Genomic DNA, 57,671 nt, shown 5'->3' with positions numbered 1-57,671 from the left:
ACGCCCTGCGCGCGATCCAGAAGGACGCGGGCGAGGCGGCCCGGGTGCGCTGGCAGATGAACGGCTTCAACCGTTCGCCCGGCGCGACCGCGCAGCCGATGACCGCGCGCAATCTCATGGGCCAGATCGACGGCACCCGCAACCCGAAACCGTCCGAGCCCGACTTCGACCGTCGGATCTTCGTCCCGGCCACGGGACAGCCGGCGTGGATGGCCGGCGGGTCGTACGCCGTCGTCCGCAGGATCCGCATGCTCCTCGACGACTGGGAGCAGCTGTCCCTCACACAGCAGGAACGCGTGATCGGCCGGCGCAAGTCCGACGGCGCCCCACTGACGGGCGGCAGCGAGACGACCGAGCTCGACCTCGACAGGACCGGCCCCGACGGCAAGCTGATCATTCCTGACAACGCCCACGCCAGGATCTCGGCGCCGGAACAGAACGGGGGCGCGGCAATGCTGCGACGCCCCTACTCCTTCCACGACGGAATCGCCGGGGACGGCACCCCGGACGCGGGCCTCCTCTTCATCTGCTGGCAGGCGGACCCGCTCAAGGGCTTCGTACCGGTGCAGCGCAAGCTCGACCGGGGCGATGCGCTGTCCACGTTCATCCGCCACGAGGCGAGCGGCCTCTTCGCCGTGCCCGGCGGCCCGCGGAAGGGCGAGTACGTGGGGCAGCGTCTGCTGGAGTCGTAGGCGGCGCGACCGCACTAGGGTGGCTGGTATCCATCCGCCAGTCGTTGCCCGAGCGCCAGCAGGGATGCCGTATGTCCGCCACGCGATACACGTACCTCGGTCCCGAAGGGACCTTCACCGAGGCCGCCCTGCGCACGCTCCCGGAAGCCGCGACACGGGAGCTGGTCCCGATGGTGTCCGTACCGGCCGCGCTCGACGCCGTACGGAACGGGGACGCTGCTGCCGCGCTCGTACCGATCGAGAACTCCGTGGAGGGCGGCGTCACCGCCACCCTCGACGAGCTGGCCTCCGGCGAACCGCTGATGATCTACCGCGAGGTGCTGCTGCCGATCGCCTTCGCGCTGCTGGTGCGGCCGGGCACGAAGCTGTCCGACGTGAAGACGGTGACCGGCCATCCGGTCGCCCAGCCACAGGTGCGCAACTGGCTGCGCGCCCATCTGCCCGACGCCGTATGGGAATCCGCGGCGTCGAACGCGGACGGCGCACGGCTGGTACAGGAGGGCCGCTTCGACGCGGCCTTCGCGGGTGAGTTCGCGGCGTCGACGTACGGCCTCGAACCTCTGGTCACCGAGATCCACGACGCGGAGAACGCGGAGACGCGCTTCGTCCTCGTGGGCCGTCCGGCCCGGCCCGCCGCCCCGACCGGCGCGGACAAGACGTCGGTGGTGATCTGGCAGCGCGAGGACCACCCGGGCGCGCTGCTCGAGCTGCTCCAGGAGTTCGCGGTGCGCGGCGTGAACCTGATGCTGCTGCAGTCGCGGCCGACGGGTGCGGGCATCGGGAACTACTGCTTCGCGATCGACGCCGAGGGCCATATCGCGGACCGGCGGGTCGGCGAGGCGCTGATGGGGCTGAAGCGGATCTGTCCGAAGGTGCGGTTCCTGGGGTCCTATCCGCAGGCGTTCTCGGCGGAGAATATGCGCGCGCTGCGGGCCGGGACGTCGGACGCGGAATTCGTCGACGCGGCGGAGTGGCTGGCCCGCTGTCAGGACGGCCGGGCGTAACCCTGCGTTTCCTTCGACCGGTTCTGTCCGCGCGATCTTCCCGCTTTTCGTTACCCACAGAAGTTATCCACAGGGCTGCAACTCGACCTGGGGACAAGTCGACAACGTCGATCCACATCGTCGACAAATCGCCCCAGTCGCCTCACATGCGTCCACAGCCCACCCGGTCGCCCGTGTCAGCTCAATTCCTTTGATCAACTCTACGGAGCGACGAATTCCCACTCGAACGAGTGCATGGGCGAGGTTTGAAAGAGGAACCCCCCGCTCCTCATGCGGCTTCCGGAATGATCTCTTCCGTAATCCACAGATGACCGACACACCCTGTGGATAACTCCAGCGGATCATGCGCCCCTGTGGACAACACGCCCCGAGTTCCGCACCCCACAACGGAAATGGGTCAAGCAAGAAGTGAGCCTTGCCCTATTTCGGGGATCGGCATCCCGTTCATTGACCGATGTCGCTCTCGATTTACCGCCGCTTTCCCCAATTCCGACAATTCGGGCAAAGTGACACGCAAGCAATATCAACTGGGGAGGCGGGAGCCCGCACCGGTAGCCTGGTGGGGTGATTGACCTTCGCCTGCTCCGTGAGGACCCCGACCGTGTTCGCGCCTCCCAGCGCGCCCGTGGAGAGGACGTCGCGCTCGTCGACGCCCTGCTCTCCGCCGATGAACGGCGCAGGTCGTCCGGCGTCCGCTTCGACGAACTCCGCTCCGAGCAGAAGTCGCTCGGCAAGCTCATCCCCAAGGCGTCCCCGGACGAGCGGGCCGAGCTGCTGAAGCGGGCCGAGCAGCTGAAGACCGACGTCAAGGCCGCCGAGGCCGAGCAGAACGAGGCCGACGAGGAGACCCGGCGGCTGCTGCTCCAGCTGGGCAACCTGGTCCACCCCGACGTCCCGGTCGGCGGCGAGGAGGACTTCGTCGTCCTGGAGACGCACGGCACGATCCGTGACTTCGGTGCCGAGGGCTTCGAGCCCAAGGACCACCTGGCGCTCGGCGAGGCACTGGGTGCGATCGACGTCGAGCGCGGCGCCAAGGTGTCCGGCTCGCGGTTCTACTACCTGACGGGCGTCGGCGCCCTGCTGGAGCTCGCGCTCGTCAACGCGGCGATCGCGCAGGCGACGGAGGCCGGCCTCATCCCGATGCTGACCCCGGCGCTGGTCCGCCCGCGCGCCATGGAGGGCACGGGCTTCCTCGGCCAGGCCGCGGAGAACGTGTACCACCTGGAGAAGGACGACTTCTATCTCGTCGGCACGTCCGAGGTCCCGCTCGCGGCGTACCACATGGACGAGATCATCGACGCCGACAAGCTGCCGCTGCGGTACGCGGGCTTCTCGCCGTGCTTCCGCCGCGAGGCCGGTACGTACGGCAAGGACACGCGGGGCATCTTCCGCGTCCACCAGTTCGACAAGGTCGAGATGTTCTCGTTCGTCGACCCGGACGACGCCGAGGACGAGCACAAGCGGCTCCTGGACTGGGAGAAGCAGTGGCTGACCAGCCTGGAGCTGCCGTTCCAGGTGATCGATGTGGCGTCCGGCGACCTGGGTGCGTCGGCGTCGCGGAAGTTCGACTGCGAGGCGTGGATCCCGACCCAGGGCAAGTACCGCGAGCTGACGTCGGCGTCGAACTGCGACAGCTTCCAGGCGCGCCGGCTCGCCGTTCGGCAGCGTGACGGAAAGCAGGTCAAGCCGCTCGCGACGCTCAACGGCACGCTGTGCGCCGTACCGCGCACGATCGTGGCCCTCCTGGAGAACCACCAGCTGGCGGACGGTTCCGTGCGGGTTCCCGAGGTGCTGCGTCCGTACCTGGGCGGCCGTGAGGTGCTGGAGCCGGTCACCAAGTGAGTTCGGCCCGGTTTCCGTACCGCCTGATCGCCACGGACCTCGACGGAACGCTGCTGCGCTCCGACGAGACCGTCTCGCAGCGCACGCGCGACGCGCTCGCCGCCGCCACGGCGGCGGGCGCCGCACACATCGTCGTCACGGGGCGTAGCGTCGCATGGACCCGGCACATCCTGGACGACCTGGGCTACGAGGGGCTGGCGGTCTGCGGGCAGGGTGCGCAGGTCTACCACGCGGGCGAGCACAAGCTGCTGACCTCGGTGACCCTGGACCGGCAGCTGGCCGGGCTGGCGCTCGCCAAGCTGGAGGCGGAGGTCGGCCCGCTGGCGCTTGCGGCGAGCCGCGACGGCCTGCACGGCGAGGTCGTCGTCGGCCCCGGCTACCGGGTGCAGGAGAGCCCGCTCCCGGTGGTGCCGTTCGACGACCCGGCGGAACTCCTGTCCGCCCCGCTCAACAAGGTCTACGTCCAGCACCCGTCCCTCGACGACGACGCCCTCACGGCCGTCGCCCGCGAGACGGTCGGCGGCCTGGTGGACGTGGTGATGGCCGGTCCCGGCATCGTCGAGATCCTTCCGCTGGGCCTCAGCAAGGCCACCGGCCTCTCCCTGGCGGCCCGTCGGCTCGGCGTGAAGTCCACCCAGACGATCGCGTTCGGGGACATGCCGAACGACATCCCCATGTTCGCCTGGTCCGCTCACGGCGTGGCCATGGCCAACGCCCACGACGACCTCAAGGCCGTGGCCCAGGAGATCACTGCCTCGAACGAACACGACGGCATCGCGGTGGTGCTGGAGGAGTTGCTGAGCCGCTGAGGCGATCGTGGCCGGTGGTTCCGCCGACGCTCCCTGGTGTCGGAGTCGTGGGAGTCGTGGATGCAGGCAGTCGTTGTCGTGGGCAGTCGTTGATACCGGCAGTCGTTCCGCCGGCCTGGGGCCTCGGACGATGCTCCGGGACGGGGTGGGCGCGATACCCGGTGCCGGGTTCGGTTACGCGGGGCGCTCACCCCGTACACAGGTTCTGCGGCCCGCTCAGGGCCAGGCGGAGGATGCGCGGATCGAACGCGCGCGGGGTTGACCCCGACCACGGCTTAGCAAGCCGGTGCCTTACCTCTCGGCCAATCCTCCGGGAGGGCGGCCCGCGCACATGTGCGCGCTCGAAGCGGCCGCCCGGGCAGCTGTCCGCCGACGGCTCGACGGAGTCCGATGATTACTCCGAAGCCTGCCGCGCGCTGCCCTGCTGGGAGCTCGACGGACTCGTACTCCCGGTCATCGCCGTGCCCCTCCCCGGTCTCGAAACGTCGTCGCACATATGCGCGACACTGTCTCGATTACTGTGCCCGTCCCGGCAGTTCCGCGCCACTGAATATCGGGCGCGGCGCCTTCGGTCGTCAGCTCCGGCGCCGCCAACGCCACCGCCTGCGCGCCCTGCTCCAGAACCACCCCGCCGGCGGCTCGTCGAAGCGCCACGGCTGCGGCTCGGGCGCGGACTTCCGCCAGCGGGCGGCGAGCATCCGGGCCCGCGCGGACGGCTCGGCGGTCTCGGCGGACCGTATGAAGTCCTCGTCGAGGACGAGTTCGTCCCAGGACTCCGCCCCGGGCTCCGGATCCCGTTCCGGCTCGGCGGCCATGGCGTCTCCTCCTCCACCTTCGACCTCCTGCTTCCAGTGTCCCGGCCGGCCCGTCAAGCGGGCGTGAGAACGACGACGGGCCGGGCCGGGAGTGCCCCGGGGCCCGGCCCGCCGGCCGACCGGGGCGAGAGCCCCCGGGGGCCCGCTACTCCTCCCCGGCCAGCTTGAGCGTCCGCAGCTTCTGTCCCGCGTAGCCGGTGGCCAGCACCGTCACGCCGGCCAGCAGCGCCACCGCGAGCGGCAGCCCGACGTCCGAGGCGATCATTCCCTCGCCGCCGATCTTCTCGGCGAGCGCCAGCGACCACTGCTGCACGCTGAGCGTGCGCGCTCCCGGCACCAGGCTGCCGAAGAGGGTCTCCCAGACGAGCGCGTAGACCAGCCCGATCACGACCGCGTGCCGGCTGACGGTGCCGAGCAGCAGGAACAGCGCGCTGTACGCGATCGACGCGACCAGTGCCGCGACCGTGTAGGCCGTGGCGATCTGCTGACCGTTCCCGTTCAGGATCAGTCCGGCCACCAGCGTGGGGATCGCGGAGAAGGCCATCGTCACGGCGATCGCCACGATGAGCTTGGTGATGATGATCGTCGGCCGCTTCACCGGCTTGGCGAGCAGGTAGACGATCGAGCCGTCGTCGATCTCCGGCCCGATCGCGCCCGTACCGGCGATGACACCGATCAGGGGCACCATGGTCGCGATGGCGAAACCGCCGAGCACGTCGGCGGCGATCTGGTCGTCCACCCCGTTGAACGCGCGCACCGAGGCCGCGATGAGCAGGAGCAGCCCCGGGAGGATGAAGAGGACCGCGGCCCGGCGCCGGCCGAGGAGGGCCCGGTAGGTGAGCCGGGCGACTGTTGGGTTGTACACGTCGATGGCTCCTTTCAGGCCGCTACGAGGTACGAGAAGACCGACTCGAGGGATTCGTCCGATGGCGAGACAGTCAGGAGGCGGATGGAGTGCTCGCGGGCGACCTTCGGCAGCAGTTCGGTGAACCGCCCGAAGTCGACCGCCTGGATCCGCAACGCGCCTTCCTGCAGATCCACTTCGATGCCGGCCGTCGACGGGTCGGCGATCAGTGCGGCGGCCAGCGCCCGGTCGTCGCTGGACCGGATGAGATACCGGTGCGGCCGGTCCGTCATCAGCCTGCGGATCCTGCGGAAGTCGCCGCTCGCCGCGTGCCGTCCCGCCACGATCACCTCGATGTGCGAGGCGAGTTGCTCGACCTCCTCCAGGATGTGGGAGGAGAACAGGACCGTGCGGCCCTCGGCGCCCATCCGCCGCAGGAGCTCCATCAGCTGCATCCGCTGGCGCGGGTCCATGCCGTTGAAGGGCTCGTCGAGAAGCAGCACGCTCGGCTCGTGGACGAGCGCGGACGCCATCTTGACGCGCTGGCGCATTCCCTTGCTGTACGTCGCGATCTTGCGGTCCTGCGCGTACTCCATCTCCACGGTGGCCAGCGCGCGCTGGGCGGCCTTGGCGCCGAGTCCGTGGAGTTCGGCGTTGGCGACGACGAATTCCTGTCCCGTCAGGAAGTCGTACATCGCCTCGCGCTCGGGCACGACGCCGATCTGCCGGTACACCGCTTCGTTGCGCCAGATCGGCTGCCCGTCGAGGGTGACGCTGCCCGTGGAGGGGGCGAGAAAACCACCCATCATGTTGATGAGCGTGGACTTGCCGGCCCCGTTGGGGCCGAGGAGTCCGGTGACACCCGGGCCGATGGTCATGGTCACGTCGTTGACGGCGACCACGTTCCCGAACCAGCGCGAGGTGTGGTCGATGTTGATGGTGGTCACAGCCCGACCTTTCGGTAGCGGCGCATCAGCACGGCGTAGGAGCCGAGGACGAGTGCGAGGACGACCAGCAGATAGACCGTGCCGGCACCGGTGTCCGGTCCCTGTCCGCCGGGGAAGGAGGAGGTCGCGCCGAGGAAGGCCGTCTGCACACCGTCGATGAGCGTGATGGGCGAGAAGAGTCCGAGCCACTGCACCGCGCTGCCGGATCCGGTCTCGAGTGCGATCGCCTGGACCGTGGAGACCGCCCCGTAGGTGATGGTCAGGGTGGCGATGACGGCGGCGACGCCGAAGCCGCGGCGCGGGGTGAGCGCGGCCATGACGAGGCCGAGGCCGCCGAAGAGCAGCGAGAGGAGTGCCACCGAGACGAGTCCCTGTGCGAATCCCTTGGTCTGGTCGGAGAAGTCCATCTTCGCCAGCAGCGAGCCGATGTAGAGGATCAGCACCGGTGCGGCGGTGAGGACGAACAGCGCCGAGGCCATGGCCCCGTACTTGGCGAGGACGTAGTCGATGCGCTCGATGGGCCGCGAGAAGTACAGGGGCACGGTCTTGAAGCGCAGGTCCCGGGAGACCGACTGCGGGGCCTGGGCGGCCAGGAAGAGGCCGATCACGGCCTGCGTGACGATCGCGTAGCGCGTGTAGTCGAGCGGCAGGTCCTTCATCTTGGTGGCGACCGCGACGGCGACGATGATCGCCGCGGGCACGCACATCACCGCGAACAGGATCATCGGCAGTACCTTGGACTTGGCGCTGCGGCCCAGTCCGTACGCGCCGCGCAGCGACTGCGAGTAGAGCGAGCGGCGGGCGTAGGACCGGCCGAGGCGGGATCCCTCGTAGTTGCGGTATCCGATGTTGTGGATACGAGTGGTCTCGACAGGCTGCGTGCTCATCGGGCCGGCACCTCCAGGGGCTGTGCGCCTTCCGCCTGCTGGGGCCGGAAGACCTCCGCGATGTGGTGGCGGCGCTGTTCCATCCGTACGAGACCGAGGCCGAGGGCGGCGACGGTGTCACGGACGGTGTCGTAGGTCTCCTCGCCGGTCGCCTCCAGCAGGAGGATGTGGCCGGCTCCCGGCAGCCCTTCCTCGACGCCCGCGTGCAGCGTGATGCCGGCGGCCGTGAGGGCCTCACGGAGTGCCGCCGTCCCGTCGGGGTGGGTGTCGGAGTCGGTGACCTCGACCGCGAGGGTGGTCGTGATCTGGGTGAAGTCGCTGGTGGAGCTGGAGCGCAGCAGCGTGCCGCCGTCCACGACCACCACGTGGTCGCAGGTGCGCTCGAGCTCGCCGAGCAGATGGGAGGTGACCAGGACCGAGATGCCGAAGTCGGTGTACACGCGGCGGATCAGCCCGAGCATCTCGTCGCGGCCGACCGGGTCGAGGCCGTTGGTCGGCTCGTCGAGGAGCACCAGCTGCGGGTCGTGGACGAGTGCCTGCGCGAGCTTGACGCGCTGTTTCATGCCGGTGGAGTAGCCGCCGATGGGGCGGTACCGCTCCTCGTAGAGGCCGACGTGGCGCAGCGTGTCGGCGGTGCGTTCGCGCGCCGCGGTCGGGGGGAGTCCGGACATGCGCGCCATGTGGACGACGAACTCGGTGGCCGAGACATCGGGCGGCAGGCAGTCGTGCTCGGGCATGTAGCCGACGCGCTCGCGGATGGCGGCGCCGGCGGTGGCGACGTCCAGGCCGAGGACCTCGGCCCGGCCTTCCGTGGCGGGGGACAGACCCAGCAGGATCTTGATCAGTGTGGACTTGCCGGCTCCGTTGGCGCCCACGAGTCCGGTCACGCCGGGCCCGATGTCCAAGGAGAGCCGGTCAAGCGCGGTCACCCGGGGGAACCGCTTGCTCAGGCTTTCGGTCACGATCACAGTCACGGTTCGAAGGTAGTGGCGCACACCACAGGCGGCGTCAACCCTGACGGCTGGTTCCGCATCCGACTCCAGTCGTACGGACCCGTAGGGGGGCAAGGCCGGAGGAGGACTCGGCCCGGGGGTTGTCCACAGGCTCGTGCACGACTCTTGACGCAGCCGCCGGGCATTGTCACATTCATCAATGTCAAGTTACGACCACGTACCGCACAGGACGAGGGACGGACGGTGGCATGGCCGGCATGACGTCAGCAGTGAAGACGGAGCGCGAGGCGGAGCTGCGGGGGTTCCGGGATGTGCAACGCCTGGCGTACGAGTGCGCGGAAGCGGTCGCCGCGCAGCTCAAGCCCGGTGTGACCGAGCGCGGTGCGGCGCGGATGCAGCGGGAGTGGCTGCGTGAGCGGGGCGTGCGCGACTGGTTCCATCTGCCCTTCGCCTGGTTCGGGGACCGCACGGCGTTCGTCGGCTTCCGGACACCGCTGCAGTTCTTCCCCACCGACCGCAAGCTGGAGGCGGGGATGCCCTTCATCCTCGACATGGCTCCGGTCCACAGGGGCTTCACGGCCGATGTCGGATATTCGGGCTGCCTGGGCCCCCATCCCGTGCACGACAAGCTGCTCGCCGACCTCCGGGCACACCGCGAGCTGATCCTGCGCGAGGTGCGCGAGCGCCGCTCGCTGCGCGAGATCTACGAGGACGTGGACCGCCTGATGGTCCGGCAGGGGTATGCCAACCGGCATCGCGCGTATCCGTTCGGCGTCATCGCCCACAAGGTCGACCGGGTCAAGCAGCGCTCCTGGTCCCCGACGCTCTTCGGGTTCGGCACACAGTCGCTGAAGGGGCTCGTGAGCGATGCCCTGCACGGCCACCGGGACGGCTGGTCCCCTCTGTGGTCGCCGTACAAGTTCTCCGCCCACCCGCCCCGGCCGGGGCTCTGGGCGGTCGAGCCGCACCTCGGTTTCAGGGGTACGGGCGCCAAGTTCGAGGAGATCCTGGTCGTCACCGACTCCAGGGACCCGGAGCAGAGCGCATTCTGGCTGGACGACGATCTGCCGCACGTGCGGCGCTGGGCGGATTCATGAGCGACGAAGCGCGAGGTCGCCGGGCCGCGGACAGCAGCGATGGCTGCGCCGCTCGGGCGGAGATGGGAGCGCCCCCGGGCCGAAGGCTCCCGGGGAGATCAAGGGTGGAGGGTCAGTGATGGCGTTGCAGGGCGCGCGCGAGCGATGGGTGCGTACGGGCGGAATCAAACTCTGCGTCGCGGAGCTCGGTGACGAGACACAGCCGACGGTGATCCTGGTGCACGGATATCCGGACAGCAAGGAGGTGTGGTCCGAGGTCGCGGCCCGGCTGGCCGAGCGTTTCCACGTCGTGCTGTACGACGTCCGGGGGCACGGCCGCTCCACCGCGCCGGTGCCGCTGCGCGGCGGGTTCACCCTGGAGAAGTTGACGGACGACTTCCTGGCGGTCGCGGACGCGGTCAGCCCGGACCGGCCGGTGCATCTGGTCGGTCACGACTGGGGGTCCGTGCAGTCCTGGGAGTTCGTCACGGTGAAGCGGACCGAGGGCCGCATCGCCTCGTTCACCTCGATGTCCGGGCCGTCGCTCGACCACTTCGGACACTGGATCAAGCAGCGCATGACCCGGCCCACCCCGCGCCGCGTCGGTCAGCTCCTCGGCCAGGGCGCCAAGTCCTGGTACGTGTACATGCTGCACACGCCGGTGCTGCCCGAGCTGGCCTGGCGCGGACCGCTCGGCAAGCAGTGGCCGAGGATCCTCCAGCGACTCGAGAAGGTGCCCGGAAGTGACTACCCGACCGCGTCGCTGCCGTCCGACGCGGCACACGGCGCCTGGCTCTACCGCGACAATGTGCGCGCCCGGCTGCGCCGCCCCCGCTCCGACGCCTACGCCCATGCGCCGGTCCAGCTGATCACCCCGACCGGCGACGCCTTCCTGTCGGAGCGGCTCTATGACGACCTGGGCCGGTGGGCGCCCCAGCTGGTGCGTCGGACGCTGCCGGCCAAGCACTGGGTCCCGCGCACCCGCCCGGACCAGCTGGCCGCATGGATCACGGAGTTCGTGACGGCGTCCGAGGACGGCAGACCGGCCCCCGCGAGTGCGGCGACCGGTCGGTACGCGGAGCGCTTCGGCGGTCAGCTGGTGCTGGTGACGGGTGCGGCCAGCGGCATCGGGCGGGCCACGGCCTTCGCCTTCGCCGAGGCGGGGGCGCGGATCGTCGCCGTGGACCTTGACGCGGAGGGGGCGGCCAGGACCGCGGAGCTGGCGCGGCTGATCGGCGCTCCCGCGGCCTGGGGCGAGTCGGTGGACGTCGGCGACGAGGGGGCGATGGAGAAGCTCGCAGGGAAGGTCGCCGCCGAGTACGGGATCGTGGACGTGCTGGTCAACAATGCGGGGATCGGCCTCTCGGGCTCGTTCCTCGACACCACGAGCGAGGACTGGCGCAGGGTCCTCGACGTCAATCTGTGGGGTGTCATCCACGGCTGCCGGATCTTCGGCAGGCAGATGGCCGAGCGCGGCCAGGGCGGTCACATCGTCAACACCGCATCGGCCGCCGCGTATCAGCCCTCCAGGGCTCTCCCCGCGTACTCGACGTCGAAGGCCGCGGTGCTGATGCTCAGCGAATGCCTGCGGGCGGAGCTGGCCGAGCAGGGGATCGGGGTCTCCGCGATCTGCCCGGGGATCGTGAACACGAGCATCACGGCGACCGCGCGCTTCGCCGGAGTCTCCGACGAGGAGCAGGAGCGCCGGCAGAAGAAGTCGTCCCGGCTGTACGGGCTGCGCAACTATCCGCCGGAGAAGGTCGCCGACGCGATCCTGCGCGCGGTGGTGAAGAACCAGGCGGTGGTGCCCGTGACCCCGGAGGCCCGCGGTGCGCACCTCTTGTCCCGCTTCACCCCCAGGGCCCTGCGGGCGATAGCGCGGATGGAGCCACCGCTGTGAGCGGCCACCATGCGATCACGCCGCGAAGGGTGTCGTTCGACTGGCGCGCAACTCCGCTGCAGGATCCCGGACGAGCCGACCACCAGTCCCCTCCCAGGCAATCACCCGGTATCGGCCGCCGCGACACCTCGATACGTCCGGCGGTCGTACCATCCCTCGCAGGAAGGGTCGCTGCGCCAGGCGGTCGAGTTTCTCGACGTGCCGCCGGCGGGCCGGGCGGCAGCGGAAGCCGTGGGACGCGCCGCCATGGGGCAGTAGGGAGTGATCGTGTCCGGGGAGTCGGCAGCCGAGTACCGGATCGAGGACCTGGCCCATCACAGCGGGGCCACGGTCCGCACGATCCGCGCCTACCAGGACCGCGGACTGCTGCCCAGGCCGGAGCGGCGTGGCCGTGCCAATGTGTACGGGGACGCCCATCTGGCCCGGCTGCGGCAGATCGCCGACCTCCTCGACCGGGGGTACACGCTGGCGTCCATCAAGGAGCTGCTGGAGGCCTGGGACGCGGGGCGCGGGCTCGGCGGGGTGCTCGGGCTGGTCGCCGAGGTCCAGGGGCCCTGGACGGACGAGGAGGCGGACCGGATCACCCGCGCGGAGCTGGACGAGACCTTCGGCGGGAAGCCGGACGAGGAGGCCATCGCCGAGGCGGTGGAGCTCGGCGTGCTGGAGCGCATCCCGGGCCGTGACGACGAGTTCCTGGTTCCGAGTCCCCAGGAGCTCGCGGTGGCGGCCGAGTTGTACGCAGCGGGCGTTCCCCTGCTGGCAATCTCCGTTCATCTGAGGGAACTTCGTGGGCAGGTCGAGCACATAGCTTCCCGTTTCCTGGAGTTCACCACCGAGCATGTCTTCGCCCGCTACCTCGGCCATCGGCCGCCGACGGATGCGGACGCGGCTGAGGCAGCGGCCATGGTGCGGCGGCTGAGACCGCTCGCGCAACAGACGGTCGATGCCGAACTCGCCCGGGCGATGCAGCTGTTCGCGACCAGACACCTGCAGCATCACCTGGGCACGGAGGGGCCGCTCGAGCGCGGCGACGAGCCACGTCCGGTGGCACTGCCGGCGGCCACGATCCGTGCCGTGCACCGGCTGGTTGGCCAGGAGAACGCCGAGACGTTCATCACGGCGGCGACCGAAAGGGAGCTCCAGGCACGGATATTGGACGCACTCGCACCAAGTGCGAAGCAAAGGAGCGATGTTGAACAAATACAGTGAGGGACAGGGAGGTTGTCCACAGGTTCGCCAATTCTATTTGTGGATAACGGACTTGGCTGTGGATCAAACATGTGGATCACTTTCGTCCGGATGAAAACCGCGTGGCGCCGAGCCGACGCCACGGGCACTCTGGGGCATGGACAAAAACGACATGGACGAACACGGCGAAGATCACATGGACGGAATGGACGACAAGCGCACCGTCAAGGTGTCGAAGTACCTCTCGAAGCATCTGAGACATCAGCCCGAGCGGATCGGCATCACCCTGGACGCGAACGGCTGGGTCGCGATCGACGCGCTCATGCGGGCTGCGGCCGCACACGGCTTCCGCTTCACCCGTGCCGAGCTGGACCACGTCGTCGCCGTCAACGACAAGCGTCGCTTCACGATCGACGGCGCCCGGATCCGGGCCAATCAGGGCCACACCGTCACGGTCGACCTCGACCTGCCGGTCGCCGAGCCGCCCGCGTACCTGTACCACGGCACGGTCGCCCGCAGCCTGGACGCCATCCGCACGGAGGGCCTGCGCCCCATGGCCCGCCACCATGTCCATCTCTCACCGGACCGCGAGACCGCGACCCGCGTCGGCGCCCGCCGCGGCCGCCCGGTCGTCCTCTCGGTGGACGCGGGCGCGATGCACCGCGCCGGCCATGTGTTCCATGTCAGCGCCAACGGTGTCTGGCTCACGGACGGGGTCCCCGCGCAGTTCCTGCGCTTCCCCGGCTGACCTGCGGTTCCCCCAGGACTTCCCGGAGTCGTCCCAGCCGGTTCACGCCCTTTCTGCGGCTGGACAGGGCACCGACAGGCCCCCCGTACGCTGGAGGACATGACGTCTCCTCTGCGCCTCAGCACCGTGATCCTTCCCGTGCATCGCTGGAACGAGCGAGGCCGGGCGCTCTGGCAGCGGGCCGAGGAGCTCGGTTTTCACGCCGCGTACACGTACGACCACCTCGCCTGGCGGACCTTCCGCGACGGGCCGTGGTTCGGTGCCGTCCCCACGCTGACCGCCGCCGCCGCGGCCACGGACCGGCTGCGCCTCGGCACGCTCGTGACCTCGCCGAACTTCCGGCACCCGGTCACCCTCGCCAAGGAACTGATCACCCTCGACGACATCTCCGGCGGCCGCATCACCCTCGGCATCGGCGCCGGCGGCAACGGCTTCGACGCGACGACGCTGCTGAGGAGCGACGAGGAGCCCTGGACCCCGCGCGAGCGCGCGGACCGGTTCGGTGAGTTCGTACCGCTGCTGGACAGGCTGCTCCGCGAGCCGGCCGGGACCACGTACGAGGGCCGCTTCTACTCCGCGTCCGAGGCACGGAACGTCCCCGGCTGCGTCCAGCGCCCGCGGCTGCCCTTCGCCGTCGCCGCCACCGGCCCGCGCGGGCTGAAGCTCGCCGCGCAGTACGGGCAGGCGTGGGTGACGACGGGCGACCCGAAGCTGTACGAGACCGGCACCCCGGAGCAGTCGGTCGAGGCCGTCGCCGGGCAGCTCACCAAGCTGGGCAAGGCCTGCGCCGAGGCCGGCCGGGACACGGCCGAGCTCGACAAGATCCTCCTCACCGGCTTCACGCCGGAGTTCAATCCGGCCGTCTCCGCTCCCCGGCAGGGCCGTCCGCTGGACTCCCTCGACGCCTTCGTCGACTTCGCCGGCCGGCACGCGGAGCTCGGCTTCACCGAGATCGTCGTCCACTGGCCCGTCGCGGACTCGGTCTTCGCGGCGGACCAGGAAGTCTTCGAGCGGATCGCGACCGAGAGCCTGGCGCAGCTGGGCTGAGCACGGGCAGCCGGAGGCGCATGCGGATGTGCGCCCGCTCGCACGCCCGTGCGGCAGGTACGGGAGAATGCCTCTGTGACCTCAGCTAACGATCCTCTCCCGCTCCCCGCCACCGTCCGGCTGATCGCCACCGATCTCGACGGCACCCTGCTCCGCGACGACAAGTCCGTCTCGGACCGCACCGTCGCGGCGCTCGCGGCCGCCGAGGAGGCCGGCATCGAGGTCTTCTTCGTCACCGGGCGCCCGGCCCGGTGGATGGACGTCGTCAGCGATCATGTCCACGGTCACGGCCTGGCGATCTGCGCCAACGGCGCCGCAGTCGTCGATCTCCACGACGGCGGCAAGCTGCTCCAGGCACGTCCGCTGGAGCGGAAGACCGCGCTCGATGTGGTCAGGACGCTGCGCGACGCCGCGCCCGGCACGTCGTTCGCGGTCGAGCTGAGCACGGGCATCCACTACGAGCCCGACTACCCGCCGTTCCATCTCGACCCTGGCGCCACCGTCGCCACCGCCGAGAAGCTGCTCCACGAGGAGGGCCCGGACTCCGACGCGCCCGTGCTCAAGCTCCTCGCCCACCACGCGGAGCTGACCCCCGACGGGTTCCTCGCCCTGGCCCGTACGGCCGCGGGCCATCTGGCCTCGTTCACCCGCTCCAGCCCGACCGCGCTGCTGGAGATCAGCGGCCTGGGCGTGTCCAAGGCCTCCACGCTCGCGCTGTGCTGTGCGCAGCGCGGGATCTCGTCGGACGAGGTCGTCGCGTTCGGGGACATGCCCAACGACGTGGAGATGCTGACCTGGGCCGGCACCTCCTACGCGATGGGCAACGCCCACCCCGATGTGATCACCGCCGCCTCCGGGCGGACCGTCGCGAACAACGAGGACGGCGTCGCGGTCGTCATCGAGCAGATCCTGGCGGCGCGCCTCGCGTAGGCCACGCCGGGCCCGGGCCGGGCCGGACCGGGGCCACGCCGGGCCCGGGCCGGGCCGGACCGCGCCAGGGCCCGGGCCGGCCCGCTACAGCCAGACCCCGCGTTCGCGCAGCCAGGGCACCGGATCCACCCCGGACCCGAGATACGGCGTCAGCCGCACCTCGAAGTGCAGATGGGGCCCGGTCGAGTTCCCGGTGGTGCCCGCCTGCCCGACCCACTGGCCGGTTCGCACCCAGTCCCCCTGGTCGACGGTGACCGCGGCGAGGTGCGCGTACTGCGAGTACCAGCCGTTGTCGTGCTCGACGACGACCTGGATGCCGAAACCGCCGCCGCAGGACACGGAGACCACCCGGCCCGCGCCGACCGACCGCACCGGCGTACCGATGGGGACGGCGAAGTCCTGCCCGGTGTGCCGGCGTGCCCAGCGTTCACCCGCGCTGTCGAATCCGGCCGACAGCGCGTAGTCCTCCACGGGTGCCACCCAGTTCGGCCCGTCCGGCAACGGCGGCTCGTCGAGCCGTACCGCTCCGGCGCACTGACCGGCCGCCGCGCTGCGGTTGGCCTCACCCTGGAGCGTCCACTGCGCCGACTCCAGCTTGGTCTCGATGGACTGCTTGAGCCATGCCAGCCGCTCGGTGCGTGCTTCGAGGTCGAGCAAGGCGGCGCGGGCCCGCTCTTCGGCCTGACTCGCCCGGCGCTCCGCCTCCTTGGCCTGGCCGAGCAGCCGGTTCACCGCCAGCTCCGCCTTCCAGGCCAGCTCCCATCCGCGCATCATGACTTCTGGCTCGTCGGCGAGCAGCAGCCTCGCGGTGAGCGCGAGGTTGCCGCCGGTGCGGTACTGGGCGCGGGCGACCTCGCCGATCTTGTCGTGTATGTCGGAGAGTTCACGGCGGTGCTCGGCCAGCCGCCACTGGAGCCGCTCGGTGCGGGCCCGTTCGATCTCCGCGGCGTGCAGGCCGCGCTGATACGACTGGGTGGCCTTCGCCGCCTCCTCGAACAGCCGCGCCACTTCGGCACTCGCCGTGGGCCCGTCGTTGGCGGCGGCCGGTGGCGCGGCAAGGGCCGGCAGCAGGCACAGCAACGACACGATCAGATTCCGTTGCCAGTCGCGGTGTTGGTGACCCATGCTCGGATCGTCACATCCGATTTGCCCCATGTGCCACATATAGATGGTGACGTACGGCCAACCGGACCAGTTCCCCCAGGGCCTGGGAGTCCGTCAGGCTTCCAGCTGATCGCGGCCCCCGGCCGCCACCCCGCGCGGCTCGAGCGGCGCCTCCCAGATCACTGTCGTACCACCGCCGTCCTCCGCGATTCCCGCCTCGCACCAGCTCGATCCGCCGAGCGACTCGGCACGCCGTCGGAGGTTGCGCAGCCCGCTGCGCCGCCCGCCCTGGGGAATACCGACACCGTCGTCGGCGACCGAAAGGCGCACGCCCCGTGCGCCTGAGCCGCCGTCACTGTCCCTGTCACTCAGGCCAGTACCCTCGCCGGATCCGTCACTCTCGCGGGTGGCCCCGCCGGAAGCGTCCCCCAGTCGTACGGTCGCGTCGACGACGACCTCGATACGGGTCGCCTCGGCGTGGCGGAACACGTTGGACAGCGCCTCCCGCAACGCCGCGATCAGGTTCTTGCCCGTCAGCTCCCCGACCATCGAGTCGACCGGCCCGACGAAGCGGTGCGAGGGCTTGAACCCCAGCGGCACGGCCGCCATGTTGATCTCCCTCAACACGCGTGTACGCAGCCCGGACGGCGCTTCCGCCGGACCCTGCTGCAGCGCGAAGATGGCCGTGCGGATCTCCTGGATGGTCACGTCCAGTTCGTCGACCGCCTTGCCGACGCCTTCCTGCACGGCGGGCGCGAGCGACTGCCGCTGCGCGCTCTCCAGCATCATCCCGGTGGCGAACAGCCGCTGGATCACGAGGTCGTGGAGGTCTCGGGCGATACGGTCGCGGTCCTCGTACACGGCGAGCCGCTCCCGGTCCCGCTGCGCCTCGGCCATCATCAGCGCCACCGCGGCCTGCGAGGCGAACTGGGTGGCCAGCGTGCGCTCGGTCTCGGTGAACTGGCGTGCACCACGCGCCCTCGGGGTGGCCAGCGCGCCGAGCACCCTGCCGCCGCTGTGCAGGGGCAGGAGCATGACCGGCCCGTAGTCGCTCACCAGCCGGGTGACGATGCGCGGATCGGTGGCGGCGTCCGCGACGAACACCGCCTCACCGGCGAGGAGCGACGCAACGGCCGGACTCTCGGCGGGCGCGACCGCGCCGAGACGAACGGAGGGCTGCGACGACGAGACGGCGACGATCTCCAGGCCGCCTTCGCCGGCCGGAAGCAGCACGATCCCGGCCGCCGCGTCGGCGAGTTTGCGCGCCTGCTCCGCGACGACGGCGAGCGCGTCGTCCGCGTCACCGCCGGCGAGCAGAGCGGTGGTGACGGCGACCGAGCCGTCGATCCACCGCTCGCGCTGCCGCGCCGCCTCGTACAGCCGGGCGTTGCCGATCGCTATGCCCGCCTCGGTCGCGAGGACCCGAAGCATATGGACGTCGTCGTCGGTGAACTCGCCCCCGCCACGCTTCTCCGCCAGATAGAGATTGCCGAAGATCTCGCCCTGGACCCGGATCGGTACCCCGAGGAACGTCCGCATCGGCGGATGGTCCGGCGGGAATCCCGAGCAGCGCGGGTCCTTCGTCAGATCGGTGAGCCGTATGGACTCGGGCTGGTGCGTCAGCGCGCCGAGGAGCCCCTTCTGCCCGTCGGGCGGGTGCCCGATCCGCCGTGCCACGTCCTCGGGAACGCCGTACGTGACGAAGTCGGACAGGCCCCTGCCCTCCTCGTCGACGACGCCGATGGCGGCGTAGCGGGCGTCCCCGAGCTCCGCTGCGGTGGCGCAGATCCGGTCGAGAGTGGAGCGCAGCTCCAGGCCCGTGCCGATGGAGCGCATCGCTTCGAGCAGCTGGGGGACACGGACGGTGAGCTCGGTGGACAGGCCCTGGAGGCTGCGGGTTGCCTGCGTGGCGGCTTCGATCGGGCCCGAGGGTTCCTCGGGACCCTTCGGCTCCTTCTTCTCCGGGGCTGTCATGCTCTTGAGACTAGTAAGCCCTATTTGGCATGAAAAGTCGGTTCCCGGAGCCGGCTCTCCAGCAGGTCACCGGCGCGTTCGCGCTCCAGCGTCTGGCGCAGCGGCCCCTCCGTCTCGGCCAGACGCGCGTACGGGCCGCGCTGTACGGGCCGGCCGTCGTCCAGGACGATCACCTCGTCCACCGCGTCGAGACCTCGCAGCCGGTGGGTGATCAGCAGCGTCGTACGTCCCTGTGTCGCCGCAAGCAGATCCGCGGTGAGCGCGTCCGCCGTGGCGAGGTCGAGGTGCTCGGCCGGTTCGTCGAGGAGGAGCACGGGGAAGTCGGCGAGGAGCGCGCGGGCGAGGGCGAGGCGCTGGCGCTGACCGCCGGAGAGCTGGGCGCCGTGCTCGCCGACGAGAGTGTCCAGGCCGTCGGGAAGGCTGTCGGCCCACTCCAGCAGCCGGGCACCGGCGAGAGCCGCGCGCAGTTCCTCCTCGGAGGCTTCGGTACGGGCGAGTCGGAGGTTCTCACGGATGGTGCTGTCGAAGATGTGGGCGTCCTGGGCGCAGAGCCCGACGAACCGCCGGACCGTGTCCCCGTCCAGCGTGGCCGCGTCCGTTCCGCCGAGGGTGTACGTGCCTTCCCGTGCGTCCAGGAAGCGCAGCAGCACGTGGGCGAGGGTGGTCTTCCCGGAGCCGGAGGCGCCGACGACCGCGATCCGCCTGCCTGCGGTCAGACTCAGGTCGAAGCCGGTGAGGGCGTCGCGCTCCTGGCCCGCGTGCCGGGCCGCGAGTCCGCGGACCTCCAGCGGGAACGGCGACTCGGGTGCGGCTGCCGGCTCGAGGGGCTCGTGCACCGGCGCCGGGGCGTCGAGCACCTCGAAGACCCGCTCGGCACTCCGCTTGACCCGCTGGCGGTACTGCACGGCGAGCGGAAGCCCGGTGACCGCCTCGAACGCGGCGAGCGGGGTCAGTACGACCACGGCGAGCTCGACGCCCTCGATCCGGCCCGCGTGCACGGCCATGACGCCCGCGTACGCGGCGAACGCGACAGTGAGCCCGCAGGCCACTGCGGAGAGTCCGCCGCCCAGCGCGGTGGCGGAGGCGGCACGCGAGGCGATCCGGGTGAGGGTGCGGTCGGCCTCCCGTACCGCGGCGATCCGGCCCTTCAGCGCCCCGGCGACGGTCAGCTCGGCCGTACCGCGGAGCAGATCGACGACCCGTGTCGCCAGCACGCCGCGCGCGGGCGCGAGCCTGCGCTCGGCCCGCCGTGCACAGGCCCCGCTGACCATCGGCACGGCCACCCCGGCGACGAGCAGCCCCACGGCCAGCACGGCACCGGCCTCCGGGAGCAGCCACGCCGTGAACCCGACGGCCCCGGCCCCGACCACGACCGCGACGCCCGCGGGCAGCAGCCACCGCAGCCAGTAGTCCTGCAGAGCGTCGACGTCGGCGACGAGCCGCGACAGCAGATCGCCGCGCCGAGCCCGGCGCAGCCCGGCAGGCGCGATCCGCTCCAGCCGCCGGTAGACCCCGACCCGCAGATCGGCCAGCATCGACAGCACGGCGTCGTGCGACACCAGCCGCTCCGCGTAGCGGAACACGGCCCGCCCGATCCCGAACGCCCGCGTCGCCGTCACCGCCACCATCAGGTACAGCACGGGCGGCTGCTCCGACGCCCGAGAGATGAGCCATCCGGACACGGCCATGAGGCCCACGGCCGACCCGAGCGCCAGACTCCCGAGCACCAGGGCCAGAACGAGCTGCCCCCGCAGCCCTCCGGCCATCCCCCGCGCCCGGGCCAGCACCCCGCCCCGCTGCGCCTGTGGCGGCGTCTCGGCCCCTGCGGCCTCGCGGCCGTCGGGGCGTACAGCCTCAGCCGCGGTCGGCCCATCGGCGAGACCCTCCCCCGCAGGCGCAGGAGAAGGATGCGGGAGCGCGGAGGTGGCGAGGGCGCCTACCGCCCCGGCACCCGTCGCGCTCGCGGGGCGGAGCTCCACCACCCGGTCCGCGAGATCCAGCAGTGCGGGCCTGTGGACGACCAACAGCACCGTCCGCCCGTCCGCCAGCCGCCGGACCGCCTCCACGATCCCTGCCTCGGTCTCGCCGTCCAGCGCGGCCGTCGGCTCGTCGAGGAGCAGCAGCGGCCGGTCGGCGAGGAAGGCGCGGGCCAGCGCGAGCCGTTGCCGCTGCCCCGCCGACAGCCCTGCGCCGTCCTCGCCGAGGACGGTCTCCACCCCCTGCGGCAGCGCGGCCACGAAGCCGTACGCACCCGCGTCCCGCAGCGCCGCGTTGACCTCGGCGTCGTCTGCGCCCGGCCGCGCGAGCCGCACATTCTCGGCAATCGTTCCCGCGAAGAGGTACGGCCGCTGCGGCACCCACGCGATCGATTCCCGCCAGCGCTCCAGGTCCAGAGTCGCAAGGTCCGCGCCGCCCACCCGCACCCGGCCCTCGTCGGGCGGAACGAACCCGAGCACCACGTCCAGCAGCGTCGACTTCCCGACCCCGCTCGGCCCCACCAGGGCCACCAACTCGCCGGGCTCCACGACCAGCGACGCCGAATCCAGTGACGGCTCGCTCCGCCCCGCACGGCGGACCGTCACCCCAGAGAGCTCCAGTCCCACGGAGTCCGGCGCTCCCGTACCCCCACCAGGGACAGGGCTCTCCAGCACCGCGAAGATCTCCTCCGCCGCCGAGAGCCCCTCCGCCGCCGCGTGGTACTGCGCCCCGACCTGACGGAGCGGCAGATAGGCCTCCGGCGCGAGGATCAGCACCACCAGCCCGGTGTAGAGGTCGAGCTCGCCGTGGACGAGCCGCATACCGATACCCACGGCCACCAGCGCCACCGACAGCGTCGACAGCAACTCCAGCGCGAACGACGACAGAAACGCGATCCGAAGCGTCTTCAGCGTCGCCCGCCGGTAGTCGGTGGTGATCCTCCGGATCGACTCGGCCTGCGCCTTCGCCCGCCCGAACACCTTCAGCGTCGGCAGCCCTGCGACCACGTCCAGGAAGTGCCCGGACAGCCGCGACAGCAGCTTCCACTGACGATTCATCCGGGCTTCCGTGGCCCAGCCGATCAGCACCATGAAGATCGGAATGAGCGGCAGGGTCACGACGATGACCGCCGCCGACACCCAGTCCTCGGTGACGATCCGTGCCAGCACCGCCACCGGAACCACCACGGCGAGCCCCAGTTGCGGCAGATACCGCGCGAAGTAGTCGTCGAGAGCGTCCACTCCACGCGTGGCCAGCGCGACGAGCGACCCGGTGCGCTGACCGCTCAGCCATCCCGGCCCGAGGGCCGCCGCCCGCTCCAGCAGCCGCATCCGCAGCTCGCTCTTCACCGCCGCACTCGCCCGGTGCGCCGCCAACTCGGTCAGCCATGAGACGAGCCCTCGCCCCATCGCAACCACGGCCAGCAGCGCGAGCGGAGTCCACAGCCCGGAGGCGTCCTGCCCGCGTTGGAACGCCCCCACCACCGCTTCGGCGATCAGCATCGCCTGGGCGACGACCAGCGCCGCCCCGGCAAGGCCGAGGACCACCACGGCCGCCATGAAGAAGCGGGTGGCCCTGGCGTACCGGAGCAGACGCGGGTCGACGGGTTTCACGTGAAACATCCCCTACTTCATGACGGCAGGTCGGCGGACACGGAGAGCGGGCGTGGAGAAAGGGCTCGGAGCGCGAGCACAGCGAACCCGGAGAACTCAGTGCGGATCAGCGATGTGCTGCGTCCCGATCCGCTTCCGGAACACCCAGTACGTCCATCCCTGGTACAGCAGCACCAGGGGCGTCGCGACCCCCGCACACCACGTCATGATCTTCAATGTGTACGGACTCGACGAGGCGTTGGTCACCGTCAGGCTCCACTCCTCATTGAGCGACGACGGCATGACGTTCGGGAAGAGCGTCAGGAAGAGCATCGCGACAGCGGCCGCGATCGTCACCCCTGACAGCGCGAACGACCACCCCTCACGCCCCATCTGATTCGCACCGATGGCGCCGACCAGTGCCACCACCGCGATGATCATGGCGACCAGGCTGGTCCCGTCGCCCTTGTCCACCTGGGTCCAGCTCAGGAAGCCGAGCGCCAGCACGGCCGTGATCAGCCCCAGGGTCAGCGCCAGTTTCCGCGCCCGCTCGCGGATGTCCCCGACCGTCTTCAGCGCGGCAAACACCGTCCCGTGGAAGGTGAACAGGAACAGTGTCACCAGTCCGCCGAGAATCGCGTACGGATTCAGCAGATCGCCGAAGGTGCCGACATACTCCTTCTCCGCGTCGATCTTCACGCCGTGCACGATGTTCCCGAAGGCCACACCCCACAGCACGGCCGGCACCAGCGAGGTCCAGAAGATCGCCGCCTCCCAGTTGCGCTGCCAGCTCTCCTCCGGCCGCTTCGCGCGGTACTCGAAAGCCACGCCACGCACGATCAGACACACCAGGATGAGCAGCAGCGGCAGATAGAAGCCCGAGAAGAGCGTGGCGTACCACTCGGGGAAGGCGGCGAACGTCGCCCCGCCCGCCGAGAGAAGCCACACCTCGTTCCCGTCCCAGACGGGACCGATCGTGTTGATGAGGACGCGCTTCTCGACCCGGTTGCGGGCGAGCAGCTTCGTCAGAATGCCGACCCCGAAGTCGAAGCCCTCGAGGAAGAAGTAGCCGGTCCACAGGACGGCGATGATCACGAACCAGACGTCGTGGAGTTCCATGCCTCAGCTCCCAGTCCTCGGTCTCAGTAGGAGAAGGCCATAGGCCGGTCGGCGTCACGGTCGTCGCCGCCGATCCTGGTGGGCGGATTGAGGTCGGACTCGGTGAGCTCGGGAGGCCCGGCCTTGACGTACTTCACGAGCAGCTTGACCTCGATCACGGCGAGCACCGCGTAGAGCGCCGTGAAGACGATCATCGAGGTGAGCACCTCGGCCTGGGAGACACCGGGGGAGACCGCGTCACGGGTGCGGAGCACGCCGTACACGACCCAGGGCTGCCGCCCCATCTCGGTGAAGATCCAGCCCCAGGAGCTCGCGATCAGCGGGAAGCCGAGCGTCCAGATCGCGGTCAGCCAGTACAGCTTGGTGAGCTTCGGGCCGAGCGGCTTCCTGAAGAGCACCACATGCGGCACCTCGTCCTCACCGACCCGCAGCGCCGACGGCAGCAGGAACTTCTTGCGCGTCAGCCAGAGTCCGGCCAGACCGATGGCGAAGGACGTCATGCCGAAGCCGATCATCCAGCGGAAGCCCCAGTACGCCACAGCGATGTTGGGCCGGTAGTCGCCGGGCCCGTACTTCTCCTGCAAGGCGTCGTTGGTGTCGTTGATCCCGGGCACGTGCGACGTGAAGTCGCTGTGAGCCAGGAAGGACAGCAGGCCGGGTATCTCGATCGCGACCTTGTTGTGCCCCTTGTCCACGTCCCCGTAGGCGAAGACGGAGAACGGCGCCGGCTGCTCGCCCTCCCAGAGCGCCTCGGCGGCGGCCATCTTCATCGGCTGCTGCTCGTACATGACCTTGCCGAGGGAGTCACCGCTGACGGCGGTCAGCAGACCCGCGACGGCCACGGTGACCAGCCCCAGCCGCAGCGAGCTCTTCATCACCGGGACGTGCTTCTTGCGCACGAGGTGGAAGGCCGCGATGCCGGCCATGAAGGCGCCGCCCACGAGGAAGGCCGCGGACAGGGTGTGGAAGACCTGGGTGAGCGTGGTGTTCTGGGTCAGCACGATCCAGAAGTCGGTGAGCTCGGCCCGGCCGTTCTCCTTGTTGATCCGGTAGCCGACCGGGTGCTGCATCCAGGAGTTGGCCGCCAGGATGAAGTACGCGGAGAGGATGGTGCCGATGGAGACCATCCAGATGCAGGCGAGATGGATCCTCTTCGGGAGCTTGTCCCAGCCGAAGATCCAGAGGCCGATGAAGGTGGACTCGAAGAAGAAGGCGATCAGCGCCTCGAAGGCGAGCGGGGCCCCGAACACGTCGCCGACGAAACGCGAGTAGTCCGACCAGTTCATACCGAACTGGAACTCCTGCACGATGCCGGTGACCACGCCCATCGCGATGTTGATCAGGAAGAGCTTGCCCCAGAACTTGGTGGCCTTGAGGTACTTCTCGTTCTCCGTACGGACCCACGCCGTCTGCAGTCCCGCCGTGAGCGCGGCCAGCGAGATGGTCAGGGGGACGAAGAGGAAGTGGTAGACGGTGGTGATGCCGAACTGCCAGCGCGCCAGGGTCTCTGGCGCCAGAGCTAGGTCCACGTCGTCTCTCCTTTACGTCGGCGTGGTCACATCGGCCTGGTACATCGTGTGCGTCCCGGCAGTTTGCCCCGTACGCCCATCACATTCCTGGAGATTCGGGACCCGCTTGTGAACGCGTTCACATTCACAAGCATTATGACTCATACGAAACCCACACCGGCGCGCGGGGGGCCTCTCCCGGCCGTCGACCCGTCACCCCTCCTGACTTCTTCAACACATTGTTGAACTTGGGGAGTGAGAATCCGCATCTCCCGGCCCCGCCGGACAGCTCACAGCGCCCCTCGGGGAAACGGCCGAGGCGCTCGCGAGGGCTCTCCCGATCTCGTCCACCCCGCACACCTGAGGCGAAGAGCCCCGCCACGAGCCCGTACAACATCCTGGGCCAGATCGACAGCGACCCGGGCGTGCCGGCGACGGTGCGGCCCGGGCCGCCCGATCCGCATCGACCTGATCCCCGTCGACCACGCGAACGACCACAAATGAGAGTCCCCGCGGGCAAGGCCGCGGGGACACAGCACACCTGGCAGGAGGGCTCCCGGAATGCGCACACACCCCGGGAGAGCGCCGACTACAGCTCCTTGCGGAACGCCTCCGCCGTGTTCAGGAACACGTCGTTCGCCTCGCACTCGCCGATCGTGACCCGCACGCCCTCGCCCGCGAACGGCCGCACGACGACCCCGGCCCGCTCGCACGCCGCCGCGAAGTCGGCCGTACGCTCGCCCAGCCGCAGCCAGACGAAGTTCGCCTGGGTCGGCGGCACGGTCCAGCCCTGCTTCACCAGCCCGTCGTACACCCGCGTCCGCTCGGCCACCAGCGAACCGACCCGCCCGAGCAGCTCGTCCTCGGCCTGCAGCGACGCGACCGCCGCGTCCTGGGCGAGCTGGCTCACGCCGAAGGGCACGGCCGTCTTGCGCAGCGCCGCCGCCACCGGCTCATGGGCGATGGCGAAGCCGACCCGCAGGCCGGCCAGGCCGTAGGCCTTGGAGAAGGTCCGGAGCACGGCGACGTTCGGCCGCTCCCGGTAGATCTCGATGCCGTCGGGGACGTCGGTGTCCCGGATGAACTCGCGGTACGCCTCGTCCAGCACCACCAGCACATCGGAGGGCACGCGGTCGAGGAACCGTTCCAGCTCGGCGCGGTGCACCACCGTGCCGGTGGGATTGTTCGGGTTGCAGACGAAGATCAGCCGGGTCCGGTCCGTGACGGCCTCCGCCATCGCGTCCAGATCGTGCACATCGCCCGAGGTCAGCGGCACCGGAACCGGCGTGGCTCCGCTGATCTGCGTGATGATCGGGTACGCCTCGAAGGACCGCCAGGCGTAGATGACCTCGTCGCCCGGGCCCGACGTGGCCTGGAGCAACTGCTGGGCGACGCCCACCGAGCCGGTACCGGTCGCCAGATGCGAGACGGGCACCCCGAACCGGTCGGAGAGCTCGTTCATCAGTCCGGTGCAGGCCATGTCCGGGTAGCGGTTGAAGCCAGCCGCCGCGGCGATCACGGTCTCCATCACCCCGGGCAGGGGCGGATACGGGTTCTCGTTGGAGGACAGCTTGAAGGCGGTCGGCCCCTCGTCACCGGCCGCGGCAGGCTTGCCCGGCTTGTAGGTGGGAATGCCGTCCAGCTCGGCGCGCAGCTTCGGGCTCGTCTCGCTCACCGCAGGTCCTCCTAGACCGTCGTACAGGCTCACCAATACTGCTCACCTTATGAGGATTCCCGCCCGCTGCGAATGGGCGGCGGCAGATACGGAGAACCGATCCCGGAACAGGGGGAGCGCTCCCCCGCCACGCGTGCGCCGGTGGCTCACTCCGTGGCGCGCATCGCCCGTACTAGTGAGTTGAGACCTCTTCGAGACCTCGGACCCTCGGCAGGTCTATGCCGGTCGACAACCGTGAGAAGAGTGCCGGACGGCCCAACTCCCTTTATTTCTAAGGCAATTAGCCAGTACAGGCCATGCAGAAACGTGCCTGTCAACGCCTGCATATGCGACCGGCCCAACCGCCCGACATCGCCCTACTATCGGCTCGCCATGACAGCAGCAGGGAAGCACCAGGTAAGCCGGACGGAAACAACCCGCCGGGGCAACCGGCAAGGTCGGGCGGGCATCCGGGACGTGGCCGCCGCTGCCGGTGTCTCCATCACGACCGTCTCCGACGCCCTCAACGGCAAGGGCAGACTGCCCGACGCCACGCGCCGCCACGTCCGCGAGGTGGCGGACCGGCTGGGCTACCGACCGTCGGCCGCGGCCCGGACACTCCGTACGGGCAAGTCGGGACTCATCGGCCTGACCGTGACCACGTACGGGGATGAACCTTTCACCTTCACCGAATTCGCGTACTTCGCGGAGATGGCGAGAGCCGCGACCTCCGCCGCGCTCGCCCGCGGCTACGCCCTCGTCATCCTCCCCGCCACCTCACGCCACGACGTCTGGTCGAACGTCGCCCTCGACGGCACCGTCGTCATCGACCCCTCCGACCACGACCCGGTCGTCACCGAGCTGGTCCGTCAGGGCCTGCCCGTCGTCTCCGACGGACGCCCCGCCGGCAGCCTCCCGGTGACCGCCTGGGTCGACAACGACCACGAAGCCGCCGTACTCGAGCTGCTCGACCATCTCGCCGACGCCGGCGCCCGCCGGATCGGCCTGCTCACCGGCACCTCCACCGACACCTACACCCGGCTCTCGACCACCGCGTACCTGAGCTGGTGCGAGCGGGTCGGCCAGGACCCGGTCTACGAGGCCTACCCCGCGCACGACCCGCGCGCGGGAGCCGTCGCCGCCGACCGGCTGCTCGCCCGCCCCGACCGCCCCGACGCCGTCTACGGACTCTTCGACCCCAACGGCACGGACCTGCTCGCCGCGGCCCGGCGGTACGGACTGCGCATCCCCGACGATCTCCTGCTGGTCTGCTGCAGCGAGTCCACGCTGTACGCCAACACCGATCCGCCCGTCACCACCCTCTCGCTCAAGCCCCGGAGGATCGGCACCGCCGTCGTGCAGCTGCTGATCGACGCGATCGAGGGCGTCGACGGAGGCCGGCCGATCGAGCAGGTGATACCGACGGAACTCATCGTCCGTGCGTCCTCACAGCGCCGCCCCCCGCGGACAACGGTGAGCCACCCCCGGTCCCCCTCCCAGGACTAGACCAACCCAATTGGGGTGAAACGGTCGGCGAACCGGGGGTGTACCCGGATTCAGCACCCCTGGTGCATCACAGAGCACGATCCGCATTCCTATGATGGGCGCACGACACCGCGGGCCTCCCGGACCAGGCCGGTCCGACGGTGTGCGGCGGCGCGACGGTGGTGGAGGGGTCGATGACACAGGGGGCCGGTCAGGGACCCGTGGTGCGGACGGCGACGTTGCGTGACTTCCGCGTGCCCCCGTACGCACAGGTCCCTGTGCAGTCGCAGGCGCCGTCGCACGAGCACGTGCTCGACCACCCCGGCAACGCCTTCCCGGAGGACGAGCCGCCGGAGGGCTACACCCCCACCGAGCGCGACCTGCCGGTGATCAACCGCCGAGGGGACACCGTCCAGGTGACCGTCGCGCCGGACGAGACACAGGCCGCCGTCCCGGACGGCCTCGGGCCGCTCTATGTCGTCGGCGACGTCCACGGATATCTCGACGAGCTCGTCGCCGCGCTCTCCGAGAAGGGCCTGATCGACGCCGAGGGCCACTGGTCGGCGGGCAACACCCGGCTCTGGTTCCTCGGCGACTTCACCGACCGCGGCCCCGACGGCATCGGAGTCATCGACCTCGTCATGCGGCTCTCCGCGGAGGCCGCGGCCGCGGGTGGCTACTGCAAGGCCCTGATGGGCAATCACGAACTCCTGCTCATCGGTGCGAAGCGCTTCGGCGACACGCCCGTCAACTCCGGCGCCGGGACCGCCACCTTCCAGGCCGCCTGGCTTCTCAACGGCGGCCAGAAGAACGACATGGACCGCCTCCAGGACGTCCACCTCCAGTGGATGGCCCGGCTGGACGCGGTGGTCGAGGAGGACGGGCATCTGCTGATGCACTCCGACACGACCGCCTACCTCGAGTACGGCACCACGATCGAGGACGTCAACGACAACGTCCACGAGATCCTGAACCGCAACGACGCCGACGAGTGCTGGGACCTCTTCCGCAAATTCACCAAACGCTTCGCCTTCCGCGACGACGAAGGACCGCAGGCCGTGCGCGAGCTGCTCGCCGCGTACGGCGGACAGCGCGTCGTCCACGGCCACAGCCCGATTCCCTATCTGCTCGGCGAGGTCGGCACCGAGGACGCGGCGGACGGCGAAGGGGGCTCGCGCCCGGTGGTCGAAGGCCCGCATGTGTACGCGGACGGACTCGCCATCGCGATGGACGGCGGAGTGACCATGGCCGGAAAGCTGCTGGTGGTGCAGCTCCCTCTGCATGGCTGAGCCAATCCGGGGAAGGCGATTTCCGGAAACCCCCTGTCACCCCGTGCCGTAACCGCTCTACCATCGGCTTATCCGTAGCAGGCTCTCCTCCGTTTCTGCCCAACTGCCCACCCACGCGGGCAATCCGGCCCTACGGAGCATCGGGGGATGCACATGAACAGCGCTCCGCACCTGCTGACCGAGGACCGCGCCGAATACGAGCGCCTCCTCGACGACGTGCTGCGCAACGCACACGACCGTCCGGATCTCGACGCCGTCGGAAAGCGGCTCAACGCCGAACAGCTACGCACGATGGCGCTCAACGCCACCGCACTGATAACCAGCGCCGCGTCCGCGGAGTACGAGCACTTCGTGAAGGTCCGCGACGAAATGCGCTCGCCGTCCACAACGCCCGTCCGGAGCTCGGTGCTGGGCCCCGCGCTCGGTGAAGCGGCCGAGCCGGGCGCCGGGGCCGGCTTCGGTGCCGTGCTGACCGTCCTGGCGCCGGTCCTTGCGGGCACCGCCGCGGTGATCTTCCTTCTCGTGGGCTATGTCCTGAAGGCGCTCAGCCCGGAGCCCTCTTTCGCGGAGACCCTGCTGACGGCCGGCTGGTTCTTCGGGGCACTCGCTGCGGCGGGCCTCCTGGCCGCCGCCATCGGACTGCTGATCACGGCTCTGCGGAACAGCGCGACCGAGGTGCCCGCCGAGGAGGCGGGGGGCGAACTGCCCGACGAGGTGGCACGTGCCAGGGAGGCCTGGAGGCACGCCCTGCTGGAGCGTGGAATCATCCCGTTCCTGCGCGCCGCCCTCGCCGACCCCAGCGCCGACCCGGCATCGCCCGCTTCACCGCGCCGGGTGAACCGGATCCCGAAGGTCGGCTACAGCGGGCCCGACTTCTCCAGCCCGAACGAGGGATCGTCGGAGAACTCCCGTCCGGCGTTCACGAGCCCGGACTTCACCAGCCCGGACTTCGGCCCTCCGGAGCACCGGCCCGAATAGCCGGAACCCGAGTAGGCGGACCCGGGGTCGCTCCTTCCGGAAATGGAGCACGGCCTCGAAGTGACTGTGCCAGGGTGCGGCTCGGCAGATCGGATCCCCCGGCCCCTAGGCCTTACACCTCACCACAGGAGCGCCGAATGACGGCGCCACCGCGCCTGATCCCTTTTGCTCGAGCAGTTCGATTTTGCCCGCAGGCACCTCGCGGACCGCATGACGGGCCCGCTCATTCGCGCGGACCACACACCCTGACCCGGGACGACCATCGTGTCAGAGGGGACGCCGCGGGAGCCGTCGCACTCTTCGACGCGGGCGCCACGGCATGGCGGGAAGCCCTGCTCGGCGCGGACGATGCGGCGCTCGACACGGTGGGCCACAGTACGTGCCCCTATGGCAGCGTCCCGGAGGACCCGTTCATCGAGACCGTCTGGTGGGTGAATCAGGAACTCCTGCACCACGGAGCCGAGATCGCGTTGCTACGGGACCTGTACCGCGCGCGGCAGTACTGAGGGCACCGCCGGGGCGGCCCGCCGGGCACGGCAAAGGCCGGGGCAGCTCCGACGGCTGCACCCGGCCCATGACCCGATCCTGACGGATCGTCGACTCACGCCGCGGCGGGAGCGAGCTTCGGGTTCACGCCGTACTGGTTCTCCTCCGGCTTGCTGTCGGACGCCAGGAAGACGAGCAGGATGATGCCGCCGACCAGGGGAACGAAGGAGATGAGCAGCCACCAGCCCGAGCGGCCGGTGTCGTGCAGCCGGCGCACCGCGGCGGCGAGAGACGGAATCAGCGTCGCGAGCATGTAGATCGCGTAGGGGATCTGCGACTCGATGGCGACGCCTATGCCGGCCAGCACCGCGGCGAAGATGATGTTGAAGAGTACGAACATCCAGTACTCCTTGCGGCGTGCACGACCGCCGAATCCGGCGTAGTTCTTGAGCACAGCCAGGTACCAGCTCACTTCGGTTCCTTTCATTCCCTTTGTCAGGGACGCATTGATTTTCGGCCAAGCAAGGCGGAACGTAAGGCACACATAAAGACCCGGTCAAGCGCTGCCTGACAGCTGGGAGAACGTTCATCGTCCTGCCACTCAACCGTGTCCGTTCCGAGGCCGAAGGACTCGTGCGATCACGACAGGAAAGGGACGCCTCATCACAAACCAGCCGTCGGCCGCCACTTGGGCAACCCGCGACAAGGCGCAGCCGTGGAAGAGGGCATGATGGCGCGGCCGGGCGGGAACAGCCCGGTCCGCAGCCGGCAAGGGTGGCGGATGCACGGTACCGAGGGACCCCGGAGATTTCCCCACCGGACGTGGCCACCCCCGCCCCGGAAGCCGAACCACCGCCTGGTCGCCGCCGTCGGCATCCTCGTGGCGTTGGGCGCGGGACTGGCCGCGCTGCCGGCACTCGCCCTCGCCCTCGCCGCCCCTGTGGCGCTGGTCGTCCTGGTGGGCCTCAGCCGCATCACGGTCCCCGTACCGGACGGTGATCCGCTCGTTCTGGCGCGGAGCGACATCGTGGGCACCTGGCAGGACGAGCAGGGTGGCCGACTCGTCCTCGCCGCAGACGGAACCTTCGCCGCCGCGGACGTGTGCGGCGACTACTCCGACGCCGCCACCGGGGCCGGCGCCGGATTCGACCTGGCCTCGGTCAAGACCGGTACGGGCACCTGGGAGAGTACCGAGTCGGATTTCCCCGGTGAGAACACCACGGAAGTCCGCGCCGAGTTCGGCCCCGGTGACGTGTGGACCCAGTACGAGGCGAGGGGCTCGGCCGCAGTCCCCGTGCTGTGGACCTACATCGGCGATCCCGACGCCGGAGAGCTCTGCGTCCTGAAGAAGGGCACCACCCGATGAGCGGTGGAGGCCAGGACGGGGCCTCCACCGCGCACACGGAAGGACCGGCGGACGCTCAGTCCGCGATCGGCAGGTACACGCGGTTGCCGGCCGCGGCGAACTCGGCGGACTTCTCCGCCATGCCCGCCTCGATCTCCTGCGACTTCAGGTCGCCGCCGTGCTCGCGCCGGATGTCCTGGGAGATCTTCATCGAGCAGAACTTCGGCCCGCACATCGAGCAGAAATGCGCGGTCTTCGCCGGCTCGGCAGGCAGCGTCTCGTCGTGGAACTCCCGTGCCGTGTCCGGGTCCAGGGCCAGATTGAACTGGTCCTCCCAGCGGAACTCGAAGCGCGCGTCGGAGAGGGCGTCGTCCCACTCCTGCGCGCCCGGGTGTCCCTTGGCGAGATCGGCCGCATGTGCGGCGATCTTGTAGGTGATGACGCCGGTCTTGACGTCATCCCGGTTCGGCAGGCCCAGGTGCTCCTTGGGCGTGACGTAGCAGAGCATCGCCGTACCCCACCAGGCGATCATGGCCGCACCGATTCCGGAGGTGATGTGGTCGTACGCGGGCGCCACATCGGTCGTCAGGGGGCCCAGCGTGTAGAAGGGCGCCTCTTCACAGATCTCCTGCTGGAGGTCGATGTTCTCCTTGATCTTGTGCATCGGGACGTGTCCCGGGCCCTCGATCATCGTCTGTACGTGATGACGCTTGGCGATCGTGTTGAGTTCCCCGAGGGTCTTCAACTCGGCGAACTGCGCCTCGTCGTTGGCGTCCGCGATCGACCCGGGCCGCAGGCCGTCGCCGAGGGAGTAGGTGACGTCGTACGCCGCGAGGATCTCGCAGAGCTCCTCGAAGTTCTCGTACAGGAACGACTCCTTGTGGTGCGCGAGGCACCAGGCCGCCATGATCGAGCCGCCGCGCGAGACGATGCCCGTCTTGCGGCGCGCGGTGAGGGGCACGTACCGCAGCAGCACGCCCGCATGGACCGTCATGTAGTCGACGCCCTGCTCGGCCTGCTCGATGACGGTGTCCTTGTAGATGTCCCAGGTCAGCTCCTCGGCGCGGCCGTCGACCTTCTCCAGCGCCTGGTAGAGCGGGACCGTGCCGATGGGCACGGGGGAGTTGCGCAGCACCCACTCGCGGGTCGTGTGGATGTTGCGGCCGGTGGAGAGGTCCATGACCGTGTCCGCGCCCCAGCGGGTCGCCCAGGTCATCTTCTCCACCTCCTCCTCGATGGAGGAGGTCACCGCGGAGTTGCCGATGTTGGCGTTGACCTTCACCAGGAACCGCTTGCCGATGATCATCGGCTCGATCTCCGGGTGGTTGACGTTCGCCGGCAGGACCGCGCGCCCGGCGGCGATCTCCTCGCGGACGACCTCGGGGGAGACGTTCTCGCGGATCGCGACGTACTCCATCTCCGGCGTGATCTCGCCCCGGCGTGCGTACGCGAGCTGCGTCACCGCCTGGCCCCCGCGGCCCCGGCGGGGCTGGCGTGGACGGCCGGGGAAGACCGCGTCGAGGTTGCGGAGCCCCCCGCGCGGCGAGGTGTGCTTGATCCCGTCGTCCTCGGGGCGGACGGGCCGGCCCGCGTACTCCTCGGTGTCGCCGCGGCCGATGATCCAGTTCTCCCGCAGCGGCGGCAGTCCGCGGCGGACGTCGGTCTCGACATGGGGGTCGGTGTACGGCCCGGACGTGTCGTACAGGGTCACGTCCTTGCCGTTGGTGAGGTGCACCTGGCGGACCGGCACCCGGATGTCGGGGCGGGGGCCCTCGACGTATCCCTTGTGCCAGCCGATGGACTTCCCGCTCTCGTTCTCCCCCTCGTCCGAGCTGGAGGCAGGCGTGCGTGTGTCCTCAATGGTCATCGTGACCTACTCCCTACGCCGGCATTACCCGGTAACAGGTTCGGCGGTCGGCACAGCTGTCCCGTACGGATGTACGGAGGTCAGCGCCCTCTCAGCCCGGTGCTCCGAGCTCCCGCGTGTGCAAAGGTGTCACCACGCTAGCGCCAGATCTGGCGTGCTGAACAGTGGGCCTCTTTCTTCTTGCGATGATCGGTCGGTGACTTCCTCGCAGCAGACGCCCGAACCTCACGGCCCCGCCGACGGCAAGGAGGCCGTTCACGCCCACGGCCACACGCACAGCCACGGGCCTGCCGAGCCCGTTTCGCGGCATCTGAGACGGGTCATCGCCGCGGTGCTGATTCCTTTCGCCACCGCCGTTCTGGTGGGTCTCGTCGTGCTCTGGCCGGGCGGGATCCCGGGCCACGAGCGCACCGGGGTCGGCTTCGACCGGCAGACCGAGGAGGGGCGGGTGGTGAAGGTCGAGCAGGTCGACTGCAAGGACGTGAACGCCGCCCAGGTGCCGCCGACCGGCGACACCTCGACCCCCGAGGGACGCGAAGCGGTCAACTCGCAGCAAGGAACGTGCGCGAGAGCGACGGTCGAGGTGACGACCGGTGAGAACAAGGGCCGTACGTTCGTCGAGGTCGTACAGCCGGACGCCACTCGGCAACTGCACCAGGGGCAGGGCGTGGTCGTGGCGTACGCGCCGGACGCCCCGCAAGACCTCCAGTACTCGGTCGCCGATGTGGACCGGCACGTCCCGATGGTGGTGCTGGCCGGGATCTTCGCGCTCGTGGTCGTCGTGGTCGGACGACTGCGCGGGGTGGCTGCCCTGATCGCGCTCGCGATCAGCTTCGCCGTACTGACGCTGTTCATTCTGCCCGCGATCCTGCAGGGCTCGAATCCGCTGGTCGTCGCGGTGGTCGGGGCGAGTGCGATCATGCTGATCGCGCTCTACATGTGCCATGGCCTGTCCGCGCGCACCTCGGTCGCGGTGCTCGGCACGCTCATCTCGCTGCTGCTGATCGGACTGCTCGGCTCGCTCTTCATCGGCTGGGCGGCGCTGAGCGGGAACACGGACGACAACACCGGCCTGATCCACGGCCTCTACCCGAACATCGACATGTCCGGCCTGCTGCTGGCGGGCGTGATCATCGGTTCGCTCGGTGTGCTCGACGATGTGACGGTGACCCAGACATCGGCGGTCTGGGAGCTGCACCAGGCGGATCCGACGCTGGGCCCGCGCGGTCTGTACCGGGCCGCCATCCGGATCGGGCGCGACCACATCGCCTCGGTCGTCAACACGCTCGTACTCGCTTACGCGGGCGCGTCGTTGCCCCTGCTCCTGCTGTTCTCGATCGCACAGTCGGGCGTGGGGACGGTGGCCACCAGCGAACTGGTGGCGGAGGAGATCGTACGGACGCTGATCGGCTCGATCGGTCTGGTCGCATCGGTGCCGGTGACCACCGCGCTGGCGGCACTGGTCGTCTCCGCCGACCGGCCGGGGGCCGCTGCGGGTGCCGGTGCCGGTATCGGCGGGGCCGTGGTTCGCGGCGGGAGGGGCCGTCGCCGCAAGAGGTGACTCAGCCGGCCTCTGCGAGGATGCGCCCGAGCGCCGCCTCCAGATGGTCCTCGAAGTCACCGAGCGTGCGCTCCTGCCCCAGCGGAACCAGCTTGTCCGTACGGTCGAGGAAGGCCACCAGCGGCGCGGCGCTCACCCGGAACATCGCGCGGTCGGCACCGACCTGGAGCCGGATCGACACATCGGAGAGCCCTTCGGGCTCGGTCGGCGCGATGTGCACGTCGCCGTCACCACTGGGCCCGTTGATGCCGTCGATGAGCAGCTCTCGACCGAAGGCCCAGGTCACGGGTGCGTCGCCGGGCAGGTGAAAGGTCATCCGAACCGCGTATGGATCTCCCGTCTCATATCGGAGTTCCACCGGGATCCGGAACGAGAGCTCCTCGGAAACGAGGAAGCTCATCAGGACCTCGGCCTGAACCGACTCGCGCATCATGTACCCCGCAGTAGATGAAAACGGCCAGGAATGATCCCCCTTGGCCCTCTCGGGCCATCGTGCTGCACCCACCGGCAGATCACAAGGAGTGATTTTTCAGATACTGATAGAGAACGCGAACGAGCTGAGCAGACTTCCCATCCCGCTGCGCAGTTGCTCGACCGCGGGCAGCAATCGATCTTCCTGGTGGGCGGGGAGTGAAATCGCCATGGTGGCAGCAAGAGAACCCACGGTGATCGGAATAGCCGCGCAGACCGTGCCGAGTGCATATTCCTGACGCTCGACGACGGTTTGCATACGGTCCACGGAACCGAGCCGCTCCAGTAGCGCCCGCCGGTCGCGGACCGTGTACGGCGTGATCGCCTCCACGGGATGGCGGTCGAGGTGGTCCTCACGGGATTTCTTGTCGAGCTGGCTCAGCAGGCACTGGCCGATCGCATGGGCGTGTCCGGTTTCGCGGAAGTCGGCCCACTCGTCCACGGCGGGTGCGTACGCGGTGTCTGCCACGGCGGCGAGTTCGATCTCCCCCTCCCGGTAGAGGGCGAAGTAGACGGGCACGCCGATCGCGTCCCGCCAGTGGGCCAGCGAGTCCTCGATCCTGCTCCGACGATTCTGCATCGCGCCGGCGGCCGCGAGCCGTACGGCTGCCTCGCCGAAGACGAACACACCGTTCTCGCGCCGGAGGTAGCCCTCGTGGGTCAGCGTCCGCAGCAGGTGGTACGCGGTGGGCAGGGGGAGGCCCGCTTCGCGCGCGAGCTGCTTGGCCGGGGCTCCGGCGGTGTGGGAGCCCACGGCCTCGAGCAGTCTCAACGCCCGCTGCACCGAACCGATCAGCGTGGGTGCGGGTGTGCAGGCAGGCGCAGGTGGAGCAGCGGGTGCGGGTGGAACGACAGATGCGGGTGGAGCAGCAGGTGCAGGAGCCGTGGCTGTAGCCAAAGGTCACCCCCAGGCGTGGTGACGGGCGGCGCGCCCGCCCGCGGGGGCCGCCCCCGCGCGCCTGCCGCGCTCCTGAAGGCCGGTCAGAGGATTGCCTGGATTCAAGCCGCGAGAAATAACCCAGGAAGTCCTACAAACCGCTGTTCATCGCGCTCGTCGACCCTTGATTTCCAGGGGGCGGCAGGCGTTGGCCACTCTAATGGCAGCCTCCGTTCGGGCGCCTTGATTAGTCGTGGCCGTTCCCTCGCGAGGGCTAACGTGCGTACGTACTACCAGTCACCGCTCGACGACGAGGATGAGTTCATGAACTTCCGTACGACGTAGATGAGTCCGCCGACGAGCGCCACGAACACGAGCACCTTGAAGAGCAGTCCGATGACAATCCCGATCACGGTCGAGATAAGCCCGCCGAATACGACGATGGCGATCAAGGGCACCGCAACCCACTTCACCCACCAGGGCATCCCCGCGAATATCTCCCGCACGGCCATCGTCCCAACCTCGCTTCTGTGAGTTGTCCTGGCTCCGATGCTAGGGGTGGGCGTGGGCCGGCGGAGCCTCCGCGGCCCTTGGACTCCCCTGATCCGTCCCCTAGGGAAGCCCTGGGTGCCCGGTCAGCTCTCGGGCGGAGAAAAGACGACCAAGACGCGCAGATCCTCGGTGATGTGGTGGAACTTGTGGGCCACACCGGCCGGCACGTAGACCACACTGCCCCGCCCGACCTGCGTCGTCTCCATCCCGACCGTGATCGAGGCGCGGCCGCTGACCACCAAGTAGATCTCGTCCTGCCCGTGCGGCTGCTGGGGGTCGAGCTCGCCCGCGTTCAGCGCGTACAGTCCGGCCGACATGTTCCGCTCGCGAAGAAACTGCAGATACGCCCCCTCGTTCGCGGCGCGCTCCGCCTCGAGCTCGTCCAGTCGGAATGCCTTCATCGTCCGTCCGCCCCTGCCATTGGTCCGATCACGTCTGCCACGATCAGACACATGAAGAATTTCCTAGTCAAGACGATCGCGAATGCCGGCGCCCTGGGCGTGGCAATCTGGCTGATCCAGGACATAACCCTCACCGGGGACAGCACGGGCGAGAAGGCGCTGACGCTCGTGGTCGTCGCGCTGCTCTTCGGCCTGGTGAACTTCCTCGTGAAGCCTGTGGCCAAGCTGCTGACGCTCCCGCTGTTCGTTCTCACTCTCGGGCTGTTCACGCTGGTGATCAACGCCCTGATGCTGCTGCTGACGTCCTGGCTCGCCGACAAGCTCGACCTGGGCTTCCACGTCGACGGCTTCTGGACAGCGGTGCTCGGCGGTCTGATCATCTCGATCGTGTCGTGGGCGCTGAACATGGTGCTCCCCGACGACAAGGGCTGAGTGTCCGATGCCGTTCGCTGTCTGTTTTGTCTGCACCGGCAACATCTGCCGGTCGCCGATGGCCGAGTCCGTCTTCCGCGCCCGTCTGGAGGAGGCCGGACTCGGCGGCCTCGTCGAGGTCGACAGCGCCGGCACCGGAGGCTGGCACGAGGGCGACGGTGCCGACCACCGCACCGTCTCCGTCCTGAGGACGAACGGCTACGGGTCGGAGCACGTCGCACGTCAGTTCCGCCCCTCCTGGTTCGCCCGGCTGGACCTGGTGATCGCCTTGGACGAAAGGCATCTGCGCGAGCTGCGCAGACTCGCACCGACCGAGACGGGCGCCGCGAAGGTGCGGCTGCTGCGCTCCTACGATCCAGCCGCCGCGGCCCGGGGCGAGCTCGATGTGCCCGACCCGTACTACGGCGGCATGGACGGCTTCGAGGAGTGCCTGGAAATGGTGGAGACGGCGAGCGAGGGCCTGCTCGCCGCGGTACGTACGGCTGTTGAGGAGCGAGCGGCATGAGCATGGGTGACGGAACCAGGGCCGTACGGGCGGGACTGCCCGAGGCTCGGAAGTACGAGCCGACCCTCCCCGGGCCGGTCTTCGCCGCGCACTACCATCTGCCGGGCGAGCCGACGGGTCCGTACACCTACGGGCGCGACGACAACCCCACCTGGACGCTGCTGGAGCGGGCCATCGGGGAGCTGGAGGCTCCCTCGGAGCCCGAGGGCGGCACGGGGAACACCGGGCCCGGCGCCGAGACCGTCGTCTTCGCCTCCGGGATGGCCGCGGTCTCCGCCGTCCTGCTGTCCCAGGTACGGGCCGGTGATGTCGTCGTACTCCCCGACGACGGCTACCAGGCGCTCCCGCTGGTGCGTGAGCAGCTGGAGGCGTACGGCGTCGAAGTACGGACCGCGCCGACGGGCGGCGACGCACAGCTGGCCGTGCTCGACGGGGCGAAGCTGCTGTGGATCGAGACACCCTCCAACCCGGGGCTCGATGTGTGCGACGTGCGCCGGCTCGTGGACGCGGCGCACGCCGGCGGGGCGCTCGTCGCCGTCGACAACACGCTCGCGACGCCACTCGGCCAGCGACCGCTGGAGCTGGGCGCGGACTTCGCCGTGGCCAGTGGCACCAAGGGGCTCACGGGGCACGGGGATCTGCTGCTCGGGTACGTGGTGTGCCGGGACGCCGCGCTCGCCGCTCGCGTACGGCACTGGCGCAAGGTCGTCGGAGCGATCCCGGGTCCGATGGAGGCCTGGCTCGCGCACCGCTCGCTGGCCACGCTGCAGCTGCGCTCCGACCGCCAGTGCGCGAACGCGCTCGCCGTCGCGCGGGCCCTCACCGGGCGCGCCGAGGTGACCGGGCTGCGCTATCCGGGACTGCCCGACGACCCCTCCCACAAGGTCGCCGCGGGTCAGATGCGCCGCTTCGGCTCGGTGGTCTCCTTCACGCTGCCCGACCGCGCACACGCGGAGCGGTTCCTGGCCGAGCTGCACCTCGTCGACGATGCGACGAGCTTCGGAAGCGTCCGGTCCAGCGCAGAGCGCCGGGGCCGGTGGGGCGGCGACGCCGTACCGGAAGGCTTCATCCGCTTCTCCGCCGGCGCGGAGGACCCGGAGGATCTGGTGGCGGATGTGCTGCGCGCCCTGGAGGCGGCGGCCGCGGCTGCGTGACGGCGGACCGCAGAGGACCGGCGGACCGCGGGACGGGCGCACGACGGGACGAAGGAACGACACGAAAGGGCGGTCCGAGCCTCCCCCCTCATGGCTCGGACCGCCCCGGTTCCCCGCGGTTCCACGCGCGGAGAACCGCTCGACCAAGGCTAGTTGACTGTGCGTCAGTGTCCAATCACGCTAGCGACAGCGACCTATCGACTTATTTATAGTTGAGCAATGGACTTGGCCTTGTTGCGCACATTCATCACGGTGCACCGGGCCGGTTCGTTCACCCGCGCCGCCGCACTGCTCGGGCTCTCCCAGCCGGCGGTGACCAGTCAGATCCGGACCCTGGAGCGGCAGCTGGGGCGGCCGCTCTTCCTGCGCCAGGCGCGCGGCGTCACCCCCACGACCACCGGCGACGAGCTCGCCCACCGTGCCGCCCCGCACCTGGACGCCCTCATCGAGATCGCCGAGGCAGGTCTGGACGACGAGTCGGCCGTCCGTACGCTGCACCTCGCCGGGCCGCCTGAGTTCACGTCCGTACGTGCGATTCCGGCACTCACCCCACTGATCTCGGAGGGCCTCGCGTTACGGACATCCTTCGTGGCCAACGCCGAGGAAATCCTCGAAGGACTCGCGGCCGGACATCATGATCTGGCCATCGCGACGGCCCGCCCGCGCGGCGGACTGCTCACCTCGACTCCGCTCTGCGACGAGGAGCACGTCCTGGTCGCCTCGGCACGGTGGGCGGCACGGCTGGGTCCCGGCATGCTGCGAGGAAAGGGCTCCGTCGTGCTGGAGCAGCTGCCGGTGGTGGAGGTCCACGAGTCGCTGCCGTTCGTCTCGCGCTACTGGGCCGCCGTCTTCGACCGCCGGCCTGCTGCCGCCGGCACCGTCATCGCGCCGGATCTGCGCGCGGTCCTGGAGTCCGCCGCGTCGGGCGCCGGGCTCGCGGTCCTGCCGCGCTATCTGTGCGAGAGCGACCTGAAGAGCGGGCGACTGGTGGCCCTGCTCGATCCTCCCGTACCCCCGCTGCGTACGTATTTCCTCGTGGTCCGCACCGGGACGCTCGCACTCGCACACATCGCACGGGCGCACGAGGGGCTACTGCGCGCTGCGGTCGACTGGTGACGGTCGGGCGCCGACAGGTGACGTCAGGCAACGGCTGGGTGGACGGGAGTTTCAGAACGGGTGTCGTGGGCCACTCTCTTGCCATGACCGAACGGCCAGTGGTCAAGCGCACCGCACGCGCCATTCTGCTCGACGGGGACGACCTCGTCCTGATCAAGCGCACCAAGCCGGGCATGGATCCGTACTGGGTGACGCCGGGCGGCGGGGTCGAGCCCGAGGACGCGACCGTCGTCGAAGCCCTCCATCGTGAAGTGGACGAGGAGCTCGGCGCCAAGATCGTCGATGTGGTGCCCTGTTTCGTCGACACCGTCGAACACATCGTGGACGGCGGGGTGTCGGGCGTGAAGGTGCAGCACTTCTTCGTCTGCCGGCTGGTGTCGCTGGACGAGACACGGCGCCACGGCCCCGAGGTTGAGGAGCCCTGCGGGCAGTACGAGATCGTCCGGGTGCCCTTCAGCCGCGTCGGGATCGCCGCCGTTCATCTCGTACCGCTGTCGCTGCGGCACTACCTGGACGGCAACATCGAGGGCGTGCGTGCGATGCACGCTCCCGATCTGGGCTGATCCCGGGCCGTGTGCGGGCGGCGCCTGATCCTAGTCGGCGGCCGCGACGAGCTCTTCGAGGGAGTCGTGACGGATCCGCTCGAACGGGATGCCGATGCCCCTGAGCGCGTCCACGCCGCTGCGGATCATCCCGATCGGGCCGGACAGATAGGCGTCGTACTCGTTCCACGGACCGTACTCGCGCACGGCGTCGGGAAGCTGGGCCCTGCCGTCGACGACCGGTCGCACCTGCAGCCACGGGTGGCTCTGCTGGAGTCGCAGCATCGTGTCGATGTCATAGAGGTCGTGGTCGGTGCGCGCACCGTAGAAGACCTCCACCGGCCGGCGCTCACCGTGCTCGGCGACGTCCTCGACCAGTGCCTTGATCGGCGCGATGCCCGTCCCGCCGCCCAGACAGAGCAGACCGTTGTCGGTGGTGTGGTCGACGGTCATGGACCCCGCGGGCGGACCGAGGCGCAGCACATCGCCGGGGCGGGCGTGGTGGACCAGCGCGTTCGAGACCCAGCCCGCCGGGACGGCCTTGACATGGAAGGACAACAGCCCGTCGGAGCGCGCGGCACCCGCGAAGGAGTAGTGCCGCCAGACCCGCGGCCACCACGGCGTCTCCAGGCTCGTGTACTGCCCGGCCAGGAAGGGGTACGGCTGGTCGGGCCGGACGGTGACGACTGCGATGTCCGAGGTCCTGAGGTCGTGCGAGACGACCTCGGCGTGCCACCACGCCGGCGCGTGGAGCTCGTTCTCCGCGGCCGCATCGATCATGACCTGCGAGATCGTCGTGTACGTACGGACCCAGGCGGCCTCGGTCTCGCTGTCCCAGGTGGTGGTGGCGTAGCGGCTGAGCGCCCCGATGAGGGCCTCGCCGACGGCCGGGTAATGGGCGGGCTGTGTGCCGTACTTGCGGTGGCCGCGGCCCAGATTCTTGAGGTAGCCGACGAGCACGGCGGTGTTGTCCATGTGCTCGGCGGCGGTCAGCAGGGCCTTGAGGAGGCGGTCCCGCTGGGTGTCCATCGCGGCGGGGAAGAGGGAGCGCAGATCGGGGTGGCGGACGAAGAGCAGGGCGTAGAAGTAGGAGGTGACCTTGTCGGCGACGGGGCCGATCTCTTCCATCGTCCGCCGGACGAGGATCGCGTCGGGCGACGCGCTGCTCTGCCGCGGATACGCCGGCGCGGCAGGGGGCGTCGGGGGCTCGGGCGCGTGCGGCGTGGTCGCGAAGGCTTCGGCAGCGGGCGCCTGCGGGGCGGACGGCGGGTTCGCCTGCGGGTAGGGCGTGCGAGCCTGGGGTACGCGGGGCTCGGGTGCGGGGGGTTCGGGTGCGGGCCGCTGCGAGGGGACCGGGGCGCCGCGCTGCGGCATGGCGGAGGCTCGCTCGGCTCCGGTGCCGACAGGACGTATCGCGGCCACAGGACGGCTCGGCGGGGCTATCCGGCCTTCACCGCCCTCGCCCGCCGGGTCGCCCTCCGCATGCGGCGCGGACCGGCCCGTGGCACCCCTCTTACGAGGAGTGAACCAGCCGCCTCCGCCGCCGTTGGCACCGTTCTCGCCCGAAGTGCCATTGCCGGCCGACGTGGTGGTCGGAGCGTCCATTGTGTGCCTCGCCTCGAACATCTTTCGGTCGGTCTGCGCACTTCCGCTGGTCCGGAACGTGCCCCAATTCCCCGCTCTGCCTCAAGACCGTTGCCGGCCCACACTAACCCTTTGCCTTCGCGGGAATCGGGACGAGTGGGACGGGATGACATTGCCCGCGACACCTGTCATCGAGCATCCCAGCATGTACCGCCGCAACGGACAAAGAGCGGAAAGTCCGGGTATCCCTGCCCACTTTCCCGTTAGGCTGCAATGCCCCATGCCTGTAGCCGCGATCAACCCTGAATCTCCGGGCCGTCCCTGACCCCCGCTCCCCGATGCCGCGAACTATGGCAGGAATCGCACCAGTTCGTGTGCCTCCCGCAGATTGTTCCCCGTGTGGGCGTGGTGGCGAGCTCGGACAGATGATGGTCCGCATTCACCGCCACCGCAACGGGCGCCGCGGCGAAGAGGTGCGCGTCGAACATGGAATCACCATATGCAACATAGGCGTCCAGCTTCACCCCAAACTCTGCACAGAGCTGGTTCGCGATCTTCACCTTCGCGACCGCATCAAGAATGCCTGATCGGTCGACCGGCTCGGTGAACGGCGGAGACGGGCGACATGAACCATGGGTGGAGCGCGCACCCCGTGGCAGCAATCTCTCGACGAAGAAATCAGGGACGCGGGAGATCGCGACCCAGTAGCCCCATGGGCGGGCGGAGGCGCGTCAACGTCATGTACGCCGAGGTTAGTACGTGCGGTTACTCCCGCTGTCAGACGCGAAGGCGCCAGGCGGAGCGGCACGGTGTTTCACGTGAAACCACTCAAGCGGCCCGTTCGGCGGGCCATCCTCGTCGTCCATGTCTCCGCGTCGGCAGGCTGGCTCGGGCTCTCTCTCGGACTGCTCGGGCTGAGCGTCGCCGCGATCAGCTCGGGGTCGCCGGCCATGGCCGAAGCCTCGTACCGCTCGATGGCGGTCTTCGCGAACTGGCTGATGATCCCCGTCGCACTGCTGACTCTCGGCAGCGGACTGCTCCTGTCGCTCGGTACGCCATGGGGCCTGGCCCGGTACCGCTGGGTATGGACCAAGTTCTGGCTCACTCTGATCACTACCGCGCTGACGGCGTTCTCGCTGCGGCCCGGAGTGAACGCGGCCGCGGAAGAAGCCGCCGCGGGGATTCCGGTGACGGACCCGTCGGGTCTGCTCGCCGCCCCGATCGTGTCCCTGTCGGCATACCTCTTCATGACGGCGATCTCGGTCCTCAAGCCCTGGGGGATGACGCGCCGCGGACGTCGGCTGCGGGTCTCGGCCAGTTCCGGTAAAGCGCTGGACGAGCGATCTCTGCGTCCGACAGCCTGACCTTCATGTCAACACCGCTCAACGAGCTCCCCATCCGGGGTCTGACCACGGCAGACCTGACGTCCTGCGCCGATCTCTCCGAGGACCGCGGTTGGCCTCGCGAAGAGCACAAATGGGGTTTGCTGCTCGCGGCCGGGAACGGTTACGGCATCGACGACCCCTCCGGCAAGGGCCTCGTCGCGGCGTGCGTCGTCACCTCCTACGGCCCGGGACTCGCTGCCATCGGCATGGTGCTCGTGGCCGAGCGATACGCCCGGCAGGGCATCGGCAGGCGCCTGATGACGTACGTGGTGGCAGAGACCGGAGCAATTCCGCTCACCCTTCATGCCACCCCGAACGGGCAGCCGCTCTACGAGGAACTGGGCTTCGCAACCGTCGGCCGCGCGGAGATGGTCCGCGGCCACTTCCGTCCCACCGACCCGGAAGCGGAAAGCTCTACCCGGACGTCGGCCGGAACCACCATCCGTCCGGCGACGGCCGAGGACCTCCCCGGGATTCTCCGCCTCGACAGCGAGGTCTTCGGCCTGGACCGCACCCACATCATCACGCGTCTCCCCGCCTTCGCCGACGAGTTGAGGGTCGCGGAGTCCGACGGCGTCCTCACGGGCTACGCGGCCGCCTGGCCCAACATGAACACCCATGTCATCGGCCCCCTCATCGCCCGGGACACGGACACGGCGAAGGCACTCGTCGCCTCCCTGGCCACCGCCACGGACCGGCCCTTGCGCACCGATATCGACGTACGCCACGAGGAGCTCCTCGACTGGCTGAAGGCGAGCGGCCTGTCACCGATCGCCTTCAACACCGTCATGACCCACGGCGCCCCCGCCCTTCCCGGCGACTGGAGCCGCCGCTTCGCGCCGCTGACGGTTGCGGCGGGCTGAGCGAGAGGTCCCGCCGGGTCATCGGTGCAGGGGCAACCTGCCGGCGGGAAACCCGGTCAGCGGGGCAGCTCTTCCAGCGCCGCGGCTGCGAAACCGTGGTCCTGCTCCGGCGCGCCGCCACCGACACCTATCGCACCGACGAGGCGACCGTCGCGGTGCACCGGGATGCCACCCGCAATGAAGAGGAGCGGGCGGTCCAGCGCTGTCGGAAGGGTGTGGAAGAGGCCGCCGGGCTGGACCGCGTCGACGAGATCCGCGGTGGGGGTGTTCAACTGGAGCGCCGTGTAGGCCTTGCGCGTGCTGGTCTCTCCGGCGATGAGCACGGCCCGGTCGTCCCGGCGGAAGGCGAGCAGATGGCCTCCGGCGTCGAGGACGGTGATCGCGACGGTCACGCCGGCCGCTTCGGCTGCTGCTCGGGCAGCCTCCACGAGGGCCTCGGCGTCCTGGATGGTCAGGGGGGCGACAGCGATGGCGTTGGCGGTGGCCATGGTGAACTCCTTGATGAGATGGGGCGGTTGTGCGGCGAGGGACGGAAAGTTGAGAGCCTGAGGGGGTCGGCGGGAGCCTTCGGGCTCAGGGACGGGCTGCGGGGACGGACACGGGCTCTGCAGCCCCCACCCCGGCCACGACACGGCTCTCCCGGCGGGCGGAGCCGCGCTCCAGGGTCGCCGAGAGGACGGCGAGACCGAGAGCCGACGCAGCGAGAATCGCGCCCACCCAGTTCGGGGCGGTGAAACCGAGCCCGGCGGCGATCACGATGCCGCCGAGCCAGGCGGACAGTGCATTGCCGAGGTTGAAGGCGCCGATGTTGACGGCCGAGGCCAGCGTCGGGGCGCCGGACGCCTGGTCCAGGACCCTCTTCTGCAGCGGCGGCACGGTGGCGAAGCCCAGCGCGCCGACGAGCACGATCGTGACGGCCGCCGCGATCTTGTGGTGAGCGGTGAAGGTGAACAGCGCCAGTACGAGCGCGAGCGCGCCGAGCGACACGAACAGCATCGGCATCAGCGCACGGTCCGCGAACCTGCCGCCGACCAGGTTCCCTCCGACCATGCCCAGACCGAACAGGACGAGCAGCCAGGTCACCGAGGAATCGGCGAAGCCGGCGACCTCGGTCATCATTGGCGTGATGTAGGTGATCGCGGCGAACACACCACCGAAGCCGAGCACGGTCATCGCCATGGCCAGCAGAACCTGCACATTGCGGAACGCGGCGAACTCGTGGCGCAGCCGTACGCCTTCGGGCCTGGGCTGCTCCGGAACCAGCTTGGCGACACCGGCCAGGCCCAGCACACCCAGCCCGGCGACGATGAAGAACGTCGCGCGCCAGCCGACGCTCTGGCCGATGAACGTGCCCAGCGGGACACCGACGACATTCGCGACGGTCAGTCCGGTGAACATCATGGCGATGGCGCCCGCCTTCTTCTCCGGGGCGACGAGATCTGCGGCGACCACCGAGCCGATGCCGAAGAAGGCGCCGTGCGCGAGCGAGGCCACCACGCGACCCGCGAGCATCACACCGAAGGCCGGGGCGACGGCGGAGAGCACGTTCCCCGCGATGAACAGTCCCATCAGCAGCATCAACATGCGCTTGCGGGAGACCTTGGTCCCGAGAACCGTCATCACGGGAGCGCCGAGGACGACTCCGAGGGCGTAGCCGGTCACCAGAAATCCGGCGGCCGGGATGGACACCTGGAAGTCATCGGCAACCTCGGGGAGCAGGCCCATGATCACGAATTCGGTGGTGCCGATACCGAATGCCCCGATGGCGAGGGCGAGGAGCGCGAGCGGCATGGGTTCACCTTTCCCAGAAGATTGCGTCTGCGCCTTACGAGCGCCAACAATAATTGCAGACGCTGATTAATTGCAAGCGCGGGCTATTGCATGGGTCGACTATCCTGGTGTCAAGTCACCGAGCGCAGCAGCGGCAGCGGCCTCCATGGCCCTCAGAGGCCCCTCGAGAGCGCTCCTGGACGAAGGAGAGATCGATGACCGCGACGGACCCGGCACTCACCGCCCTCGCCCAGAGCTGGTGCGCCCTCTCCCTGCTGCACGGCCGGATCGAGGCGCGTCTCGAGCGGGAGCTCCAGGCCAAGCACGACCTGAGCGTGCGGGAGTACTCGCTGCTCGACGTCCTCAGCCGCCAGCACAGCGGCCCGGGCGGCCATCTCCAGATGAAGCAGGTCGCCGACGCCGTCGTGCTCAGCCAGAGCGCCACCACCCGACTGGTCACCCGCCTCGAGGACCGAGGGCTGCTCGGCCGCTATCTGTGCGACACCGACCGCCGCGGCATCTACACCGATGTCACGGATGCCGGCCTGGCACTGCTCGCCGAGGCCCGGCCGACGAACGACACCGCTCTGCGTGAAGCCCTCGACGAGGCGGCGAAGAGCCCCGAGCTGGCCCCCTTGGTCCAGGCGGTCGAGGGACTGCGGATTCCGGCACCCGCAGGATCGCCGGCGTGAGCGCGCGGCGCACGCACGCGGCGTCCGTACGCGGCGCAGTCACCACGGTGTCGGCGCAGGGCTCAGCAGATGGCGCAAGCCCGCCCGCATAAGCTGCCGATCATGAGCGATCTGCAGATACGGCCCGCCTCCCCCGCCGACATCCCGGCCATCGTGGAGATGCTCGCCGACGACTCGCTGGGCGCCCGGCGTGAGTCGCCGGACGATCTCACCCCGTACACCGTGGCCTTCGAGCGCCTTGCGGGAGACCCGAACCAGCATCTGGTCGTCGCCGAACGCGCGGGCCGTGTCGTCGGCACCCTCCAGCTCACCGTCATCCCCGGACTCTCGCGGCGCGGTGCCACCCGCTCGATCATCGAGGCGGTACGGATCCATTCCGACGAGCGGGGCACCGGCCTCGGCAGCCGGCTCATCGAATGGGCCGTCGACGAATCCCGCCGCCAGAACTGCCAGTTGGTCCAGCTGACGTCGGACGTCAGCCGCACCGATGCCCACCGGTTCTACGAGCGCCTCGGGTTCGAGGCGTCCCATGTGGGCTTCAAGCGCACGATCTGACGCCCGGACGTCGACACCCCCCGTCCGACGGCGATACCTGCGCCGACCCGTCGGCGGATGCGGACTCGAACTGACCTATTTCCGCTCTACGGTGCGGCCATGAGCAGTGCACCTCACCGGATCAGCGCGGCCGAACGCCGGACGCGCCTCGGCCGCCGCCACCTCCTGGCACCCTCCGCGCGGGCCGCAACTGCGGTGGACGCCACGGACGCCGTGATCGCCCTCCACGCGACGGACGCCGCCACCGTCCATCTCTCCGCCTGCGCCCGGCTCGCGGACGCCACCACCGCAGAGGTGGAGCGGGCGCTGTACGAGGACGTCTCGCTGGTCCGGCTGCTTTCCATGCGTCGCACGCTCTTCGTCGTCTCGCAGGAACTCGCCCCGTGCGTCGCCGCCTCGACCGGGCACGCCACCGCCGTCAAGGAACGCAAGACGCTGATCAAGCATCTCGTGGAGGACGGAAACGGTCTCGACGAGCGGTGGCTCGCCGATGCCGAGGATGCGGTCCTGGCCGAGCTCACGGCACGGGGCCCATCGACCGGTAGCCGGCTCTCCGCCGCTGTCCCCGCACTGCGCACCAAGATCACCGTGTTCCGCGGCCAGAAGTACGAGACGGTGCAGGGCGTGTCCACCCGCGTGATCCGGGTACTCGCCGCCGAGGGCCGTATCCGCCGGGACCGGCCGCGCGGTTCCTGGACCTCCAGCCAGTTCACGTGGGCCCTGAGCGAACCCTGGCCCGTCCTGCCTGTCGCCGAGGCCCAGGCCGAGCTGACCCGGCGCTGGCTGCTCCGTTACGGCCCTGCCACCGAGGCGGACCTCAAGTGGTGGACCGGATGGACGCTGGGCCATGTACGCAAAGCCCTCGCGGCCGTCGGTGCCGAGGAGGTCCGGCTCGACGAGGGCGTCGTGGGCTATGTCGCGCCCGGCGACACCGAGCCGGAGCCACCGGTGGAGCCCTGGGCGGCCCTGCTCCCCGGGCTCGACCCGAGCGCCATGGCCTGGGCCGACCGAGGCTTCCATCTCGACCCCCAGCACCGTGCCGCGCTCTTCGACTACGCCGGGAACATCGGGCCCACGGTGTGGTGGAACGGCGGGATCGTCGGGGGCTGGGCACAGCGCTCGGACGGCGAGATCGTCTGGCGACTGCTGACGGACCCGGGCCCGGAGGCCTCCGCCGCGATCGAAGCGGAGGCCTCCCGACTGTCGGAGTGGGTGGGCGAGGCCCGGATCACTCCGCGCATCCGTACGCCGTTGGAGCGGGAGCTGTCGGCCTGAGATCCGGTCTCTCTGCGGCCCTGCCGTCGCCCGTTTCACGTGAAACGTCGCCGCAGGTCCGCTGCTTGCACAGTCGCGCCGACCGACGACTGGACGGATTCACGCCTGAAGACCCCGCCAGCCGCCCTGGTCCACCCCTCCAGGCACATCCGCCGCCGGGTCGTACGGCTCACGCGTAAAGGCAAATGAGCCCAGATCCAGGTGGTCCACCGACCTATCGGCTCGTCGCACGACGCGCAGCGTCTCCCCCGCGAAATAGCCGTCGAGCCCGATCCAGCCGTCGCCGTCCTCTGGGGCACGGAACCGCGAGCCGCGGCCGTTCCCCTTCAACGGGTACAGCTCCAACCCGCGGTCGGCCACCAGCTTCAGCCCGAAGCCACTCGTGCCCCAGTACCAGGGCCCGGCGAGCTCCAGCAGCGACTCGTCCACCTCGCGCATCGGGCGCCAGGGCTCGGGCAACCGTGGCTCGGCCTCGACCACGATCCGCACGAGATCGGCTGCCACGGCGCCGGTCAAGGGGCCCGAGGTGGCATTGGCGAGCGCGACGCCGGCGACACCCTCCTCCACACTCACCCAGAGACAGGCGACAAACCCTGGCAACGAGCCGGTGTGTCCGATGAGCGTGCGTCCGCCCCTCCGAACGATCTGAAGGCCGAGCCCGTAGCCGCTCTCCCAGTCCCCGGCCTCCAGGGGAACTGACGGGGTCCTCATCTCCCGTACGGACTCCGCACTCAGCACTCGGTCATCGCCCTCAGCGAGAAAGCCGGCGAAGCGACAGAGGTCGGAGGCGGTCGACCACAGCTGGCCCGCCGGCGCCATCAGCCCGAGATCCTGGGCCGGCTCAGGCATCATCACATCCGCCCAGGGGTGCACGGCCCATCCCGCCGCATGCGGGGCCTGCGGCTGGGTGCTCGTACGGCCGAGGCCCAGCGGTTCCAGGATGTCCCGCCGGAGCACGGCCTCCCACGGCTCTGCGCGTACCGCCTCGATCAGCGAACCGAGCAACGTGTAGCCGGGGTTGGAGTAGTGGTGCCGACGGCCCACGGGATGAAGCATCGGCCTCTCGCCGAGCACATCGCCCAGCTTCGGCCGGAGGCTGCCTGGTGTGCGCTCCCACCAGGGCGCCGGGCTCTCGGCGGCCAGTCCCGCGCTGTGGCCGAGGAGTTGGGCGATGGTCACCTCACCCACACCGGTGCCGGGCAGGTGCTTCTCCAACGGGTCGCCGAGGTCCAGCAGCCCTTCGTCGCGCAGCCGTAGGACCAGCACCGCGGTGAACGTCTTGGTGAGGGAGCCGATGCGGTACTGGGTGTCGGCGTCCGGCACATGTCCGTCGACGCAGCTGCGCGCACCGCTCCAGACACGTCGGCCGTCCCTGGCGACCGCCCCGACGAGGGAAGGGGAGCGACCCTCGGACTGTGCGGTGGCGACCCGATGGAGGAGGGCCCGCTCGGTGCTGGGAAGCAGCGCTTCGAAAGGTGAGGTCATGGTCAAGCTCTACCTCTACGGCCGGCCTCCGGTCGAGCGAAAAGCGCGGTCTGGATCTTGACCATTGACGGAGTGAGTACTCACTCCGCACCATGGGGGACATGACACCACCGGAAGTGAGAAGACGGCGAGCCCCTGCCATGAGCGCGGAGCAGCGTCGCGGCGTGATCATCCGCGCCACGATCCCGCTCGTCATCGCCCACGGCAGCACCGTCACCACCCGGCGGATCGCGCAGGCCGCTGGCATCGGCGAAGGAACGATCTTCCGTGTCTTCGCCGACAAGGACGAGCTGCTCCAGGCCTGTGTCGCCGAGGTCCTCAGCCCCGGCAGCTCCCTCGCCGAGCTGGCGTCCATCGACCTCGGCCGGCCGCTCCCCGACCGCCTCACCGAAGCCGCAGACACCCTCCGTGCCCACCTCGACCGCATCGGCGCGGTCATCGGCGCCCTGCACACCACCGGAGGCCGCGCCCGCACCGAGCACACGGCCGACGGCCCTCTCCCCGATCGCGACGACCGCGGCATGACCGCCACCCGGAACGCGGTGGCCGAGCTCTTCGCCCCGGAGCGCGAGAGCCTCCGGCTGCCTCCGGAGCAGTTGGCTCAGTTCTTCCTCGGCCTGCTGCTCACCCACCCCGGCAGCGAGCCGGACACCGCGGCACTCGTCGACGTCTTTCTGCACGGCGCCCTGACACACCACCATGACCGGGTCGAGTGAAAGGCTTCACATGCCCATCAGCCTCAACCACACGATCGTCGAGACCGTGGACAACGATCGTGGCGCCCGCTTCTTCGCGGAGATCATGGGCCTCGCCTACGCCGGTCCCGACCGGCACTTCGCCCCGGTCCGGGTGAACGAGTCCCTGACCCTCGACTTCCTGACCGCCGCGGAGCCGCGCGGCGCGCATCTCGCCTTCGACGTCGACCCCACCACCTTCGACGCCGCACTCGCCCGCCTACAGGCCTCCGGCGTCGCGTACGGCGACGACCCGAGCACCCCCGACAACGGCGGCATCAACCACCCGCTGTGCGCCCGCGGCCTCTACTTCACGGATGACTCGGGCAACCTGTACGAACTGATGTCCCCGGCCTGACCGCCGGGATCCGGAATCTCGCGGAATCACTCCGCCTCCGCCCGGACGTGGTCGGCGGCCGCGGCCAGCAGCTTCTTCGCCAGGACACGGGCCTCGTCGTCAGGATGCGGGGTCCCGTCGTCGAACAGGCCGGCCGCCGCGACCCGCCGCGGCGACCACGCGAGGCGTTCCACCACCGGACGTGCCTGCCGCGGCAGCCGGCCCATCTCGGTCAGCGCCCGCAGCGACTCCATCTGGGGCTCGTAGAAGCTCTCGGAGCACGCGAGCTGGTCGGAGAGCGCGGCAAGCGCATCCGTGGTGCGGCCCGTGATCCGCCAGATCGCCGCAGCGGCCGCCGCCCTCGTGTCCCGCGACGGCGAGGACAGCCGCCGCCCCAGCTGTGGCACCAGCTCCGTCCCCGCGGACCCGAGACGCCCGGCATCGCGCAGCCACCAGCGCCAGCTGTCCCCGTCCAGTCCGGCCCGTATGTGCTCGACAGCGACCGAATGGTCCCCGCTGACCTGGGCGTAGGCGAACGCGGCGGCCGCGCTCCCCTGGCGAGCCGCATCAAGCAGGGCCCGCTCCGCCGACGGTCCGGCGTCCGGGCCCAGCGCCGCCAGCGCACTCGCCGAGTCCGGTACGCAGCCGACCAGTTCGCCGAGACAGCGGGCCGCGAGGTCCGGAAAGTGCGCCAGCACACCGGTCCACGCGCCGCGGGGCCGTTCGGCGATCCGCGCTGCCACGGGCCGTGCCTCCTCCCCGAAGACCTCCACCGCCGCCCGCACCGCCTGCGCCGTCCCGGGGTCCTCCGGAAGCTCGTCCAGCAGGCTCAGCACTCGCCCGATCGCGTCCGGCACCCTGAACCGCACCGCCGCGACAACAGCCGCCACCCGGACGCCCGCGTCCGGCGCCTCCAGGAAGGGGACGAGCCACGGCGCCGGGTCCCCGTCCTCCAGCGCTGCCCCTGCACGGGCGATGGCGTACAGCTGATGGGCGTGCTCGGCCTCCTTCACCAGCCAGGGAAGGACATCCCGTTCACGGTCCCGCCATGTATCGGTGATGCTCTGCGCGAGCGGCATGCCCCGCGCGACGGCACTCAGGGCCGCGTCCGGATCGTCGAGGAGCCGCTGGTCGAGCGGCCGATAGCGCTCGGGCCACGGCCCACGGTGCAACGTCACATGCCTTTGGGCGTCGTACGCCTCGAGCGCGCACTCCACCACGTGTGCGGGGAACGGCACATCGGCCGTCCGCAGCAGATCGGTGGCCGCGGCTAGCCGCACCTCAGGCTCCGGGGCGGACAACAGCGCCCGGCCCCGCTCCGTGCGAGTCGGCTCACTGACATCGAGCAGACCGAGCGCGGTGACGACATCCGCCCGGACGTCGGCGCTCCGCTCCGTCGCCAACCGGGCGCGCAGCAGTGGCATCAGAGGCAGCGCCCCCTCGCCGCACGACGCGATCAGCCACACCATCGACTGCCGTACGCCCGGATCCTCGTCGGTCACGAGCCCGAGCAGCGAGGGCAGCACCTCGGCGATCGCCCGCCGAACCGCCTCCGTGTCCACGCGTCTTCCGTTGCCTCCGGCGATCGCCACGAGCAGCCACAGCACCTCTTTTCGGTGCCCAGGCCCGTGCACCGCGAGCCTGCCAAGACGGGGCACGGCCGGCGCCGTGCCCGAATACACCGTCTCCTGATGGCAGAGCGAGGAGCCCAGCCCGTCGAGCGCCTCGGCCCGTACGTCCTCGTCGAGGTCCTCCATGGCGCGCAGCAGCTGCGGCACATCATCCGCCAGCCCGTACGCGTGCTTGAGCCCCGCCCAGTCCACTCCGTCGCGCTGCTCCGTCATGGGCGCGACCCTACGCAGGCACGCGGGCAGGCCCCCACGGACGGCCGGGATCAGGTCTGCGCCATGTCCACGAAGCGTGAGTAATGGCCCTGGAAGGCAACCGTGATGGTGGCCGTCGGGCCGTTACGGTGCTTGGCGACGATCAGGTCCGCCTCGCCCGCGCGGGGCGACTCCTTCTCGTACGCGTCCTCGCGGTGCAGCAGGATGACCATGTCGGCGTCCTGCTCGATGGAGCCCGATTCACGAAGGTCGGAGACCATCGGCTTCTTGTCCGTACGCTGCTCGGGGCCACGGTTCAGCTGGGAGAGCGCGATCACCGGAAGTTCCAGCTCCTTGGCGAGCAGCTTGAGGTTACGGGACATGTCCGAGACCTCCTGCTGGCGGCTCTCGGCCCGCTTCGAACCACCGGACTGCATCAGCTGCAGATAGTCGATGACGACCAGCTTCAGATCGTTGCGCTGCTTGAGCCGGCGGCACTTGGCACGGATCTCCATCATCGACAGATTCGGGGAGTCGTCGATGTAGAGCGGGGCCTGGGAGACATCGGGCATCCGGCGGGCCAGCCGGGTCCAGTCCTCGTCGGTCATCGTCCCGGAGCGCATGTGGTGCAGCGCCACGCGCGCCTCCGCGGACAGCAGACGCATCGCGATCTCGTTGCGGCCCATTTCGAGGGAGAAGATGACGCTCGGCAGATTGTTCTTGATCGAGGCGGCCCGGGCGAAGTCCAGTGCCAGCGTCGACTTACCCATGGCGGGACGGGCCGCGATGACGATCATCTGGCCGGGGTGCAGTCCGTTGGTGAGCGAGTCGAAGTCGGTGAAGCCGGTCGGCACGCCGGTCATCTCACCGCTGCGGGAACCGATCGCCTCGATCTCGTCGAGCGCGCCCTCCATGATGTCGCCGAGCGGCAGGTAGTCCTCGCTGGTGCGCTGCTCGGTGACGGCGTAGATCTCGGCCTGCGCGGAGTTCACGATCTCGTCGACGTCGCCGTCCGCCGCGTATCCCATTTGCGTGATACGGGTGCCGGCCTCCACCAGACGCCGCAGCACCGCCCGCTCGTGGACGATCTCCGCGTAGTACGAGGCGTTGGCCGCGGTCGGCACCGACTGGACCAACGTGTGGAGATAGGAGGCGCCGCCGACGCGGGTGATCTCGCCGCGTTTCGTGAGCTCGGCGGCCACCGTGATGGGGTCGGCGGGCTCGCCCTTGGCGTAGAGGTCGAGGATCGCCTGATAGACGGTCTCGTGCGCGGGCCGGTAGAAGTCCTGGCCCTTGATGATCTCCACGACGTCAGCGATGGCGTCCTTGGACAGCAGCATGCCGCCGAGGACGGACTGCTCGGCGTCGAGGTCCTGTGGGGGCACTCGCTCGAAACCGCCGTGAGCGGCCTCGTCCCAAGGGCCGCTCTCCCTGCCGCGCTCGTGCTGATCCTCGCGGCCGCGGCCACGACCCTCTCCGCGTCGCGGACGGGAGACGGGCAGACGGTCGCCCGGACCGGTGTCGGCCCAGGGATCGTCCAGGGGCTCGGGAATGCTCACCGGCCACCTCCTCCCGTCCGCTCCGCGGACCTCGCCGTGCGACTCTTTCTACGACACGGCACTGACAAAACAAACGGCTCGACTCCGCATCCGGAAGCGTCAGGCGCCGGTCCACGTTAGGCCCGCGGGCACCGTCAGCCAATCTGGTTATCCACAGGCCATGTGGACGACCGACGAGATGCTGTGGAGAACCCGGCGGAACCTGTGCACGGACCGGGGGACAGCGCTGTGGACAAAGTCATAGCCACCCGACTGCACCGCCTGCGACCTGCGGCTTTTCCGTCCACCGGCTGTGGGGGAGAAAAACTTTCCCGGCTGGACCAAGATCAGAAAAAACGGCACACAGCAGGAGTCCCGTCTCGCGTATTGGTAAGGAGTGCAAAGGCTTTGCGTCTCTTACCTGTGGAAGATTAGATTGACCCCATGACCCAGGCCACCGCGGCACCGAAGACCAGCCGCCGCCGACACGACCGCGAGATCATCGCACTCGCCGTTCCCGCCTTCGGCGCACTCGTCGCCGAGCCCCTCTTTGTGATGGTCGACAGCGCCGTCGTCGGCCATCTCGGCACTCCCCAGCTCGCCGGGCTGGGTGTCGCCGCGGCCCTGCTGACCACCGCGGTCAGCGTGTTCATCTTCCTCGCATATGCCACGACGGCCGCGGTCGCCCGACGCGTCGGCGCGGGCGAACTCGGAGCCGCCATCCGCCAGGGCATGGACGGCATCTGGCTCGCCCTGGTGCTCGGCACCGCCGTCATCGCGGTCGCCCTCCCCACGGCCCCATGGCTCGTCGAGATCTTCGGCGCCTCCGACACGGCCGCGCCATACGCCACCACGTATCTGCGAATATCCAGCCTGGGCATTCCCGCGATGCTGGTCGTCATGGCTTCCACCGGCGTACTGCGCGGTCTCCAGGACACTCGCACTCCCCTGTACGTCGCCGTCGCCGGTTTCGCCGCCAACGCAGCCCTCAACGCCGGGCTGGTCTACGGCGCCGGGCTCGGCATCGCAGGATCCGCATGGGGCACCGTCATCGCCCAGTGCGGAATGGCCGCGGCCTATCTCGTCGTGGTCGTCCGTGGAGCCCGCAGGCACGGCGCCTCGCTCCGCCCCGACACGGCGGGCATCCGGGCCAGCGCCCAGGCCGGTGTGCCACTGCTTGTACGCACCCTGTCGCTGCGGGCCGTCCTCCTGATCGCCACTGCTGTGGCCGCCCGCCTCGGTGACACCGATATCGCCGCGCACCAGATCATCCTCTCCCTGTGGAGCCTGATGGCCTTCGCCCTGGACGCGATCGCCATCGCGGGACAGGCGATCATCGGCCGCTGTCTCGGCGCCGGCGATACCGAGGGCGCACGGGACGCCTGCCGCCGCATGGTGCAGTGGGGTATCGCCTCCGGTGTGGTGCTGGGGGCCCTGATCGTGCTGGCCCGCCCGCTCTTCGTCCCCCTCTTCACCGGTGACCAGTCGGTTCAGGACACCCTGCTTCCCGCTCTGCTGGTCGTGGCGCTCTCCCAGCCGATCGCCGGCGTCGTCTTTGTGCTGGACGGCGTACTGATGGGCGCCGGAGACGGCCCCTATCTGGCCGGAGCGATGCTGGTGACGCTGGCCGTCTTCGCTCCCGTCGCCCTGCTCATTCCCGCCGTCGGCGGCGGACTGACCGCCCTGTGGTGGGCGATGGCCCTGATGATGACGGTCCGCATGCTGACCCTGTGGCTGCGCACCCGCTCGGGTCGCTGGATTGTCATAGGCGCGACCCGCTGACAAACCCGTTTCACGTGAAACACCCGCTTCAGCCGATGCCCATCCATTTGGCACCGTTTCACGTGAAACAGCGAAGAGGGCGGCCCTGGCGTCGCTCAACATCATCCTCCAGTTCCTGTTCCTGCCCTACGCACCGGTGTGGGCGATCTTCTCGATGGCCATCTCGGTGTTCGTGAT

At 69.8% G+C, this 57,671-nt stretch carries 52 protein-coding genes, 1 tRNA gene and 2 pseudogenes (1 of these 55 running past the window's edge); 31 read left to right on the top strand and 24 right to left on the bottom strand.

Translation table 11 applies throughout. The features are described from left to right. The 4 genes from efeB to ABT078_RS23115 all read left to right on the top strand — a co-directional run. Positions 1-692, top strand: partial view of an iron uptake transporter deferrochelatase/peroxidase subunit gene (efeB, locus tag ABT078_RS23130; RefSeq protein WP_502981279.1) — the 3' portion only. The gene continues 568 nt to the left of window position 1, outside the view; only the last 692 of its 1,260 coding nucleotides appear in the window; the start codon falls outside the window, past its left edge; it ends in the stop codon at positions 690-692. Between the two features lie 71 nt (positions 693-763). After that, positions 764-1,696, top strand: coding sequence for a prephenate dehydratase (gene pheA / locus ABT078_RS23125; protein ID WP_351230650.1), 933 nt, complete (start codon positions 764-766; stop codon positions 1,694-1,696). A 564-nt stretch (positions 1,697-2,260) separates the two neighbouring features. Further along, entirely contained in the window at positions 2,261-3,538 is a 1,278-nt protein-coding gene (serS, locus tag ABT078_RS23120) for a serine--tRNA ligase (RefSeq protein ID WP_351230648.1), read from the top strand. Beyond that, positions 3,535-4,347 (top strand): HAD family hydrolase, encoded by an 813-nt coding sequence (locus tag ABT078_RS23115; RefSeq protein ID WP_351230646.1) that lies wholly within the window; start codon positions 3,535-3,537, stop codon positions 4,345-4,347. Before serS ends, ABT078_RS23115 begins: the two co-directional genes overlap by 4 nt. Positions 4,348-4,574: 227 nt before the next feature. On the opposite strand, the gene ABT078_RS23110 is transcribed toward ABT078_RS23115, so the two are convergent. The 6 genes from ABT078_RS23110 to ABT078_RS23085 all read right to left on the bottom strand — a co-directional run bounded on the left by ABT078_RS23110 (position 4,575) and on the right by ABT078_RS23085 (position 8,808). Next, positions 4,575-4,659: transfer RNA gene (locus ABT078_RS23110), tRNA-Ser, on the bottom strand. Positions 4,660-4,922: 263 nt separating this feature from the next. Further along, positions 4,923-5,162, bottom strand: coding sequence for an SGM_3592 family protein (locus ABT078_RS23105; protein ID WP_351230644.1), 240 nt, complete (start codon positions 5,160-5,162; stop codon positions 4,923-4,925). Between the two features lie 145 nt (positions 5,163-5,307). Continuing rightward, the gene (locus ABT078_RS23100; protein ID WP_351230642.1) at positions 5,308-6,027 is read right to left on the bottom strand and encodes an ABC transporter permease subunit; all 720 of its coding nucleotides are present in this window, start codon (positions 6,025-6,027) and stop codon (positions 5,308-5,310) included. A 14-nt stretch (positions 6,028-6,041) separates the two neighbouring features. Beyond that, positions 6,042-6,953, bottom strand: coding sequence for an ABC transporter ATP-binding protein (locus ABT078_RS23095; protein ID WP_351230640.1), 912 nt, complete (start codon positions 6,951-6,953; stop codon positions 6,042-6,044). Continuing rightward, positions 6,950-7,840: an ABC transporter permease gene (locus ABT078_RS23090; RefSeq protein ID WP_351230638.1), complete on the bottom strand. Its 891-nt coding sequence runs from the start codon at positions 7,838-7,840 to the stop codon at positions 6,950-6,952. The genes ABT078_RS23095 and ABT078_RS23090 overlap by 4 nt, the downstream gene beginning before the upstream one ends. After that, positions 7,837-8,808 carry an ABC transporter ATP-binding protein gene (locus ABT078_RS23085; protein ID WP_351230716.1) on the bottom strand — a complete coding sequence of 324 codons (972 nt, stop codon included), beginning with the start codon at positions 8,806-8,808 and terminating at the stop codon, positions 7,837-7,839. Before ABT078_RS23085 ends, ABT078_RS23090 begins: the two co-directional genes overlap by 4 nt. Positions 8,809-9,050: 242 nt before the next feature. Here ABT078_RS23085 and ABT078_RS23080 point away from each other — a divergent pair, with 242 nt between their 5' ends. The 7 genes and pseudogenes from ABT078_RS23080 to ABT078_RS23050 all read left to right on the top strand — a co-directional run bounded on the left by ABT078_RS23080 (position 9,051) and on the right by ABT078_RS23050 (position 15,682). Further along, the gene (locus tag ABT078_RS23080; RefSeq protein WP_351230636.1) at positions 9,051-9,890 is read left to right on the top strand and encodes a M24 family metallopeptidase; all 840 of its coding nucleotides are present in this window, start codon (positions 9,051-9,053) and stop codon (positions 9,888-9,890) included. A 118-nt stretch (positions 9,891-10,008) separates the two neighbouring features. Beyond that, on the top strand, positions 10,009-11,769 hold the full coding sequence (locus ABT078_RS23075) for an SDR family oxidoreductase (RefSeq protein WP_351230634.1): 1,761 nt from the start codon (positions 10,009-10,011) through the stop codon (positions 11,767-11,769). Positions 11,770-11,886: 117 nt separating this feature from the next. Continuing rightward, positions 11,887-12,027 (top strand): annotated as a pseudogene (locus ABT078_RS23070) (metal-dependent hydrolase); the annotation flags it as partial. Between the two features lie 9 nt (positions 12,028-12,036). Beyond that, positions 12,037-12,978, top strand: a complete 942-nt coding sequence (locus ABT078_RS23065) for a MerR family transcriptional regulator (protein ID WP_351230632.1) — start codon at positions 12,037-12,039, stop codon at positions 12,976-12,978. A 184-nt stretch (positions 12,979-13,162) separates the two neighbouring features. After that, the gene (locus ABT078_RS23060; protein WP_351230714.1) at positions 13,163-13,705 is read left to right on the top strand and encodes an RNA 2'-phosphotransferase; all 543 of its coding nucleotides are present in this window, start codon (positions 13,163-13,165) and stop codon (positions 13,703-13,705) included. 99 nt (positions 13,706-13,804) lie between these two features. Beyond that, positions 13,805-14,752 (top strand): LLM class flavin-dependent oxidoreductase, encoded by a 948-nt coding sequence (locus ABT078_RS23055; protein WP_351230630.1) that lies wholly within the window; start codon positions 13,805-13,807, stop codon positions 14,750-14,752. 75 nt (positions 14,753-14,827) lie between these two features. Then, positions 14,828-15,682 (top strand): Cof-type HAD-IIB family hydrolase, encoded by an 855-nt coding sequence (locus tag ABT078_RS23050; protein ID WP_351230628.1) that lies wholly within the window; start codon positions 14,828-14,830, stop codon positions 15,680-15,682. 84 nt (positions 15,683-15,766) lie between these two features. Here the strand turns inward: ABT078_RS23050 and ABT078_RS23045 are convergent, their stop codons facing one another. From ABT078_RS23045 to hisC, 6 genes are all read right to left on the bottom strand, one after another. Continuing rightward, complete coding sequence (locus ABT078_RS23045) at positions 15,767-16,807, bottom strand: M23 family metallopeptidase (protein ID WP_351230626.1); 1,041 nt, start codon at positions 16,805-16,807, stop codon at positions 15,767-15,769. 93 nt (positions 16,808-16,900) lie between these two features. Beyond that, entirely contained in the window at positions 16,901-18,760 is a 1,860-nt protein-coding gene (locus ABT078_RS23040; RefSeq protein ID WP_351230624.1) for a sensor histidine kinase, read from the bottom strand. A 20-nt stretch (positions 18,761-18,780) separates the two neighbouring features. Beyond that, on the bottom strand, positions 18,781-22,350 hold the full coding sequence (cydD, locus tag ABT078_RS23035) for a thiol reductant ABC exporter subunit CydD (protein WP_351230622.1): 3,570 nt from the start codon (positions 22,348-22,350) through the stop codon (positions 18,781-18,783). Between the two features lie 96 nt (positions 22,351-22,446). Continuing rightward, a complete protein-coding gene (gene cydB / locus ABT078_RS23030) occupies positions 22,447-23,448 on the bottom strand; it encodes a cytochrome d ubiquinol oxidase subunit II (protein WP_351230620.1) in 1,002 nt (333 codons plus the stop codon). 23 nt (positions 23,449-23,471) lie between these two features. Then, a complete protein-coding gene (locus ABT078_RS23025; RefSeq protein ID WP_351230618.1) occupies positions 23,472-24,977 on the bottom strand; it encodes a cytochrome ubiquinol oxidase subunit I in 1,506 nt (501 codons plus the stop codon). A gap of 568 nt (positions 24,978-25,545) precedes the next feature. Continuing rightward, positions 25,546-26,631 (bottom strand): histidinol-phosphate transaminase, encoded by a 1,086-nt coding sequence (gene hisC, locus ABT078_RS23020; protein ID WP_351230616.1) that lies wholly within the window; start codon positions 26,629-26,631, stop codon positions 25,546-25,548. A gap of 372 nt (positions 26,632-27,003) precedes the next feature. On the opposite strand from hisC, the gene ABT078_RS23015 reads away from it, so the two are divergent. From ABT078_RS23015 to ABT078_RS42745, 4 genes are all read left to right on the top strand, one after another. Then, positions 27,004-28,116 (top strand): LacI family DNA-binding transcriptional regulator, encoded by a 1,113-nt coding sequence (locus tag ABT078_RS23015; protein WP_351230614.1) that lies wholly within the window; start codon positions 27,004-27,006, stop codon positions 28,114-28,116. Positions 28,117-28,274: 158 nt separating this feature from the next. Continuing rightward, positions 28,275-29,384, top strand: a complete 1,110-nt coding sequence (locus tag ABT078_RS23010; protein WP_502981278.1) for a metallophosphoesterase — start codon at positions 28,275-28,277, stop codon at positions 29,382-29,384. Between the two features lie 147 nt (positions 29,385-29,531). After that, a complete protein-coding gene (locus ABT078_RS23005) occupies positions 29,532-30,362 on the top strand; it encodes a hypothetical protein (RefSeq protein ID WP_351230610.1) in 831 nt (276 codons plus the stop codon). Further along, positions 30,359-30,868: a DinB family protein gene (locus ABT078_RS42745; RefSeq protein ID WP_502981281.1), complete on the top strand. Its 510-nt coding sequence runs from the start codon at positions 30,359-30,361 to the stop codon at positions 30,866-30,868. The genes ABT078_RS23005 and ABT078_RS42745 overlap by 4 nt, the downstream gene beginning before the upstream one ends. Positions 30,869-30,963: 95 nt before the next feature. Here the strand turns inward: ABT078_RS42745 and ABT078_RS22995 are convergent, their stop codons facing one another. After that, complete coding sequence (locus ABT078_RS22995; RefSeq protein ID WP_351230608.1) at positions 30,964-31,320, bottom strand: DUF805 domain-containing protein; 357 nt, start codon at positions 31,318-31,320, stop codon at positions 30,964-30,966. 414 nt (positions 31,321-31,734) lie between these two features. Here ABT078_RS22995 and ABT078_RS22990 point away from each other — a divergent pair, with 414 nt between their 5' ends. After that, the gene (locus ABT078_RS22990; RefSeq protein WP_351230606.1) at positions 31,735-32,214 is read left to right on the top strand and encodes a hypothetical protein; all 480 of its coding nucleotides are present in this window, start codon (positions 31,735-31,737) and stop codon (positions 32,212-32,214) included. Between the two features lie 55 nt (positions 32,215-32,269). On the opposite strand, the gene thiC is transcribed toward ABT078_RS22990, so the two are convergent. Beyond that, the gene (gene thiC, locus ABT078_RS22985; protein WP_351230604.1) at positions 32,270-34,060 is read right to left on the bottom strand and encodes a phosphomethylpyrimidine synthase ThiC; all 1,791 of its coding nucleotides are present in this window, start codon (positions 34,058-34,060) and stop codon (positions 32,270-32,272) included. 196 nt (positions 34,061-34,256) lie between these two features. Here thiC and ABT078_RS22980 point away from each other — a divergent pair, with 196 nt between their 5' ends. After that, entirely contained in the window at positions 34,257-35,621 is a 1,365-nt protein-coding gene (locus ABT078_RS22980) for a YibE/F family protein (RefSeq protein ID WP_351230602.1), read from the top strand. Between the two features lies 1 nt (position 35,622). Here the strand turns inward: ABT078_RS22980 and ABT078_RS22975 are convergent, their stop codons facing one another. The 4 genes from ABT078_RS22975 to ABT078_RS22960 all read right to left on the bottom strand — a co-directional run bounded on the left by ABT078_RS22975 (position 35,623) and on the right by ABT078_RS22960 (position 37,922). Further along, a complete protein-coding gene (locus ABT078_RS22975) occupies positions 35,623-36,051 on the bottom strand; it encodes an SsgA family sporulation/cell division regulator (RefSeq protein ID WP_351230712.1) in 429 nt (142 codons plus the stop codon). A gap of 99 nt (positions 36,052-36,150) precedes the next feature. Beyond that, on the bottom strand, positions 36,151-36,888 hold the full coding sequence (locus ABT078_RS22970; RefSeq protein WP_351230710.1) for an IclR family transcriptional regulator: 738 nt from the start codon (positions 36,886-36,888) through the stop codon (positions 36,151-36,153). Positions 36,889-37,259: 371 nt separating this feature from the next. Continuing rightward, positions 37,260-37,475 carry a DUF5326 family protein gene (locus ABT078_RS22965; RefSeq protein ID WP_351230600.1) on the bottom strand — a complete coding sequence of 72 codons (216 nt, stop codon included), beginning with the start codon at positions 37,473-37,475 and terminating at the stop codon, positions 37,260-37,262. Between the two features lie 129 nt (positions 37,476-37,604). After that, a complete protein-coding gene (locus ABT078_RS22960; protein ID WP_351230598.1) occupies positions 37,605-37,922 on the bottom strand; it encodes a cupin domain-containing protein in 318 nt (105 codons plus the stop codon). A 51-nt stretch (positions 37,923-37,973) separates the two neighbouring features. On the opposite strand from ABT078_RS22960, the gene ABT078_RS22955 reads away from it, so the two are divergent. From ABT078_RS22955 to ABT078_RS22935, 5 genes are all read left to right on the top strand, one after another. Continuing rightward, positions 37,974-38,354, top strand: coding sequence for a phage holin family protein (locus ABT078_RS22955; protein WP_351230596.1), 381 nt, complete (start codon positions 37,974-37,976; stop codon positions 38,352-38,354). Positions 38,355-38,361: 7 nt separating this feature from the next. Continuing rightward, entirely contained in the window at positions 38,362-38,859 is a 498-nt protein-coding gene (locus ABT078_RS22950; RefSeq protein ID WP_351230594.1) for a low molecular weight protein-tyrosine-phosphatase, read from the top strand. Then, positions 38,856-40,013 carry a cystathionine gamma-lyase gene (locus ABT078_RS22945; protein WP_351230592.1) on the top strand — a complete coding sequence of 386 codons (1,158 nt, stop codon included), beginning with the start codon at positions 38,856-38,858 and terminating at the stop codon, positions 40,011-40,013. Before ABT078_RS22950 ends, ABT078_RS22945 begins: the two co-directional genes overlap by 4 nt. 219 nt (positions 40,014-40,232) lie before the next feature. Then, complete coding sequence (locus ABT078_RS22940) at positions 40,233-41,129, top strand: LysR family transcriptional regulator (protein ID WP_351230590.1); 897 nt, start codon at positions 40,233-40,235, stop codon at positions 41,127-41,129. An 83-nt stretch (positions 41,130-41,212) separates the two neighbouring features. After that, entirely contained in the window at positions 41,213-41,692 is a 480-nt protein-coding gene (locus tag ABT078_RS22935) for an NUDIX domain-containing protein (protein WP_351230588.1), read from the top strand. A 30-nt stretch (positions 41,693-41,722) separates the two neighbouring features. On the opposite strand, the gene ABT078_RS22930 is transcribed toward ABT078_RS22935, so the two are convergent. Further along, positions 41,723-43,297 (bottom strand): globin domain-containing protein, encoded by a 1,575-nt coding sequence (locus ABT078_RS22930; protein WP_502981277.1) that lies wholly within the window; start codon positions 43,295-43,297, stop codon positions 41,723-41,725. A 776-nt stretch (positions 43,298-44,073) separates the two neighbouring features. On the opposite strand from ABT078_RS22930, the gene ABT078_RS22925 reads away from it, so the two are divergent. Further along, the gene (locus tag ABT078_RS22925; RefSeq protein ID WP_351230584.1) at positions 44,074-44,619 is read left to right on the top strand and encodes a DUF2269 domain-containing protein; all 546 of its coding nucleotides are present in this window, start codon (positions 44,074-44,076) and stop codon (positions 44,617-44,619) included. Positions 44,620-44,624: 5 nt separating this feature from the next. After that, positions 44,625-45,503 (top strand): GNAT family N-acetyltransferase, encoded by an 879-nt coding sequence (locus ABT078_RS22920; protein WP_351230582.1) that lies wholly within the window; start codon positions 44,625-44,627, stop codon positions 45,501-45,503. A gap of 56 nt (positions 45,504-45,559) precedes the next feature. On the opposite strand, the gene ABT078_RS22915 is transcribed toward ABT078_RS22920, so the two are convergent. Beyond that, positions 45,560-45,991, bottom strand: a complete 432-nt coding sequence (locus tag ABT078_RS22915) for a GlcG/HbpS family heme-binding protein (RefSeq protein WP_351230580.1) — start codon at positions 45,989-45,991, stop codon at positions 45,560-45,562. An 85-nt stretch (positions 45,992-46,076) separates the two neighbouring features. Continuing rightward, a complete protein-coding gene (locus tag ABT078_RS22910) occupies positions 46,077-47,294 on the bottom strand; it encodes an MFS transporter (RefSeq protein ID WP_351230578.1) in 1,218 nt (405 codons plus the stop codon). 194 nt (positions 47,295-47,488) lie between these two features. On the opposite strand from ABT078_RS22910, the gene ABT078_RS22905 reads away from it, so the two are divergent. From ABT078_RS22905 to ABT078_RS22895, 3 genes are all read left to right on the top strand, one after another. Then, positions 47,489-47,965 carry a MarR family winged helix-turn-helix transcriptional regulator gene (locus ABT078_RS22905; RefSeq protein ID WP_351230576.1) on the top strand — a complete coding sequence of 159 codons (477 nt, stop codon included), beginning with the start codon at positions 47,489-47,491 and terminating at the stop codon, positions 47,963-47,965. Between the two features lie 102 nt (positions 47,966-48,067). Continuing rightward, complete coding sequence (locus ABT078_RS22900) at positions 48,068-48,520, top strand: GNAT family N-acetyltransferase (RefSeq protein ID WP_351230574.1); 453 nt, start codon at positions 48,068-48,070, stop codon at positions 48,518-48,520. A 99-nt stretch (positions 48,521-48,619) separates the two neighbouring features. After that, positions 48,620-49,795, top strand: a complete 1,176-nt coding sequence (locus ABT078_RS22895) for a winged helix DNA-binding domain-containing protein (protein ID WP_351230572.1) — start codon at positions 48,620-48,622, stop codon at positions 49,793-49,795. Positions 49,796-49,894: 99 nt separating this feature from the next. Here the strand turns inward: ABT078_RS22895 and ABT078_RS22890 are convergent, their stop codons facing one another. Further along, on the bottom strand, positions 49,895-51,280 hold the full coding sequence (locus ABT078_RS22890) for a serine hydrolase domain-containing protein (protein WP_351230570.1): 1,386 nt from the start codon (positions 51,278-51,280) through the stop codon (positions 49,895-49,897). A gap of 140 nt (positions 51,281-51,420) precedes the next feature. Between ABT078_RS22890 and ABT078_RS22885 the strand changes: the two genes are divergently transcribed. Both ABT078_RS22885 and ABT078_RS22880 read left to right on the top strand, forming a co-directional pair. Further along, positions 51,421-51,996: a TetR/AcrR family transcriptional regulator gene (locus ABT078_RS22885; RefSeq protein ID WP_351230568.1), complete on the top strand. Its 576-nt coding sequence runs from the start codon at positions 51,421-51,423 to the stop codon at positions 51,994-51,996. A 10-nt stretch (positions 51,997-52,006) separates the two neighbouring features. After that, positions 52,007-52,372 carry a VOC family protein gene (locus ABT078_RS22880; RefSeq protein WP_351230566.1) on the top strand — a complete coding sequence of 122 codons (366 nt, stop codon included), beginning with the start codon at positions 52,007-52,009 and terminating at the stop codon, positions 52,370-52,372. A 26-nt stretch (positions 52,373-52,398) separates the two neighbouring features. Here the strand turns inward: ABT078_RS22880 and ABT078_RS22875 are convergent, their stop codons facing one another. Next, positions 52,399-54,195, bottom strand: coding sequence for a hypothetical protein (locus tag ABT078_RS22875; RefSeq protein WP_351230564.1), 1,797 nt, complete (start codon positions 54,193-54,195; stop codon positions 52,399-52,401). Between the two features lie 50 nt (positions 54,196-54,245). Beyond that, positions 54,246-55,733, bottom strand: coding sequence for a replicative DNA helicase (gene dnaB / locus ABT078_RS22870; protein WP_351230562.1), 1,488 nt, complete (start codon positions 55,731-55,733; stop codon positions 54,246-54,248). A gap of 423 nt (positions 55,734-56,156) precedes the next feature. On the opposite strand from dnaB, the gene ABT078_RS22865 reads away from it, so the two are divergent. Further along, a complete protein-coding gene (locus ABT078_RS22865) occupies positions 56,157-57,494 on the top strand; it encodes an MATE family efflux transporter (RefSeq protein WP_351230560.1) in 1,338 nt (445 codons plus the stop codon). 82 nt (positions 57,495-57,576) lie between these two features. Next, a pseudogene (locus tag ABT078_RS42740) lies at positions 57,577-57,671 on the top strand (DUF7144 family membrane protein); the annotation flags it as partial.

This window comes from Streptomyces sp. NPDC002133 (assembly GCF_040296405.1).
Classification (GTDB): domain Bacteria; phylum Actinomycetota; class Actinomycetes; order Streptomycetales; family Streptomycetaceae; genus Streptomyces.
Note: the sequence above shows the minus strand (reverse complement) of the source record. Positions and strands in the feature narration are given on the sequence as shown.

Bases quoted from the DNA above. Each gene is read 5' to 3' on its own strand.
- pheA (WP_351230650.1), top strand. From the start codon at position 764: ATGTCCGCCACGCGATACACGTACCTCGGTCCCGAAGGGACCTTCACC.
- ABT078_RS23105 (WP_351230644.1), bottom strand. From the start codon at position 5,162: ATGGCCGCCGAGCCGGAACGGGATCCGGAGCCCGGGGCGGAGTCCTGG.
- ABT078_RS23090 (WP_351230638.1), bottom strand. From the start codon at position 7,840: ATGAGCACGCAGCCTGTCGAGACCACTCGTATCCACAACATCGGATAC.
- ABT078_RS23080 (WP_351230636.1), top strand. From the start codon at position 9,051: ATGACGTCAGCAGTGAAGACGGAGCGCGAGGCGGAGCTGCGGGGGTTC.
- ABT078_RS23075 (WP_351230634.1), top strand. From the start codon at position 10,009: ATGGCGTTGCAGGGCGCGCGCGAGCGATGGGTGCGTACGGGCGGAATC.
- ABT078_RS23060 (WP_351230714.1), top strand. From the start codon at position 13,163: ATGGACGACAAGCGCACCGTCAAGGTGTCGAAGTACCTCTCGAAGCAT.
- ABT078_RS23055 (WP_351230630.1), top strand. From the start codon at position 13,805: ATGACGTCTCCTCTGCGCCTCAGCACCGTGATCCTTCCCGTGCATCGC.
- ABT078_RS23045 (WP_351230626.1), bottom strand. From the start codon at position 16,807: ATGGGTCACCAACACCGCGACTGGCAACGGAATCTGATCGTGTCGTTG.
- ABT078_RS23040 (WP_351230624.1), bottom strand. From the start codon at position 18,760: ATGACAGCCCCGGAGAAGAAGGAGCCGAAGGGTCCCGAGGAACCCTCG.
- cydB (WP_351230620.1), bottom strand. From the start codon at position 23,448: ATGGAACTCCACGACGTCTGGTTCGTGATCATCGCCGTCCTGTGGACC.
- ABT078_RS23015 (WP_351230614.1), top strand. From the start codon at position 27,004: ATGACAGCAGCAGGGAAGCACCAGGTAAGCCGGACGGAAACAACCCGC.
- ABT078_RS23005 (WP_351230610.1), top strand. From the start codon at position 29,532: ATGCACATGAACAGCGCTCCGCACCTGCTGACCGAGGACCGCGCCGAA.
- thiC (WP_351230604.1), bottom strand. From the start codon at position 34,060: ATGACCATTGAGGACACACGCACGCCTGCCTCCAGCTCGGACGAGGGG.
- ABT078_RS22975 (WP_351230712.1), bottom strand. From the start codon at position 36,051: ATGCGCGAGTCGGTTCAGGCCGAGGTCCTGATGAGCTTCCTCGTTTCC.
- ABT078_RS22960 (WP_351230598.1), bottom strand. From the start codon at position 37,922: ATGAAGGCATTCCGACTGGACGAGCTCGAGGCGGAGCGCGCCGCGAAC.
- ABT078_RS22955 (WP_351230596.1), top strand. From the start codon at position 37,974: ATGAAGAATTTCCTAGTCAAGACGATCGCGAATGCCGGCGCCCTGGGC.
- ABT078_RS22950 (WP_351230594.1), top strand. From the start codon at position 38,362: ATGCCGTTCGCTGTCTGTTTTGTCTGCACCGGCAACATCTGCCGGTCG.
- ABT078_RS22945 (WP_351230592.1), top strand. From the start codon at position 38,856: ATGAGCATGGGTGACGGAACCAGGGCCGTACGGGCGGGACTGCCCGAG.
- ABT078_RS22940 (WP_351230590.1), top strand. From the start codon at position 40,233: ATGGACTTGGCCTTGTTGCGCACATTCATCACGGTGCACCGGGCCGGT.
- ABT078_RS22935 (WP_351230588.1), top strand. From the start codon at position 41,213: ATGACCGAACGGCCAGTGGTCAAGCGCACCGCACGCGCCATTCTGCTC.
- ABT078_RS22930 (WP_502981277.1), bottom strand. From the start codon at position 43,297: ATGTTCGAGGCGAGGCACACAATGGACGCTCCGACCACCACGTCGGCC.
- ABT078_RS22920 (WP_351230582.1), top strand. From the start codon at position 44,625: ATGTCAACACCGCTCAACGAGCTCCCCATCCGGGGTCTGACCACGGCA.
- ABT078_RS22915 (WP_351230580.1), bottom strand. From the start codon at position 45,991: ATGGCCACCGCCAACGCCATCGCTGTCGCCCCCCTGACCATCCAGGAC.
- ABT078_RS22910 (WP_351230578.1), bottom strand. From the start codon at position 47,294: ATGCCGCTCGCGCTCCTCGCCCTCGCCATCGGGGCATTCGGTATCGGC.
- ABT078_RS22905 (WP_351230576.1), top strand. From the start codon at position 47,489: ATGACCGCGACGGACCCGGCACTCACCGCCCTCGCCCAGAGCTGGTGC.
- ABT078_RS22900 (WP_351230574.1), top strand. From the start codon at position 48,068: ATGAGCGATCTGCAGATACGGCCCGCCTCCCCCGCCGACATCCCGGCC.
- ABT078_RS22895 (WP_351230572.1), top strand. From the start codon at position 48,620: ATGAGCAGTGCACCTCACCGGATCAGCGCGGCCGAACGCCGGACGCGC.
- ABT078_RS22890 (WP_351230570.1), bottom strand. From the start codon at position 51,280: ATGACCTCACCTTTCGAAGCGCTGCTTCCCAGCACCGAGCGGGCCCTC.
- ABT078_RS22885 (WP_351230568.1), top strand. From the start codon at position 51,421: ATGAGCGCGGAGCAGCGTCGCGGCGTGATCATCCGCGCCACGATCCCG.
- ABT078_RS22880 (WP_351230566.1), top strand. From the start codon at position 52,007: ATGCCCATCAGCCTCAACCACACGATCGTCGAGACCGTGGACAACGAT.
- ABT078_RS22875 (WP_351230564.1), bottom strand. From the start codon at position 54,195: ATGACGGAGCAGCGCGACGGAGTGGACTGGGCGGGGCTCAAGCACGCG.
- ABT078_RS22865 (WP_351230560.1), top strand. From the start codon at position 56,157: ATGACCCAGGCCACCGCGGCACCGAAGACCAGCCGCCGCCGACACGAC.